This window comes from Sanguibacter sp. Z1732 (genome assembly GCF_051020515.1).
In the GTDB taxonomy this organism is placed as follows: Bacteria; Actinomycetota; Actinomycetes; order Actinomycetales; family Beutenbergiaceae; genus CALKWS01.
Window position 1 is genome coordinate 3152523 of the sequence record NZ_CP194857.1, and the last position, 57210, is coordinate 3209732.

The window sequence follows — 57210 nt, forward strand, 5'->3', positions numbered from 1 at the left end:
TGACGCTCATCGGTCCCAGTGGCTCGGGCAAGACCACCATCCTGCGCCTGGTGATGACCTTGGAGCACCTGACCGGGGGGTACATCTACATCGACGGTGACCCGCTGACCCATGAGGAACGCAACGGCCGTCGGGTGGAGCGTCGGCCCAAGGACATTTCCAGGATCCGGCGCCGGATCGGCATGGTCTTCCAGCAGTTCAACCTGTTCCCGAACATGCGGGTCATCGACAACATCATCGAGGCGCCGGTGCACGTGCTCGGCAAGTCCAAGGAGGAGGCCATCGATCAGGCTTACGGCCTGTTGGACCAGGTGGGGCTCAAGCACCGGGCCGAGGCGCACCCCTTGCAACTCTCCGGTGGTCAGCAACAGCGGGTGGCGATCGCGCGTGCCCTGGCGATGAACCCCGAGATCCTGCTGCTGGACGAGGTCACTTCCGCGCTCGACCCCGAACTGGTGGGCGACGTGCTCGCGGTGCTGCGTGAGATCGCCGACAACACCGACATCTCGATGCTCATCGTGACCCACGAGATGCAGTTCGCCCGCGATGTGTCCCAGCGGGTGATGATGTTCGACGGTGGCAAGGTCGTGGAGGAGGGCCACCCGGACAAGATCTTCACCAACCCCGATCACGAGCGCACCAAGACCTTCCTGCAGGCGATCCTCTGATCCCGCCCGGCGGAGCCGGGCCCGGATGGACGGCGTAGGGTGATGGCGTGTTCGATCTGCCCGTTGGCCGGTACCGGCTGTATGACCATGAGCGGTGGTACGCCGAGGCACCCAAGTCGGCGCACCGCTCGGACTTCGAGCGGGACCGCGCCCGGATCGTGCACTCCTCGGCGCTGCGACGCCTCGGTGCCAAGACCCAGGTGCTGGGGCCGGGCACCGACGACTTCGTCCGCACTCGCCTGACCCACACCCTCGAGGTAGCCCAGGTGGGCCGGGAGCTGGCCTACAACCTGGGCTGCGACCCGGACGTGGTCGACGCCGCCTGCCTCTCCCACGACCTGGGGCACCCCCCGTTCGGTCACAACGGCGAGAACGCGCTGCACGAGGTCGCTGCCGATATCGGGGGCTTCGAGGGCAACGCCCAGACCCTGCGGCTGCTGACGCGCCTGGAACCCAAGACGTTCACCCGGGAGGGGCGCGCGGTGGGGTTGAACCTCACCCGAGCGAGCCTGGATGCCTCCACCAAGTACCCCTGGTTCTCCGGCGAGGGACCGGCGGGTGAGTCGGGCGGCCCGACCCGCAAGTTCGGTGCCTATGCCGATGACGCCGAGGTGTTCGCCTGGATGCGGGGGGACTCCCCGCCCGGGCGCCGTTGCATCGAAGCCCAGGTGATGGACCTGGCCGACGACATCTCCTACTCCGTGCACGACGTGGAGGACGCGGTGGTGAACGGCCGCCACGACCTGGACCAGTTGCGTCAGGAGGGCATGCGGGAACGTCTGATCGACCAGATCCACGACTGGTACGGCCGAGCCACCAGCGCCGATGACCTCTATGCCGCGATCGAATCGCTGTCGGCGATGCCGTACTGGGTGGAGACGTTCGACGGGACCCGGCGGGGTCTGGCCCGACTGAAGGACATGACCTCGCAACTGATCGGGCGTTTCGCGGTGGCGGCGGCTCGGGCCACCCGGGCCACCTTCGGCCAGGGCGACCTGGTGCGCTACGACGCCGACGTGGTGGTACCCGACCAGGTCCTCGCCGAGATCACGGTGCTGAAAGGGATCGCGGCGATGTTCGTGATGGCCCCACGTGAGGACGAACCGTTGTACGGGCGTCAACGCCAGATCGTCACCAACCTCGTCCAGGAGTGCTCGAGCCGCCCCGAGGCGACCCTGGAGCCCCCGTTCCTCGCCGACTACCGGGAAGCCGACGACGACGCAGGGCGGTTGCGCGCGGTCGTGGATCAGGTGGCCTCTCTCACCGACGTCTCCGCCCTGGAGTGGCACGCGCGCCTGTGCGAGTCGGACAGCCGCCCGTGACCCGCACCCGGTGAGCGGGCGCCGGGATCGCGGTCGGCCGGTGATCGCCTCGCCCGTGGTGCCGGTCGCCAGCGCCTAGACTCGGGATCATGGCCGGCCTGATCAGACGTGAGGACATCGCGTCCGTTCGTGAAAAGGCCCGGATCGAGGAGATCGTCGGCGCTCACGTCACCCTGAAGAGCGCCGGGGTCGGGTCGATGAAGGGCTTGTGCCCCTTCCACGACGAACGCACCCCCTCCTTCCACGTACGCCCGCAGCTGGGACTGTGGCACTGCTTCGGGTGTGACGAGGGCGGTGACGTGATCTCGTTCGTGCAGAAGATCAACCACCTGCCCTTCGGCGAGGCGGTCGAGCACCTCGCCTCGGTCACCGGGGTGGAACTGCACTATGAGGACGACGGCGGACCGCGCCGCCCGCGGGAGGAGCCCGGCCGGCGCCAGCGGCTGCTGGAGGTGAACCGCACCACCGAGCAGTTCTACGCCGAGCAGCTCGGCTCACCCGAGGCGGGGACCGCGCGACGGTTCCTGGCCGAGCGCGGCTTCGACCAGGCTGCTGCGACACAGTTCGGCGTGGGGTATGCCCCCAAGGGATGGGACAACCTGTCCCGTCACCTGCGCCAACGCGGTTTCATCGAGGCTGAGCTGACCGCATCCGGGGTGGTCTCGGCCGGGCAGCGCGGAAGTTACGACCGGTTCCGGGGCCGGCTCATCTGGCCGATCCGGGACACCACCGGCGCCACGGTGGGGTTCGGTGCCCGCAAGCTCTATGACGACGACCCCGGCCCGAAGTACCTGAACACCCCCGAGACGCCCCTGTACAAGAAGAACCACGTGCTCTACGGCATCGACCTGGCCAAGAAGGCGATCGCCACCCAGCGTCAGGTGGTCGTTGTGGAGGGCTACACCGACGTGATGGCGATGCACCTGGCCGGCGTCGGCACCGCGGTGGCCACCTGCGGCACCGCGTTCGGCGTCGATCACATCCGCGTGGTGCGTCGCATGCTCGGCGACACCGCCGATGCCGCGGCCGGGTTGATGCTGGCCACCGGATCGCGTGGGGGAGAGGTGATCTTCACCTTCGACGGCGACGAGGCCGGCCAGAAGGCAGCACTGCGAGCCTTCGGTGAGGACCAGCGGTTCGCCTCCCAGACGTTCGTGGCGATCAGCCCGGAGGGCATGGACCCGTGTGACCTGCGCCTGGAGCGGGGTGAGGCCGCGGTGCGGGACCTGGTGGCCGAGCGTGAGCCATTGTTCGAGTTCGCGATCCGATCGGTGCTGCGGCGGCTGGATCTGAGCACCGCCGAGGGCCGAGTGCAGGCGTTGCGGGCCGCAGCCCCGGTGGTGGCGCGGATCCGGGACCTTGCCCTGCGTTCGGAGTACGCGCGTTCGTTGGCGGGATGGCTCGGGATGGAGGAGACCTCGGTGCGCCGGGCGGTGACCCAGTCCCAGCGGCAGGGTGCCGGCGGTGACGGGGGTGGCACACCGGCCGAGCGCGACCCGCAGCGGCAGCGCCAACGCCCGGGCCTGGACCCCGAGGCCGCCCAGCGCACCGGCACCCGGTCAGCGCCCAGCACCGATCCGGTGGCCCGCCTGGAGCGGCAGGTGCTGGAGGTGGTGCTGCAGTTACCCCAGCACATCACCGACCTGGGCTTCGACGACCTGTCGCCGGACACGTTCGTGGTGCCGGCCCACCGGGCGGTCCACGACGCGATCCGGGCCGGTGGCGGCCTGGCCGAGTACGTCCAGGTAGCCGCCGCGGCCGGAGGAGGCGCCGATGGCGAAGCGCGGGCCGCTGCGGCGTGGGCGGAGCGGCTGCGCGAGGCCAGCGGACCCCCGGTGGACGGACTCGTGACGGAGTTGGCGGTGTCCCCGCTGCCGGAGGACCGCCCCGGAGCGCTGGCCTCCTACGCCAGGGGCGTGGTGGTGGCGTTGTTGCGGATGGGGATGACCCGCCGCATCGCCGAGGCCCGCGGCGCCCTGCAGCGCACCGCCCCGGAGGACCCCTCCTACGCCCAGCAGTTCGCCGATCTGGTCGAGTTGGAGAACGCTCGCCGGGCTCTGGAGACTCAGGGCTGAGCACCACAGTACCGCCGCCCAAAGGTGGGTCGGGCACCCGGTGATCTTCGCCGTCGTCCGCTGGCAGAATGGCCCGATGACCAACACCACCATAGACGCCGTCGACCTCATCTCCCGCGACGCCCTGTTCGGTAATCCCGAACGGGCCGGCGTGCAGATCAGCCCGGACGGGCGCTACCTCTCCTGGCTCGCTCCGCTGGAGGGTGTGCTGAACATCTGGGTGGCCCCCGCCGATGACCTGAGCGCCGCCGAGGCCATCACCCGTGATGACACCCGCGGGATCCGCCAGTACTTCTGGACCTACCAGCCGCACACGCTGGTGTACCTGCGCGACGACGGCGGCGATGAGGACTTCCACCTGCACCGGGTGGACGTGCGCACCCGTGAGGCCACCGACCTGACGCCGTTCCCGGAGGTCACGGCGCAGGTGAGCGGGGTCAGCGACCGGATCCCGGAGGCGATCCTGGTGGGCATCAACGACCGGGACGCCCGGTGGCACGACCTGTACCGGGTGGAACTGGCCAGCGGGGACCGGGAACTACTGGTGCGCAACACCGAGGGTTTCGCCGGGTTCCTGGCCGATCACGACTATGTGGTGCGTTATGCGATGCGTACCCGCCCGGACGGCGGCATGGACATCCTGGCTCGCGACGGGGAGGACTGGCAGGTCGCCGAGGACGTGCCGTTCGAGGACGCGATGAGCACCTACGCCGCCGGCCTGACGGCCGATGGGTCCACCCTGTACCTGGTGGACTCCCGGGGCCGCAACACCTCCGGCTTGTACGCCCTGGACCTGGCCTCTGGTGCCCGATCGCTGGTGCACGCCGATGAGCGCACCGACATCGCCGGCGCGCTCGCGCATCCCACCACGGGCCGGATCCAGGCGGTGGCGGTGAATTACCTGCGCGAGGAGTGGACGGTGGTCGACCCCGAGGTCGGCCCGGACCTCGACGTCCTCGCCGGAGTCGGGCCGGGGGAGATCTCGGTCACCTCCCGCACCCTGGCCGACGACGTGTGGATCGCGGCGTACTCCTCGGCGACCGAACCCATGACCTACTACCGCTACGATCGCCCCCAGCGCCGGCTGACCCGCTTGTTCTCCGGGCGCCCGGCGCTGGAGGGCGCCCCTTTGGTGCCGATGCACCCGGTGGAGATCACGGCCAGGGACGGGCACACCCTGGTCTCCTACCTGACCCTGCCCGCGCACCGCGCGGCCGACGACGGCGCATCCCGGGCGGGTCAGCTCGCCGCCGCGACCGGTCCGGTCCCGATGGTGCTGTTCGTGCACGGAGGACCCTGGTCCCGTGATGCCTATGGATACGACGCGTACGTCCAATGGTTGGCCAACCGCGGGTACGCGGTGCTGCAGGTCAACTACCGTGGCTCGACCGGTTTCGGTAAGGAGTTCATCAACATCGCCGACGGGCAGTGGGGTGCGGCGATGCACGAGGACCTGCTCGACGCCGTGGACTGGGCCGTCCGGGAGGGGATCACCGCGCAGGACACCGTCGGCATCATGGGCGGCTCCTACGGGGGCTACGCCACCCTGGCCGGGCTGACGATGACCCCGACCACCTTTGCGTGCGGCGTGGACATCGTGGGCCCATCGAATCTGAACACGCTGATCGAGACGGTCCCGCCGTACTGGGCCTCGTTCTTCGAACAGATCGCCCGCCGGATCGGGGACCCCCGCACCGAGGCGGGCAAGGCGCTGCTTGATGAGCGGTCCCCGCTGACCCATGTGGACAACATCGTGCGGCCGCTGCTGATCGGACAGGGCGCGAATGACCCACGGGTGAAGCAGACCGAGAGCGACCAGATCGTGGAGTCGATGTCCGCCAAGGGCATTCCGGTCACCTACGTGCTCTTCCCCGACGAGGGCCACGGGTTCGCGCGGCCGGAGAACGACAAGGCGTTCAACGCCATCGCCGAGGGGTTCCTGGCAGAGCACCTGGGTGGTCGGGCCGAGCCGCTGGGCGGTGACCTGACCGGTTCCTCAGCCACGGTGCCCACCGGCGCCGACGGCGTGGCGGGCTTGGCCGACGCCCTGGCGAACCACGAGCCCGTCCTGCGCGCCTGACCCGCACCCGTCCGCACCCGTCCGCACCCGGGCGGTACACCGCCCGCACCAGCCTCCCCCGCACGCGGCTGCCCCGCCCCAAGCCTGCCCCGCACGGCTGTCGTGCACCCCGCACCATGCCGCCGGACCGTCCAATCGGTTGGTTCGGGCGGGTTCGGACGGGGCGCCGGGCGCGATGGCGAGCCTCGATGGTGCCCCAGGCGGGGCTTGAACCCGCGACCGACGGATTATGAGTCCGCTGCTCTGACCAGCTGAGCTACTGGGGCGCGGTCACCCAGCCTATCGTCGCCAGAGGCGGTCCGGTGCATTGCGCGCGAGAGACGGGTACGGTCGGCACATGAGGTTCGGGCGAGGGAAAAAGACCAGACTTCCCGCTGAGATGGCCGGGCTGGTCCGTGGTGAGGTGCTGGCCGCTGCGCAACTGCGTGGGGGCGGCTGGCTGGTGCTCACCCCGGCGGCCGTCGTCGTGATCGGGACCGGCTCGGGGGACTTCGAGCGGGCCTGGCACACCGTGGACCGCGGGGAATGGAGCAGCGACGGCAACCGGATCCAACTGACCTGGGTGGATGGCCACGAACCGGTGGAGTTGCAACTGGTCCACGATGACCGCGAACTGGCCGACATCTGCGCGGCGAGGTGGAGGCCTCCCTCGTGCACGCCGAGGTCGAGCGGCTACCAGGTGGAGGAACGTTGCGCGGCGCGATCCGTCGTGACGCGGAAGGGCAGTTGTTCTCCCAGGTCAGCGTCAGCGGTCGGGTGCACCGCGGTGAGGACCTGGACCAACGGGTCCGGGCGATGGAGGGCCGGGTGCGCGCTCAAGTGGGTCTGCCCCAATAGCCGCGGGTGACCGGACCCCATCGATGTGGCCGGGTAGCCGCGGGTGACCGGACCCCATCGATGTGGCCGGGCCCACGTACCCGAGGCGGCGAGCACCGGGCGAACGGTGCTAAAGTCGTCTGGGCCAATACGATCCCTCGTAGCTCAATAGGCAGAGCATCCGACTGTTAATCGGACGGTTGTTGGTTCGAGTCCAACCGAGGGAGCCCATAACCTCCGCTGGGTGCAACCTGGCGGGGGTTTCTGCGTTCCAGGCTCGCGTCCCGGGGGTCGTGGGCGAGGAGGTAGCGGATGGTGCGGACCCGGCCGGCATCCCCGTCCGTCCGTCGCGTTTGCCACCCTCGCACCACTACGGGGAGGACACCCGGGACCACGGTCTGACCGGGCAACAACCGGGACATTGAGTTCGCCTCGCGAACGCCCTGCTACTGCCCCCGTTCCCCGTAGGATGGGCCCGGTAGGCGGGCGCTAGGGGAAACGGCGCCGATCATCGACATGAACGAGGAGCGCCCAGTGGGCTACCGCTACAACTCTCCACCAGGCTGGCCACCGCCCCCAGAAGGCTGGAGCCCACCACCGGGCTGGCAGCCCGACCCCTCCTGGCCACCGGCACCCGAGGGTTGGGAGTTCTGGTTGCCCGATCCCGGCGCCACCGAAGCGGGCGCGGCCTCCGGTGCCGCAGGGGCACCCGGGGCCGGCGCGGCGCCAGAAGAGACCTCTCAACCCGGCGCACCCGAGCCGCACGCCGGCTCCGACGCACCGACACAGGCGTTCGGTGACCAAGGCTCGACGACGCAGGCCTTTGGAACCGGGTCCGGTGCCGGAGCAGGTGTCCCGCCCTACTCCGGACAGCCGGACTATGGCGGGCAGCAGCACGTTCCCGGGCAGCAGCCGCCGGCTGGTGCCGCGGGTGCCGGGGCCGGGGCGACTGCCTCGTACCAGTACCAGCCCAGCGGCCATCTGGACCAGCCGGGGGAGTCGCCTTACGACACCGGATTCCTGCGGTCGGGCCAGCCCTCCCACGGGCAGGGACAGCCCGACTACCAGCAGGGTGGCTACCCAGGGGCGCAGGGCGGCTACCCGGGTGGCCCGCAGGGGGGATACCCCGGTGGCGCAGCACCAGGGCAGGGCGCGCCGGGGGAGGGCAGGAAGAGCAACACCGGGATCCTCATCGCGGCCATCGTCGTGGGCGTCCTGGTGCTCGGTCTGCTGATCTGGGGCGGGATCGCCCTGTTCGGCGGTGATGACGACCCGGAGGAGATTCCGACCACCTCCGCTCCCGACCCCACGGAGGAGCCGACCGAGGACCCGGACGAAACCGAGGAACCGACCGACGACCCAACCGACGACCCCACCGACGAACCAACCGACGAACCAACCGATGACCCCACCGACGACAACGGTCCCGTCGGCCCCGACGACGGCGAAGCCGTGGTCCTGGAGTTGGGTGAGGCCGCGGTGATCCAGGGCACCGAGTCCGACCCGGAGGTGACCCTGGCGGTGCTGAGCGTGGAGGAGTGGGAAGCGGAGTCCGGCGCGTTCTTCTGCACCGAGCCCGAACTCGACGGGTACATCGAGTTCGCCGTGGAGGTCACCACCTATGATCTCGACGAACCCTACGACTTCTCGCCGATCAACTTCGGCATCGCCGACTCCGATCAGAACACCATGGACGAAGTGAACCCGTTCATGGGCCTGCTCTGCGACAACCCGGACATGATCGAGTCGGAGATGTCGGCGAACGAGACCTACACCGGAACGGTCATCCTCGACGTGCCCAGCGACGGCAGTTACATCGTCTGGGAGGAACTCTTCGACTTCACCGGCGAGGCCGTGCCCTACCTGTGGGGCTACTGACCCACTCCGACCGAGCAGCAACCCGGGGGTATCGCATCTCGGGGTTCGGCGACACGTAGCATCCCGCTGGGCACGGCATCACGCCGGGCCCGGCGGGCGCACGAATAAGGACGACACGATGAGACGCACGATCCGCATCTATCCCGACCCCGTGCTGCGCAGCCCGTGTGATCCGGTCAAGGTCATGGACGAGCGGGTGCGCGGGCTGGTCCAGGACCTGCTGGACACCGTGCACAGCGACGACCGCGCCGGCGTGGCCGCGAACCAGATCGGGGTGGGGCTGCAAGCCTTCTCCTGGCACATCGACGGCGAGGTCGGGTACGTTCTCAATCCCGAACTGGTCGAGACCTCCACCCAGACCCAGCACGGGGACGAGGGCTGCCTGTCCGTTCCCGGACTGTACTTCCCGACGACCAGAGCCGCTTACGCGAAGGTGGTCGGGGTGGATCTGGAGGGCAATGAGGTGATCCTGGAGGGTGAGGGTCTGATGGCGCGCGCCCTGCAGCACGAGGTGGACCATCTGCGGGGCATGATCTTCCTGCAGCGCCTGGACCCGGAGGTGCGTAAGGAGGCGATGCGCCAGGTGCGCAGCCGCATCTCCTGAGGCCGCAGCAGGGCTTCAGCGGGGATCGAAACGCCCCAAAGGTGCACAAATCGGTCCGGATGGGGCATGATAGGAACCACGAAGCCGCGATGCGGGTTCAACCGGAAGGCTCCGAGAGCGTTGGGGAAGACGTATCTCGACCGGATGGAGGGACCAACATGTCAGGTGTCAACACCCGCGGTGTCCTTTTCGTGCACTCTGCACCGCGCGCGTTGTGCCCGCATATCGAGTGGGCCGCCGGGTCGGTGCTGGATATCCGAGCCACGTTCAACTGGACCGAACAGCCCGCGGCACCGGGTCTGCTCCGGGCCGAGTTGTCGTGGACCGGTCCGGCCGGCAGTGGAGCACGGCTGGCCTCAGCGCTGCGCGGGTGGACCCACCTGCGCTATGAGGTCACCGAGGAGGCTTCCCGGGGCTCCGATGGCGCCCGCTGGAGCCACACCCCCGACCTGGGCATCTTCCATGCCCAGACGGATGTGCACGGCAACGTGGTTGTCCCCGAGGACCGGATCCGGGCTGCCGTGGCTCACATCGGCGATCCCCTGACGCTCCGGCGGGAACTGGATCTGGCCCTGGGGCAGGCCTGGGACGACGAGCTCGAGCCGTTCCGCTATGCCGGTGCCGGTGTGCCGGTGCGCTGGCTGCACCGGGTCGGCTGACCAGGGGCCGCGCTCAGACCGACGTGACCACAAGGGTGACGTTGTGGCCGCCGAAGCCGAAGGCGTTGTTCAGCGCCGCGATGTCACCGGCGGGAAGTCCGCGGGGGTGGTCGCGCACCACATCGATATCGATCCCGGGATCGACTTCGTTGATGTTGATCGTCGGCGGTCCTGCCGGTGCTTGACCGCCAGGATCGTGAAGATCGACTCCAGTGCGCCGGCGCCACCGAGCAGGTGCCCGGTCATGGACTTGGTGCCGGAGACGGCGACATGGTCGGTGTGGGCGCCAAGCACGCGGCGGATGGCAGCGGCCTCGACGCCGTCCCCGGCTGGGGTGGAGGTGGCGTGGGCGTTGACGTGGACCACCTGGGCGGCTTGGACATCGGCGTCGGCCAGGCCGAGTTCGGTGGCGCGTGCCTGCCCGGCGCCGGTGGGGTCGGGCGGAGCGATGTCATAGGCATCGGCCGTCATGCCGACCCCGGCGATGCGCGCATACACCTTGGCCCCCCGGGCGCGGGCGTGCTCGGCGCTCTCCAGCACGAGCACCCCGGCGCCCTCACCGAGCACGAAGCCGTCCCGGTCGGTGTCATAGGGGCGCGAGGCTCCTGCCGGATCGTCGTTACGGGTGGAGAGGGCCTGCATCTTGGCGAATGCCGCGATCGGCAGCGGGGGATGGCAGCCTCGGTGCCACCGACGACGACGACGTCTGCCCGGCCCGTGCGGATCATGTTCAGCCCGTAACCGATCGCCTCGGCACCGGAAGCGCAGGCAGAGACGGGGTGTGTGCGCGCCGGCCCGGGCGCCCAGTTCCAAGGAGACGTAGGCGGCGGGGGAGTTGGGCATCAGCATCGGCACGGTCAGCGGCAGCACCCGGCGCACACCCTTATCCTTCAGGGTGTCCCAGGCGCTGAGCAGGGTCCACACCCCACCGATCCCGGAGGCGATGACCGTACCGAGCCGCTCTCCGGGCACGTCGGGGGTGCCGGCGTCGGCCCATGCCTCCCGCGCCGCAATGAGGGCGTACTGCGCGCTGGGGTCCATTCGCCGGATCTGCGGGCGGGGAAGTACCTCCTGGGCCGGGACGGCCAGTTGGCCCGCGAAGGTGACCGGCAACTCCAGTTCGCCGACCCAGTCCTGCTCGAGGGTGCGCACGCCGGATCGTCCGGCCAGGGCCGCCTCCCAGGTGCTGGGTACGTCTCCGCCCAGTGGGGTGGTGGCGCCCAATCCGGTGACGACGACCTCGGTCTGCTCGCTCACTGGTACTCCCCTTCACGCTGCCGGTGGTTCATCTGGAACTGTGAGGTGCTGCCGCCGGGCGCACATGGATCGATGCGCCCGGCGGAGGTGGTGCGACATCGGCGTGGTGCCGATCGGGCCCCGGAGGGCCTGCACCGGGTCAGACCCGGTCGGGTCAGCCCTGGTTGGCGCTGATGTACTTGACCGCGTCACCGACGGTGGTCAGGTTCTTGACCTCCTCGTCGGGGATGCGGACCTCGAACTTCTCCTCAGCCAGGGTGACGATCGTCATCATGGACAGCGAGTCGATGTCGAGGTCGTCGGTGAAGGACTTGTCCGGCTGCACCGCGTCGGTGTCCAGGCCGGTCTCCTCGTTCACGATCTCGGCCAGACCGGCCAGGATGTCCTCTTCGCTGTGCGCCATTGTTTCTCTTCTACCTCGGTTGTGTGACGTTGGTTGTGCAGTGATGAAGTCTGGTGCAGTGCGCACCGATCGGTGTGGACCCGCGCCCGGTGTTGCTCCGGCCGCTGCTGCTCAGGGTAGAACCACGACCTGGGCGGCGTATACCAGGCCGGCACCGAAACCGATCTGCAGAGCGACGTCCCCGCTCTTGGCCCGGCCTTCGCGGAGCAGCCGTTCGGTGGCCAGCGGGATGGAGGCCGCGGAGGTGTTGCCGGTGTCGGCAATGTCGCGCCCCACCACCACGTCCTCGCGCAATTTCAGCAACTTCAGCAGTTGGTCGGTGATGCGCATGTTGGCCTGGTGCGGCACGAACACATCGATGTCGGCCAGTTCCAGCCCGGCGGCCTCCACGGCCCGGCGAGCGATTCCGGGCATCGTGGAGATCACCCACTTGAACACGGTGGGCCCCTGCTGGCGCAGCGTCGGGCTCTCCATGGTGGAGACCTCCTCGGCCGTCTCAGCGGTTTCGGGGACCTCCTGACCCATCTCGGCGCGCCGGTAGTCCAGCCAGGAGTGGGTCTGGTAGATCGCCGAGGCCTGACCGCCGTCGCTGCCCCAGATCGTCGGACCGATCCTGGCGGTCTCGGAGGGACCCACGATCGCTGCGCCCGCCCCGTCGCCGAGCAGGAAGGAGATGGTCCGGTCGGTGGGGTCGATGAAGTCGCTCATCTTCTCCACTCCCACCACGAGCACGTGACGGGCGGTTCCGGCCCGCACCAGGGCGTCGGCCTGGGCGATGCCGTAGCAGTACCCGGCGCAGGCCGCGGAGATGTCGAACGCGGGGGCGGGAGCGGCGCCGATCCGGCTGGCCAGCAGGGCGGCCAGGGACGGGGTCTGCTCGAAGTGCGTCACGGTGGAGACCAGCACGGTGTCGATGTCGGCCCCACTCATCCCCGCTTTGGTCAGGACGTCCCGGGCAGCCTCGTGGGCCAGTTCCAGCACGCTCTGGCTGGCGTAGACGCGCGAGGCGATGCCGGTGCGCTGACGGATCCACTCGTCGGAGGAGTTGATCGGACCGATGATCTCCTCGTTCGGAACCACCCGGTCGCCGCGGGCGCCGCCCACGGCCAGGATCTGGGTGGCGGTCACCGGCGCGGACTGCAGCATCGTGGTCATCGGCTCTCCTTGACGGACTGCACCGCGGCCACGGCGGCCTCGATGTCATCGGGGGTCTTGATCGCCACGGTCTGCACGCCGGGAAGGGTGCGCCGGGCCAGTCCGGTGAGGACACCGCCGGGAGCCAGCTCGATCACCAGGCGCACCCCCGCCTCACGCAGATAGTCCTGGCACAGGTCCCACCGCACCGGGGCGGTGATCTGTGCGACGAGGCGGGCAAGGACCTTACGTCCCTCGGTCACCGGCTGCCCGTCGGCGTTGGACAGCAGCGTGATCTCGGGGTCCTCGGGCCGGAGTCCGGCGATGGCGGCGCCGACCGGTGCGGTTGCGCCGGCCATGTGCTCGGTATGGAATGCCCCGGCGACGGCAAGGGGAATCACCCGCGCGCCGGCCGGAGGACTCTGCTGCAGCTTCGTGATCGCCTCGGTGGTGCCGGCTGCCACGACCTGCCCACCGCCATTGATGTTGGCTCCCACCAGTCCCGCGCCGACCAGGGCGGTGCTGACGTCCTCGGGCGTCCCGCCCACCACCGCGGCCATCCCGGTGGGCCGTTGGGCAGCGGCCTCGGCCATCGCCCGCCCGCGGGTGGCGACCAGGCGGACGGCTTCGGCGGGCTCGAGCACGCCGGCAGCGGCCACCGCCGCGAACTCCCCGACCGAGTGACCGGCCACGGCATCGGCCCACTGGGCCACCGGTCCCAGAGCCTGGGTGAGCCGCTCCAGGGCCAGCAGGGACGCGGCCACGATCAGCGGTTGCGCCAGCGCGGTGTCCTTGATGGTCTCGGCATCGGCGGTGCCCCCCAGCGTCGCCAGATCCACGTTGCTGGTGGTGCTGAACTCCGCCAGGAGGTCCGCAGTCACCACGGTCTGCACCCAGGGGGTGAGCATGCCGGGCTTCTGGGCTCCTTGGCCAGGACACAGGAGTGCGATCACTTCTCACACCTTTCCCTCGCGGACCCGGTGGTGCGGACGATGGAACGCACCAACCTCATCAGTCGTGTTTGTGGCATTGCGACAAACCTAGCGGACCTGTGCGCCGACGCAGTGGTGTGCGCCACATCCTGCTGTGGGGCGTGGCACATGTACGTGTACTGAAATGGGAGCGCACGTTGTACGAGTTTAACCCTCGTACATGAAAGGACGCCTCCGATGACTGCTAGGCAGACAGGGCGGTTCCGCCGCTGCTTTCGTCCAGTCGCCCCAACGCGATCGCGATCTGCAGCACGAACCCCTCCCGGGCGTCGGTGGGTTCCCATCCGGTGATCGTGCTGATGCGCCGCAGCCGGTACCGCACCGTGTTGGGGTGAACATACAACTGCCGGGCGGTGGCCTCCAGTGACCGGCCCTCGTTCAGTAGGTCGACAACGTCTCCAGCAGTGGGCCACCCACTCCCAGCAACGGCGCGTAGACATCGGTGAGCAGGGTGCGGTGCGCATCGGGATCACCCATCAGGACTCGCTCGGGGAGCAGTTCGTCGGCCATCACCGGGCGTGGCGCCCCCGGCCAGGCGTGCACCGCGTGCAGCGTGGACAGTGCGGCTCGGGCCGAGCGTCCCGCCTCAGCGAGTTCGCCCACCAGCGGCCCTATCACCACCGGACCCGGACCGAACCGGCCCAGCAGCGTGCCGGCCTGCTCGCGAAGGTTGCCGGTCCCGCCCAGCACCACGATCAGCCGGTCACCCTGCACACCGACCAGTGCGTCCTGGGCGGCACGTCGGGCCGCGCGACGCAGGTCCGCTGCCCGCACGTCGTCGACCGGTCCGTCGGTGGTCCCGACCATCACGAGGGTGCTCCCGGTACCGGCCCAACCGAGGGCAGCCACACGGGAGTGCAGGGAGTCATCGGGGTCACCGCGCAGCAGGGAGTCCACCACCAGCGCCTCCAACCGGGCATCCCAGGCCCCGCGGGTCTCAGCCGCCCGGGCGTAGACATCGGCTGCGGAGAAGGCCACCTCGCGGGAGTAGACCAGCACGGCTTCACGCAGTTGGCGGAACTGCCCGGTGGGGGCGAGTTGCTCCGCGTGCTCCTCGACCGTCTCTACCACGATGCGCACCAACTGCAGGGTGTGCTGCAAGGAGATGGACCGGGCCAGTTCTGGCGGCGCGGCGCGGAAGATCTCTGCGGCGTTGTAGGAACCGGAGTCGGGATTCTCGTACCAGGAGATGAAGTTGGCGATGCCGGACTGGGCCACCAGCCCGATCCAGGAGCGGTCCTCGGCCTGCAGTTCCCGGTACCAGGTGAGCTCGGCATCGAGACGGCGCATCGCGGCGGAGGTGAGCAGGTCCGAGCCGGTGCGTAGGCGGCGCACCATCTGTTCGGTCGCACCGGGAGCGATGGTCGGTTTCGGGTCGCGGGGCATGCAGCGAGGATACGACCCGCCTTTGTGGGAAGCCCACAAACGACATCACCGTTATCCTCCACTACATGGGAATCCTCGATCGGCTGTCCGACTACCTGCGCGGCAAGGGCGCGCGTGGATCGTCCACACGCACCGGCAAGGGTGGCGGTGGAGTTGCGCCGGGGGAGCCTGTGGTGGAACAGGAGGGGGCGCTGCGGGAACGGTTGGACGCCGACCCGAACGACCTTGAGGCCTTCGCGCAGCTGGCCGAGCTCGTGCGGCGGCGCACCGAGAGCACCGAGCACCCGGACCCGCTGATCGCCGCGCATGCCGAGGCTGACGTGCAGGCACGCAGCGATGCCTCGCACTGGGCGCTGGCGGAGGAACTGGCTGGCAACCCGCGGGCCTGGTACCCGTTGATCGAGCTGGCCCGGCTGTCCCTGGAGGATGATCATGAGGGCGCGCTGCGCAGACTCGGGACCGCGTGTGAGCGGGATCGGAGCGGGCGTGCGCTCGAGGAGGGGATCAAGATGCTGCGGGGCGCGGATCTGCCCGCCGAGGCACTGTCGCTGGGGGTCGGGTACTGGTCCCCGGCCCAGCAGAGCCCCGAGGCGGGCCGCCAGGTGGTACAGGCGGCCCTGGACGCCGGGCGGGCCACCGCCGCCCGGGAGCACCTGCGCAATCTGGCCGAGTACGGCACCGAGCAGCCCGGTACCACTGCCGTGGTGGCTGAGTTGGAGCCGTTCGTGGCCGCCGCCGAGGCGCGGTCCGAGCGGACGGACTGACCACCCCGGGCCGGCGGGGACAGGCGCGGAGCAGGCCCCGGACCATCAAGGTTCCGGGGCCTGCGCCGTGTCGGCCGAGCCGTCCCGGCCCTGCACATGATGCCTCAGGCGTCGCCCCCTGCGGTGCCGGTGGAGCCGGCGGTGACGTCCAGCAGGTTGTACTTGTCCAGCGCCTTCTTGGGTGCGTCGGCGTCGACCTCCCCCCGGGCTGCCAACGCCTGCAGGGTCCGGGTCACGATGGACTCGGTGTCGATCAGGAAGTGCCGGCGCACTGCGGGGCGGGTGTCGGAGAAGCCGAACCCATCGGCCCCCAGCGTCCAGTAGTCCCTGGGTACCCAGGCCCGGATCTGGTCGGGCAACTGGAAGTCGTAGTCGGTCACGCCCACGAATGGTCCCTCGGTGCCGTCGAGCTTGGTCACCAGGTAGGGGGTGGGCTGCTCCCCGTCGGGGTCGATGAATGCCTGACGTTCCGCGGCCAACCCATCCCGCCGCAACTCGGTCCAACTGGTCACCGACCACACCCCGGCGCGCACGCCCCAGTCCTCGGCGAGGATCCGGCGGGCTTCCAGGGCCCACGGCACCGCCACCCCCGAGGCGAGGATCTGCGCCTCGGGCCCGTCGCCGTCGTCGGGCTCTGCCAGGCGGTGGATACCGCGGAGGATGCCCTCCACGTCCACGTCCTCCGGCTCGGCCGGCTGCAGCATGGGCTCGTTGTAGACGGTGAGGTAGTAGATGACGTCCGGGTCGCGGTCGTCGCTCTCGCCGTACATCCGCTCCAGGCCGTCCCGGACGATGTGCCGGATCTCGTACCCGTAGGCCGGGTCGTAGGAGACCACCGCCGGGTTGGTCGAGGCCAGGATGGGGGAGTGCCCGTCGGCGTGCTGCAGGCCCTCACCGGTCAGCGTGGTGCGTCCGGCAGTGGCCCCGATCAGGAACCCGCGGGTGAGTTGGTCCCCGGCGGCCCAGAACTGGTCACCGGTGCGCTGGAACCCGAACATGGAGTAGTAGAAGTAGAACGGCACCATGACCTCGCCATGGGTAGCGTAGGAGGTGCCCACGGCTTGGAAAGCCGCCGCCGAACCGGCCTCGTTGATGCCGGTGTGCAGCAGGCCGCCGGCCTCGGACTCCTTGTAGGACAGCAGCAGGTCCCGGTCCACGGACAGGTAGTGCTGACCGCCGGTGTTGAAGATCTTCAGTGAGGGAAAGATCGAGTCAAGGCCGAACGTGCGCGCCTCGTCCGGGATGATCGGCACGATCCGCTTACCGAACTCCTTGTCCCGCAGCAGGTCCTTGAACAACTGCACCAGCGCCATCGTGGTGGCGACCTCCTGGTTGCCCGAGCCCTTGGCCAGACGTGCGTAGGCCTTGTCCCCGGGCAGGGTCACCGAGGTGTACTTCGAGCGCCGCTCGGGCAGGAAGCCGCCCAGTTGGCGGCGGCGCTCCAGCATGTACTCGATCTCGGGTGCGTCCATCCCGGGGTGGTAGTACGGGGGCAGGTGCGGATCCTTCTCGATCTCCTCATCGGTGATCGGGATCCGCAGGGAGTCCCGGAGCAGCTTGAGGTCGTTCTCCTTCAGTTGCTTCATCTGGTGGGTGGCGTTACGGGCGGCGAACGCCGAGCCCAGTCCGTACCCCTTGATGGTGTGGGCCAGGATCACGGTGGGCTGGCCGGTGTGGTTCACCGCAGCGCTGTAGGCGGCGTAGAGCTTGCGGTAGTCGTGGCCGCCGCGCTTGAGCGCCCAGATGTCGTCATCGGAGAGGTTCTCCACCAACGCCTTGGTGCGCGGGTCGCGGCCGAAGAAGTGCTCGCGGATGAACGCACCGTTCTCGGCCCGGTAGGTCTGGTAGTCACCATCGGGGGTGTTGTTCATCAGGTTGACCAGGGCGCGGTCCTTGTCAGCCTCCAGCAGCGAGTCCCACTCGCGGCCCCAGACCACCTTGATGACGTTCCAGCCGGCACCCCGGAAGAAGGCCTCCAGTTCCTGGATGATCTTGCCGTTGCCGCGCACCGGCCCATCAAGACGCTGCAGGTTGCAGTTGATCACGAAGGTCAGGTTGTCCAGCCCCTGGTTCGCGGCCAGTTGCAGCATGCCACGCGATTCCGGCTCGTCCATCTCGCCATCGCCGAGGAAGGCCCACACGTGCTGCTGGGAGGTGTCCTTGATCTCCCGCAGGTGCGTGTAGCGGTTCACCCACGCCTGGTAGATCGCCGAGGCGGGGCCCAGCCCCATCGAGACGGTGGGGAACTCCCAGAAGTCGGGCTGATGCCGCGGGTGGGGGTAGGAGGGCAGGCCCCCGCCGGGATGGGACAGTTCCTGACGGAACCCGTCCAGGCCGTGCTCGTCCATCCGGCCCTCGAGGAAGGCGCGGGCGTACATGCCGGGGGCGGCGTGACCCTGGAAGTAGATCTGGTCCCCGCCGCCGGGGTGGTCCTTGCCGCGGAAGAAGTGGTTCAACCCCACCTCGTACAGGGTGGCCACCGAGGCGTAGGAGGAGATGTGGCCGCCCACGGCGATACCGGGACGCTGGGCGCGGGTGACCATCACCGCCGAGTTCCAGCGCAGGTAGGAGCGATATCGACGCTCGACCACCTCATCGCCGGGAAAGTACGGCTCGTCCTCGACCCCGATGGTGTTGATGTACGGGGTGGTGGTGGCCGAGGGGATGGCCAGGCCATGCTCGCGGGCGCGCTTGAGCAGGTTCAGCAGGATGTAGCGGGCCCGCGGGCCGCCGCGGTCCTCGATGAGGCCGTCCAGGGATTCCAGCCACTCCCCGGTCTCCTCGGCATCGATGTCCGGCACCTGGCTCAGCATGCCGTTGATCAAGGGTCCGGAAGTGTTGCGTGCAGTCACGGGAAACTCATTTCTCCGTACGCCAGGGCTGCGGCGCACGGGCTCGGTTGGCCTGTACGGGCCAGGCCCACACGTTCTGCGTGCTCTTGCGATCCTATTGTTGCGCGATGCGTGGCGCCTCATGCCAGAACCCGGATGTGACCTGACCGACACCGGCGACCCCTACACTCAGGGGTGCGAACGGTGCCACCCGGCACCGCTGTCGAAACCCCGGGAGGGGACGGAGAGGAGAGCAGGGAACGTGGGAGAGGCCACGGGAAGCGTACGCTCCCGGTTTGGTGTGAACCCCGGTCAGGTGGTGCAGGAGTTCGGGTACGACGACGACGTCGACACCGGTGTGCGCCAGGAACTGGAATCCGTCATCGGCTCGGAACTGGCCGATGAACTCTACGACGACGTCACCGATGCCGCCATCGTGTGGTGGCGCGCGGACGACGGCGACACCGCTGATCTGACCGACCTGGTCCTCGATGCGATGACCACCCTGGAGGACGGGGCCCTGATCTGGGTCCTGGTACCCAAGCCCGGCCGGGACGGGCACGTGGCCCCGGCAGACGTGGAGGAGGCTGCCTCCACCGCGGGGCTGCACGCCACCAGTGCCATCTCGGCAGCGCCGGACTGGACCGGGATGCGGCTGGTGACGCGCAGCCGGGGCCGCTGATCGTGAGATGGTGCCGTGGTGAGTAGGACCAAGACCACGATTCATCCTTTCGACCTCGCCGCTCCGGGCCGGGTCGCCCCTGACTTCACACTTCCGGACACCCACGGCACGCCGGTGCAGTTGTCCGCTCTGCGCGGCGCCCCGGTGCTGCTGGTGTTCTTCCCGTTCGCCTTCTCCCGGTTGTGCCACCAGGAACTGACCGGCCTGAACGAGCAGCTGGACACCTTTCGCCGCACTGGACGCCGCGGTGGTGGCCATCTCCTGCGATCCCCTACACAGCCTGCGGGCGTGGGGGGACCAGGAGGGCTTCGGACTCACCCTGCTCTCGGACTTCTGGCCGCACGGCCAGGTGGCCGAGGCCTACGGCGCGTTCGACGACGAGGCCGGTCACGCCGGGCGGGGGAGTGTGTTGATCGACGCCGGTGGTGCGATCGCCTGGAGCACGCTGAGCCCCCCGGGCCGCACCCGCTCCCTCACTGAGCACGTCGACGCCGTGCGCGCCCTGGCCGCGGCCCGGGTGGAGGAGCCGTGAGCGCGGCCGCCCCGCGCCGTCGTCGTCCGTTGACTCCCCGCCAGAGGCAGGTTGCCCCGGTCGGTGGGCGGTACCTGGACCACCCACCGCTGGCGATGGCCCACCGGGGCGGTGCCGGGTATGCGCCGAATGCCGGCAACGAGAACACGATCAAGGCTTTCGCCAACGCGGTGGAACTGGGCTACGACACCTCGAGACCGACGTGCGCGCCAGCGCCGACGGCGAGGCGTTCTGCTTCCACGACGACGACCTGGTGCGAGTGGTCGGGCAGGAGCGCCTGTTCGGAGAGTTGTCCGGCGAGCAGATCCGCTCGCTGCGCACGCTCGGTGGGGAGTCGATCCCCTCCCTCGCGGAGGTGCTGGAGGCATTCCCGGACACCCGGTTCAACATCGACGTCAAGACCGATGACGTGCTCGAGCCGATGCTCGGCGTGCTCGATGAGTTCCAGGCCTACCACCGCGTCCTCATCGGCTCCTTCAGCAGCACCCGGCTGAACCTGGTGCGGCGCGAGCGCCCCCACCTGGCCACCTCAACCTCACCGAGGGAGTCGATGGGCATCGGTTACGGGGTCGGTCCGGCGGCCACCAGGGCTGCCCGCTCCGGCGCGCTCTGCCTGCAGGTACCGATCCGCTACCGGGGCAGGCGGGTGCTGACCCCCCGCACGGTGCGGGCGGCCAAGCGACAGAAACCTGCAGGTACACGCCTGGACGATCGATGAGGCACCCACCATGCATTCGTTGCTGGACCTCGGGGTGGATGCGATCATCACCGACCGGCCCGAGGTGCTCAAGGATGTGCTGATCGAGCGGGGACAGTGGCGCGGGACGCACTCGTCCCGGAAGCAGGAACCGAGCGCAACGGATTGAGCCCGGCGGGTCCAATGCCACAGGTCCAATGCCGCGGGGCGACTCGTGGCGCTATCCCGCGATGCAGTAAAGCCGGCGACAACGGCCCGTGGAGGCGGTTACGTTGACGGTATGGGTTCGGCATATCTGAGATTCCCTCATGTCCATCACGACTCACTGACCTTCGTCGCTGCCGACGATGTCTGGCTGGGTGGTATCAGTGGTGGCCGGGCCTGGCGCCTGACCAATGACCGGGTGCCGGTGAGCCGGCCGCGGTTCTCCCCGGACGGGTCCCACATCGCCTTCGTCTCCCACCGGGACGGGCACCCGGAGGTCATGGTCATCGACCTGGCCGGGGGCAGCGCACGCCGGCTCACCTGGTGGGGCGGCAGCAACACCATGGTGCTCGGCTGGACCGGTGAGGACAGGGTGCTGGTGGCCTCCAACGCCGGTGAGGCGAACATGCGCCACCTGGTGGTCAAGGCGGTGGACCTGGACGGCGGGGTGGAGCGCCTGCGGTACGGTCCGGCCGGGGCAGTGGCGCTGCGCCCGGACGGTGCCGCGGTGATCAGCACCCCCGCCGGTCGTCCGGCCGCGCACTGGAAGCGCTATCGTGGCGGCACCGCCGCCCGGCTGTGGCTGGATACCGGCGATGGGCAGTGGCGCCGTCTGCTGCCCGATGAGACCGCGCCACTGACCGATCCGATGTGGCGGGGCGAGACGTTGCTGTTCGTCTCCGACATGGCCGCGACCTTCCCCGATGCCGCCCACGAGCAGGCGAACCTGTGGGCCTGGGATACTCCCGGGCAGGGGCGACCGCGCCAGATCACCCATCAGGGGACTGATGAGGGCTACGTGCGCGACGCCGCCACCGATGGCGCCTCCATTGTGTGGTCCAGCCGGGGCGATGTGTGGCTACTGGATGATCTGGATCGTGACCCGGTCAGGGTGAACCTGGCGCTGCCGGGCGCAGCGCCGGTGGCGTTCGATGCCGAGCCCACCAAGAACCTCGACGCCTTGGTGCCCGACCATGGCGGGGACGCCTCCCTGGTGGCCTGGCGGGGCAACGCCTTCTGGCTAAGCCACCGGGAGGGGCCGGCCCGGGCGATCGCCGCCGATGCGGGAGTGCGCGTGCGTGAACCGATACTGCTGGGCGGTAGCGGCAAGGCGGTGATGGCCAGCGACGCGACGGGGGAGGACTGCCTGGAGGTTCGCGACCTCACCGGCACCACCGACCCGCAACGTCTGGCCGCCGGGCAACTGGGCCGTGTCCTGCACCTGGCCAGTGATCCGGACGGGCAGCGCGTCGCCGTCATCTCCCACGACGGCGCGATCCGGCTGGTCACGCTCGCCGATGCCTCGGTGCGCGACGTGGGGCGATCGGAGCAGGGCGAGGCCACCTCGCCCACCTTCTCCCCGGACGGGCGCTACCTGATGTGGACCGTACCCACCGCCGATGAGGCCAGCCTGCACGCGCTGCGCCTGGTCGACCTGCACGGCGACGGGCAGGTGCACGCGCTGACCTCGGGCCGGTTCCACGATCACAGCCCGGTCTTCAGCGATGACGGCAAGTACGTGGTGTTCCTGTCCGACCGGACCTTCGACCCGGCCTATGACAACCACGAGTTCGCGCTGTCCTTCACCGGCTCCACCCGGCCGTGGTTGATTCCCCTGGCGGCCACCGAGCCGGCGCCGTTCGGCCCGAGCGCCGACGGCTGGCGCATCTCCAAGGCCGGTCAGGCCGGTGCGACTGGGCGGGACGGTTCCGGGGGAGCGGGCACGAAGGCCGACGACGGCGCAGCCGGCCCTCGTGAGCAGGTCACCGGGGCGTCGGTCCCGCCGCAGCCAGCCCGGACCTCGACGCCGCCGGGGCCGAGGAGCGGATCACCCCGTTCCCGGTGCCCTCGGGAACCTACAAGGACCTGCGCGCCGTCAAGGGCGGAGTGGTGTGGATCAGCGTGGCCGGGGAAGCTGGCGTGCTGGGTAGCCGCCGTGCCGGGGTGGCCGGTGAGCCGGCTGCCGACACCCTGCAACTGTGGACCTTCGAGACCCGCAAGGTCACCACCATCGTGGACAAGGTGGACTCCTACGCCGTCTCCGGTGACGGTGAGCGCCTGGTGGTGCGGCACAAGGACGAGGTCACCGTGGTGCCCGCGGACCGGAAGGTGGAGGAGGAGGATGATCAGGCCAAGGTCAGCGTCGATCTGAAGCGACTGCGGTGGCAGGTGGACCCGGCGGCCGAGTGGCAGCAGATGTTCGATGAGAACGCCCGGTTGATGCGCGATCACTTCTGGCGCGCGGACATGGACGGGGTGGACTGGGCCGGTGTGGTCGCGCGGTACCGGCCCCTGGTGGACCGGCTGCGCAGCCATGATGACCTGGTGGACCTGCTCTGGGAGACGGTGGGCGAACTCAACACCTCCCACGCCTACGTCATGCCCACCGAGCCGCCCGGAGCGCAGGAGCGCAAACTGGGACTGCTCGGCGCCGACCTGTCCCCGGCCGCGGATGGCTGGCGGATCGACCGGGTCCTGCCCGGAGAGTCCAGTGAGCCCGAGGCGCGCTCACCCCTGCGGGCAGCCGGGGTCGATGCCCGCGCAGGTGATGTGATCGTGGCGGTGGACGGTCGACCGGTGGACCGCCGGGCCGGGCCGGCGCACGGCCTGGTCGGGGCGGCGGACAAGCCGGTGGAGTTGATCCTGCGGCGCGACGGCTCGGACCGACGGGTCGTGGTGGTGCCCCTGGGCGATGAGGAGGTACTGCGCTACCAGGATTGGGTCCGGTCCAGGCGCGAATATGTGGCCGAACACACCGACGGGCGCCTCGGCTACCTACACGTGCCGGACATGATGAGTTACGGATGGGCGCAACTGCACCGTGACCTGCGGATTGCCAGCCGAGCCGAGGCCCTGATCGCCGATGTGCGGTACAACCGTGGCGGGCACACCAGCCAACTGGTGGTGGCCCGGCTGGCCGCCAAGGTGGTCTCCTGGGGTACTGGCCGTCACTATGCCAAGGCGAGCACCTACCCGGCGCACGCACCCCGGGGCCCGGTGGTGCTGGTGGCCAATGAGCACTCCGGATCGGATGGCGACATCGTCAACGCCGCGGCCCAGGCGATGGGTATCGGGCCGGTGGTCGGGATGCGCACCTGGGGCGGAGTGGTCGGCATCGATGGCCGCTTCGACCTGGTCGATGGCACCACCGTCACGCAGCCCCGGTATGCGACCTGGATGAAGGGCAAGGGCTGGGGCATGGAGAACCACGGTGTGGACCCCGATATCGAGGTCGAACACACTCCGGGCGACTTCTTCGGTGACACCGATCCGCAACTCGACCGGGCGATTGCCGAGGCCCTGGAACTGCTGGAGCGGGAGGGTTCCGAACATGAGCCGCCGCTACCGGAGCCGAAGGTGAACCGGCGCACCTGAGCCCGGTTCGACGCGGCCCCTCTAGCATTAATACAACCCCAGTTGTCAGAATAGGTGAGCGATACCAGCCGAGACCGAGGAGGCGATGACAGTGTCTGACCCCATCCCGGATGCCGATCAGGTTCTGGGCACGATGACCGATGCTGCCCATGAGCACCACAGCGAGTTGTGGGCCGAACTGACGATCCTGGAGGCCGAACTCATTCGCACGGTCTCGACCGGTGCGGACTTCACCGGTGCACGTGATGCCTTTGTTCGCTACCTGCGCGGAGAGGTGGCCGGCCACATGGAGGCGGAGCAGACCGTACTGCACGGGACTGCCCGCGGCGTCGGAGCCCATGCGTTGGTCGCCGCCCTGGATCTGGACCACAAGGCGATCCTGGCCCTGATCGAGCATATGGAGCGGGCGGGAACCGGACTGCAGGCTGCGCTCGCGGCCCGCAGCCTGGTGCTGCTGTTTGCACTGCGGATGGAGAAGGAGGAGTCCGTCCTGCTGCCGATGCTGCGCGAGGCAGGGGTGGACGTGGAAGCACTGCTGGCGGGCAAGGTCGAGATCACCGGTGCGGGCGAGTAGCGGTAACCTTGGTCTGCCAGGGCCCATAGCTCAGTTGGTTAGAGCACCGCGTTTACACCGCGGGCGTCGGGGGTTCGAGTCCCTCTGGGCCCACCCAAGTCCCGCTGCCCACCGCGGGACCGCCGTCGGGCGCACGACCGACGATGAGCGGATGAGCGACGATGAGCGGATGAGCCGCTGCCCGGGCGGTCGCCGGCGACCGCCCGGCGCAATCCTGTTCGTGGTCGCACTCGTGGTGGCGGCGCCCGCGGGCGTGTCATCGCCCACGTCCGCCGTTGCGCAGTCGATCTCTCCCGAAGTCGATGCCTACCTTCAGGACCAGGTGGACCGGAGCCCGCTGCCCGGTCTGGCGGTGGCGGTCACCCAGGGAGAGGACGTGGTGCACCTCGGCGGATACGGCACCGCCGGCGGGGGCCGGCCGATGACGGCGGACACGCCGATGCGCGTGGCGTCGCTCAGCAAGGCGTTCACGGCGGTAGCCGTGCTCCAGCAGGTAGAGCGGGGCGCGGTGGATCTGGACGAGCCGGTGCGTCGCTACCTGCCGGACTTCACTCTCGCCGATGACTCGGCTGCAGGAAGGATCACCGTCCGCCACCTGCTGCACCACACCAGCGGCCTGAGCGACCCGGGATTTCCGGGATTGTGGCGGCTCGATCAGTACAGTCCTGCCGAACGAGTCGCCGATATGTCCGATGCCAGGCTCAGCACGGGTCCGGGGGAGACCTTCTCCTACTTCAACCCCAACTACGACGTCCTCGCCCGGCTGGTCGAAGTGGCCAGCGGGGAGGATTTCGATTCCTATCTGGAGCGCGAGATCTTCACACCGCTGGGGATGGTCGACACGGTGAGCCTCACCCGGGCCGAGGACGCGGTATCGGCGACGCCGAGCCTCGCGCACGGTCACGTCGTCCTGTTCGGGGCGGCCGTGCCCCGTGCCGAACCGGACGGGTACGTGGCAGGGTCCGGCGGAATCGTCACGACCGCTGCTGACCTCGCCCGGTGGCTGCCGGTGCATGGCAATGCGGGCGCCGCCCATGGCCCACGCGTTCTGGCAGCCGACAGCCTCCAACTCGCGCACAGTCCCCCCTCGTACGTGGATTCCACCTATGCGATGGGCTGGGAGACCACCGCCTTCGGCGCGGAGCCGGCGCTGGAACACACCGGCGTCTTCATGACGTTCTATGCGGAGCAGGTGATGCTGCCCGAGACTGGACACGGCATTGTTCTGCTCGCCAACGCCAACCATGCCTTCGGTGACGTCACGCGTATCAAGGAGGGTCTCCTCGCCCTCCTGGTCGGCGAACCGCGACCAACCCACGTAGAGACCCACTGGCGGTTGATCGGACTCGTTGCGGTGGGGATGATCATCGGCCTGCTACTGCGAGTTCGCAGCATCCGTCGTCGGGACCGGTGGGCGCATCGTCGCGCCCGGGATCCGAGGTGGCTGCGCTGGCTCGGCATCCTCCGGTTGCTCATCCCGGCGCTGCTCCTGGCGGCGTTGCCCTTGCTGATCAGTGGCGCTAGCGGGCGTGTGTTTCCCCTGCGCCTACTGGTCCCGGCCATGCCCGAGCTCGTCGCCTGGCTCACCGTGGCCACCGGTACCGGAATCGCCCTGGCCGTCGCCCGGGTTGCCGCGCTCAATAGAGCCCAGCGTACGGACGAGGCCGGGGGCGAGGCGTCACCTGACGCGGGGCCACTGCGGTGACCCCCGCGTCGCACCGGATGCCGGGCTGGAGCTATTCGGGTTGACGGGCCAGGACACAGACGCTCTTGACGCCGAACCGGTCGCTCGCGCCACGTGCCTGGTCGGACAGGAACCGGTACGGGTTGGTCGTGACCATCTCGACCCGCAGGCCTGCGTCCTCAATGGCGGCGAGGTAGGCATCCTGCTGGGGGGCGCCACCGATACACGAAGCCCACAGTTCGACGTCGTCGACTATGGCATCGGTCAGCGTGGTTTCGGTGACGATGTCCGCCACGGCCAAGCGGCCCCCGGGTCGGAGTACGCGGGCGGCCTCGGCGAAGACCCGTGGCTTGTCCGGCGCAAGGTTGATCACGCCGTTGGAGATGACCGCATCGAAACTGCCGTCTCCGTACGGCACTTGCTCGATCCTTCCGGAGTGGAAGGTGACCTGGCCGAATCCCGCAGCCGCTCGCAGTCGCTCGGCCTTGTCCAGTTGCTCGGGTGTCATGTCGACGCCGACGACCTGTCCGCCTGGGCCGACCTGCACGGCAGCGAAGAAGGAGTCCATCCCCGACCCCGATCCCAGGTCGATGACCGATTCTCCTTCACCGAGATCGGCGAGGGAGAAGAAGTACCCAACGCCGGCGAACGACTCGACCGCCCCGCCCCTGTGGGAACTTGATCGAGAGTCTCGGCCGGATACCCCAGCCGGTCCGCGAGTTGCCGACCTAGTTCGAAATGGAACTCGGAGTCGGGATCCTGGGCCACCGACCGGTACATCGCCTGTACCCGGGTGGTCAACTCATCGACGTCGATGCGCGCTTGGCGAATAGTGCTCATGTCCGCTCCTCAGATGACGTCGAGGGTGGTCTCGACCGGGACGGCGTTGGCGAGGCAGTCGCGCACCGGCGAGGTGTCCTGTACGTACTGGCACAGCCCTTGCAGTTGCTCCTCGCTGGCATTGGGGCTCGACACCCGGCCATGCGCACGGATCGCGGTGAATCCGGGCCGGGCGCCCTCGAGACCGAGGAAGGGCCGCACGTCCAGTTCGCCTTCCACCTCGTACTCCATCCGGGTGATGTGGATACCTTGGGCTGCCGCGTTCGCGACGTATCCGACGGCGTAACAGAAGGCGAGGGCCTGCAGAAGCAGTTCGACCGCGTTGGCCCCCTTGTTGGAGCCGAGCAGGACCGGTGGCTCGTCACCGTGCAGCACGAACGACGCCGAGCGGCTCTCGTCGGTCTCCCCTGCGTGGGTGAACGTGGAGATCTCTCCGATGTTGTGGGTGCCCTCCTCCCAGTTGCTCCGTGCCCGGAACGTGAACGTGGCCAATCCGGGGTCTTCCTTGATCGCATCGATCGTGGCGACGAGGCGCTCGACGTCGATGCCATTGTCGGTCGTGGTAGTCACGTGTGGCTCCCTCCGCGAGTGTGTGGGCACCCGACGCTACGAAGTCCACCGTGACCGCGCATCGGTGCCTCGCCCCTATTTCTCCGGGCGGCCCCACCCATATCTCGGGACCTGCTGTGCGCGGACTACTCAGGCGAAGGGCTCAACACCCCTAGGTCGATCGCGCGGCGTACGGCCGCGCGTCGGTTGTCGACGGCGAGTCCGGTCAGGATGGCAGCCACGTGGTGCTCGATGGTCCGTTGTGACACCGCGCCAGTCGGGCACCGATCTCGGCGTTGGTCAAATTCTGTGCCAGCAGCGCCAGCACCTCGGCCTGCCGCTCGGTCAGTCCTGCTGGATTGGCGCGCGTGGAACGAATCGGGCCACGCCGCACGGTCATGCCGTGGGCACGCATCTTGCGGCGCAGGTGCGCCTCCAGCGGTTTCGCACCCAACCTCTGCGTGATGCGCACCGCGGTAGCCAACTCGGCTTCGTCATCGCACATGGAGAGCAGCAAGGCCTGGTCATAGCGCCAGCCGCGCGCCTCGAATGCCTGGGCGGCCTCGGGCCACGCTCGCCGGATCATGGCGGCGTGTGGCCGGGGCGCGACCCCGCGAAACACAATAGGCACCCCCACGATCGTGGCCCAGGCGGCGAGGCGAGCGCCGAGGAAACCTCCTTCTGCACCTTCCTTGGCGATCGTTGCCAGGACCTGTTCGGTCCTGCCCACCGGGGGATGGCGACTGTGGGTGAGGGCCCACTCGATCTCGAGTTCGAGGACCGGACCCGACAACTTGGGTTCGCCTGCTTCGTTTACGAGGGCGATCAGGTCGCTCAGGCGTGCGGCTGCGTCATCGTCGCCGCGACGGACGGCTACCTCGGCGAGTACGGTCTGGGCCTGCAGGCCTGCGATCGTACTGCTGGCCCGTCGCCCGATCACACGCTCGGCCAGTGCCCGGGCTTCATCGAAGTAGCCCGATCGTGCCTTCAGCCAGGCGAGCAGGGTCTCGAAGTGGTCCTTGAAGACGTCGCGCTGACGCTCCTCCACCAGGGCTAGGCCCTGGGTGATACTCCGCAGCGCCGCCTCAGGTTGTACCCAGCACAGATTGAAGAAGGCGAGCGCAACCAGGCCGTTCATGACCGTGTCGTGCGCTCCGGCCCGGCGCGCACCGTCGATCACACCGTGCAGGGTGCCCGCCTCGGCTGGGTTGAGTTGCATACCCATCGCCGCCATCGCGACCAGCGCGCGCCATCTGGCGTCCTCGTTGCCCAGTTCCTCGGCCTCGCCAGTCGCACGGCGCGGTGGCCGCTCCGTTGCGTCTGCTCGGAGTTCCCGGAGCGCGTGGCCAGGTCGCACAGTTGACTGTGCGCGGAGGCCAGTTCGGTGGTGGCGCCGAGCGGCTCGAGCACCGCGATTGCGCCCTGGGCTTGTTCCCAGGCCGCACGGCTGTCACCCGCCAACCAGTTGAAGCGGGCCCGGGCGGTCTTGCACCGCCCGACCCCACGCACGTCGCCGTGTTCGCGGTGCAACGCGATCGCACGGTCCGAGGCGTTGAATGCTTCGCTCAGGTCTCCGACGTGACATGCCTCCTCGGCGTACGCCTCGTACAGGCCGGCCCGGTCACCGATGGGGAACTCGTGGGCGAACTCAGCGGCGCGGCGGTAGTACTCGAACGCCTCGCGATGTGATTCCAGTGCGGTCGCCTCGCGCGCCGCGGCCAGGGCATGCGAGGCAGCCGCGTGGGTGCTCCCGGCTGCCTCTGCATGGTGAACGATGTCGGCTGCGGCGCCTCCGGTGGCCAGCAGCGCTTCCAGGACCTGCGCGTGCAGGTGACGTCGGCGGGTGGCGGTCAGGCTCGAGTGGACCGCGCGACGGATGAGTTCGTGCCGGAAACGCACGTGCGTCGGCTCGAGGGTCAACAGCCGAAGACGTTCGGGCGCCTCCGCTGCTGCCGTCCACTCCGGCAGGGCGGCGTCGAGGGCGGCGATAGGAAGACGTGTCGGCGCAACCGAGACCAGTTCAACCAGATGGCGTGAAGACGGATCGAGCCGGGCACAGCGCCCCAGGATCGCACTCGTGACCGACTGCGGCAGATCACCGGGAAGGTCAGCGACCAACTCTGTGACGAAGAAGGGGTTTCCGCCGGTCACGTCATAGACCCAGTCGGCGTTCTCCTCGCCGCTGAGCCTGGCCACGGCGGCACGTGACAACGGGGGCAGTTCCACACGCACCGCGGCGACACGGTGCAGCACGCCCAACGCCGACTGCACCGGGTGGTCGGGGGCTGCCTCTCCGGATCGCAATGTCAGCACGAGCACAGCGGGCAGGTCGGCGATGCGGCGCCCGAGGACGGTGATGGCATCGATGGTGGCGTCGTCCGCCCAGTGGATGTCCTCGATCACGATCACCGTCGGTCGCTCGGCGGCGGCCAGCTCCTCCAGAACCCGGGTGTGCAGTCGATACGGAGGGTCGCCGGCGTCGAGCATGGACTGTAAACCCCACGGCGCCTGCGCGGCGATATCCCAGAACGGCCCGAATGGTCGGGATGTGGACAGATCATCACAAGTGCCCCAGTAGACCTCGGCATCGGTCGTGGGCGCGAAACTCGACACGAGCATCGTCTTGCCCATGCCGAGTTCACCGGCCACGATGGCCACCGATCCACGACCGTCGGCGGCGACGTCGACGGTCCTGCGCAGTGCGCGTAGGGCGGCGTCGCGTTCAAGCATGGCACCCATGGCCACCACCTGCACCTCGCCTTCGCCTGCAGGGTCCGACCGAATCCTGGTCCGCCTTCCCGGTTCCGATGCTAGCGGGAACCTCCCGGACCAGGGGTCTCATCAGCAAATTCGTGGCTGCCCCCTTCGGGAGCCGGTGGGCTCGGCCGGGTCAGGACCCGTTCAGACCCGTGGGCCGGTCGACCAACACCGACAGGATCACCATCGTGCGGGTGCGGATCACCATCTCGTGGCGGCGCAGGTTCTCCACCACCCGCTCCAGGTGCCGGACGCCGTCGACCTGGACGCGCAGCACCGCGTCGGGATCACCGGAGACGGTCACGGCGCTGAGCACCTCTGGCAGGTGCTGCACAGCGGCCAGCACGTCCCGGGGAGCGGTGCGCTCGGCGCAGTAGACCTCCACGATCGCCTCGATACCCTGACCGCTGATCGTGGAATCCACCACCGCCGCATATCCGCGGATCACCCCGCGCGCCTCGAGCCGGTCCACCCGACGTTTGACCGTAGGCGTGGACAGCCCCAACTCCCGGCCCAGGTCGGTGAAGGTGCGGCGACCGTCCAGGCGCAGCGATGTAAGGATCTGTCGATCCACCTCATCGATGGGTACACGTGTTCCCACTTTCGATACTTTACGCAAGATCTGGTGGTGCTTCACATCACATCGGGGTACAACGGCGACATGTTCGAAGAAGCACAGCTCTACGCCCCCGTGACCACCGATGAGAACGGTGTCCAGGTGCACCTGGCCGATAACCACCCCGGCGTGAACGATCCGGAGTACCGCCGTCGTCGTAATGAGATCGCTGCCCCGGTGATGACCTGGCAGCCCGGGATGCCGATCCCACAGGTGGACTACACCGATGAGGAGAACCAGATCTGGGCCCGGGTCTGCGCGGAGCTGGCACCCAAGCATGAACGCCTCGCAGTGCGGGCCTTCCTGGAGGGAAAGGAAGCGCTGGGGCTACCCACCGACCGGGTGCCGCAGTTGGACGAGGTCTCAGCCGGCCTGGAGCGGCTCACCGGCTTCCGGCTGCATCCGGCCGCCGGGCTGGTGCCCCTGGACGTCTTCTACGGGTCCCTGGCGGATCGGGTGTTTCACTCCACCCAGTACCTCCGGCACTCCTCCCAACCGTTGTACACACCCGAACCGGACATCATCCACGAGGTCGTCGGCCACGGGAACCTGCTCGCCTCCCCGCAGGTTGCCGAGGTCAAGCGCCTGGCCGGAGAGGCGGCCCGGCGGTGTGAGACCGAGAATGGGCTGCAGTACGTTGCCGACGTGTTCTGGTTCACCATCGAGTTCGGGGTCATGTACGAAGACGGCGAACTGCGCTGCTACGGAGCCGGCCTGTTGTCCTCCTACGGGGAGATCGAGGAATTCCGCGGCGCGGATGTGCGCCCGCTCGACTTCCATCTGATGGCCACGCTGGACTACGACATCAGCAAGTACCAACCAATCCTGTTCGCCTGCGACGGCATGAACGAACTCACCGAGCGGGTCGGGCAGTTCTTCGCCGAGTTCGACGACGACACCCCCGCTCGCCTGGCCGCCGCCGCGGCCTGAGGTGCTTACGCCGGGTCAGGCTGCGGAGTCGGTGAGAACGACCAGTTGCTGGGTCGCGCGGGTCATCGCGACATAGCGGTCCACCCCGCCCTGCACGCCGATGCCGAACCCCTCGGGGTTGATCAGCACCACCAGGTCGAACTCGAGGCCTTTGGCCAACTCGGGAGTCACGGACTGCACCCTGCGGGGCAGGGGAGGGGAAGGGGGACGTGTGCTGATGACGCATCCGACCCCCTCGGCGTGAGCGGCGGCCCACTCCTGCAGGATCGCCTGTAGTTCCGAGGTATGTCCGTGCCGCACCGGCAGACCGTTGCTGCGCACCGAGCGGGGCACATTGGCATCGGGAAGCACCTCCCGGATCACCGGCTCGGCATAGGACATCACCTCGACCGGGGTGCGGTAGTTGAGTCTCAACGTCGCGATCCTGGCCTCACCCAAGCCCGCGCGGTGCAGGCGCTGGGACCACGACTCGGTGAACCCGTCCCTGGCTTGGGCACGGTCGCCCGCGATGGTGAAACTACGTGAGGGGCACCGGCGAAGCAGCATCTGCCACTGGGCCTCGGTCAACTCCTGCGCCTCATCGACCACGATGTGTGCGAACGGTCCGGCGAGCCGGTCTGCACCGGCGACGCCATCGGCCGCGTCCTGGACCAACGCGTCGCGCAGGTCCTCCCCGTGCAGCATCGTCATCACACTCTCGCCGTCGTGATCGGCGGCGATGAGTTCGGTCACGACGGCATCCATCTGGTCACGTTCCGCCTGGGCGGCCGCTGACTGTCGCCGCCGGCGTCGAGCATCACCTGCCTCACCGAGCCGGTGCCGCGCCGCATCCAGCAACGGCAGATCGGACTGGGTCCAGGCGTGCGGGTCCTGGCGCTGGAGCGCGCGAATCTGCTCTGGAGCGAGCCACGGGGCACACAAGCGTAGGTAAGCCGGAACCGACCAGAGATCGCCGATCAGGTCCGAGGCACCGAGCAGCGGCCACGCGTGATTCAGCGTGGCGGTCAGTTCGGTATCCCGGGACACCTCCCGGCGTACCAGGTCCGTGGGCACCTCACTATCGTGCTGATCGATCAGGAACTGCACCAGCGCGTCCCACACGTGTTCGCGGGCCTCATTGTGCGGGGTGCCCGGATCCGGCGCAGCAAAGGCCTCCGCCCAGTCGACATCGGTCACCTGGACGTCGGCCCACGAGGTCGACACCTCCAGCGACTCGGTGGGGGGCTGCTCGTAGAAGGCCACCGCCTTCTCGATCGCCCCGGCCATCTGCCCCGAGGCCTTCAGGCCGGCCACCACCGGGTCGCTCTCTGCCGGGGTGTGTTCGCGCGCACCGGCGAGGTCGGTCAGCGTGCAGGTGAGCACACCCTCCTCCCCGAGGCTGGGCAGCACATCGGCGACGTAGGACAGGTAGGGCTGGTGCGGGCCGACCACCAGCACTCCGCCACTACCAACGCCCAGCCGGGGGTCGGAATAGAGCAGGTAGGCCGCCCGGTGCAGAGCCACCACCGTCTTCCCGGTGCCGGGTCCTCCGTCGACCACGAGCGGGCCGCGCGATCCGGCCCGGATGATCGCGTCCTGGTCGCCCTGGATCGTGCTGAGCACATCGGGCATCGCTCCGGTGCGGCTCGTCCCCAGGCTGGCGATGAAGGCCGACTGATCATCCAGGGCCGCGTGCCCCTGCAGCGCACCGGGAGCGAAGACCTCATCCCAGTAGTCGGTGATCCTCCCCGCACTCCAGCGGTAGCGCCGCCGGCTCGTCAGCCCCATCGGGTTGGCGTGGGTGGCGGCGAAGAACGGTTCTGCCGCCGGTGCGCGCCAGTCGACCATCAGGACCTCGCCACTCTGGTCGGTCAGGCCGATGCGGCCGATGTAGACCGGACCGGTATCGCCAGCGCGCACCATCCGGCCCAGGCACAGGTCCATCCCGTACCGGTGCAGGAGCCTGAGTCGGGTGGTTAGCCGGTGCACCCGCTGATCGCGCTCCAACGCCGCTTGGCCACCACCGCCGGGGGACCTACGCTCGGTCGCGAGTTGGTCGGAGGTGGCGGTGACCTGCTCGCTCAGGCGTTCCGCGATGATCCGCAACCGCGTCTGGTCGGTGCCGATGAGGGCGGGATCGGCCTTGGCGGTCCTGGATTCGGAAAGGTCGAAGATGTCGGTCCGGGTGGTGGGCACGCGTCAACTCCACAGGTCACAGGGGCATGGGCTCGGCTCGGGACCCCGCATTCTGCGGCACGGAGGGGGTCTTGCGGCAAGGCCCCCCTCGCGCGATACGGTAGGTGTACGGCAGGGGGACTCCTCGGTGTTGAGGTGCTCGCCGCGTCCCGGTACGCGAGACTCCTGGGCGGGTGACGACCCGCGACGTCACCGCGGGTGAAAAATGGCTGAGGAGGCGCTGACCACCGATGTCGACCCACGGACGCGAAAGGACCGAGGCATGACTGTCACCGACGACCTGCTCCGCAACGCGGAGGCTATGCCGCAACGTTCGACAAGGGTGACCTGCCGATGCCGCCAGGGCGTCAGGTCGCCGTCGTTGCCTGCATGGACGCCCGGCTGAATCCCTACGGCCTGCTCGGCCTGGAGGAAGGGGACGCCCACGTGATCCGCAATGCCGGCGGGGTCATCACCGAGGACGAGGTCCGTTCCCTCGCGATCAGCCAGCGCCTGCTCGGCACGCGGGAGGTCATCCTCATCCATCACACCGACTGCGGGATGCTCACGTTCACCGACGATGAGTTCAAAGCTCAGATCGAGGCCGACACCGGCATCCGGCCGCCATGGGCACCGGAATCCTTCCGGGACCCTGCCGACGACGTGCGTCAGTCCCTGGCCCGCATCGCCGCCAACCCGTTCGTGCCACACAAGGACCGGGTCCGCGGGTTCGTCTACTCGGTCACCGACGGCACGCTGACCGAAGTCAACGCCTAGATCGACCGGCTGTCGGGGCGATGGGGTTCACCCCGCCGCCGTCGCCCGCGCCGGGTTCAGTGCCCGGCGCAACAGCCGGTGGATGTACTCGGGATCGGCTGGGACGTTGTCGATGAGGACGGCCGTGCACAGGCCGTCCGAGGTGGCCACGAGGGCGGCGATCGCCTCGGGATCCTCGGTGAGGGTGGCGCCGAGTTCGGCGACGTTCTCGCGCCACCGGCGTGACACTTCGGCAAGTGCGGGCCGGCGGGCCGCCATGGTGGCCAGTTCCCGCTCGGCCAATGCCCGGTCACGACCCGGACCGGCGGAGTCGGCGATCAACTGGGCCAGGCCGTGGAGGTTGTCGCCCGGGCCATCGATGATGGCGCGGATGTGCTCGGTATAGGTGTCGGCGACGCTGGCCAGGGCCGCAACGAGCAGGTCATCCAGGGTGACGAAGTAGTAGGTGATGAGGCTGGTGGTGATGTCCGCCTGCGCGGCGACGGTGCGGTGGGTGACCCCCGACGCGCCGTCACGAGTGACGACGGCTAGGGTCGCCTCGATGATCTGGGCGCGGCGCTTGCTGCCCCGGGCAAGCCGTCCATCGATGTGGCGTTCCTCGTCCGCTCCCATGCACCTCACCTCTGGTCTACAGGGTAGTGGCATCTCACCGCTGATCGGCCTCGACACGTTGCTCCTGGCCGAGCGGGGGGAGGTGCCGGAGCGCCACCAGGCAGAGGAGGGTCGCGAGGATGATCGCTGATCCCGCCGTGGCGGCCGCGACGTTCATCGCGCTCGTGAACGTCTCCTGCGCGCGGACAAGGACATCGGCCGAGAGTTCGTCGGCAAGGGCCAGTGCCTCCGGGAGGCTGCCGGTGAGGCCGTCGGTGACCTGCGGTGCGGTCCCGGGCGGCGCGGTCATTCTCGCGGCGTAGAGTGCTGTGGTGAGGCTGCCCAGCAGGGCGACGCCGACGGCGATCCCGAGTTCCATGACGGTTTCCGACATCGCCGCTGCCGAGCCGGACTTCGAGGCCGGGGCAGAACCGACGACCACGTCCGTGCCGAGCGCGCTGATGGCGCCCAGGCCCAAGTAGACGAACGCGAATGCGACCACCACCCACGCTCCGTCGCCGCTGCCGACGATAGTGAGCAGCACGTATCCGATCACGGACAGGCCCAGCGTGAGCGCCATCACCGACCCGGGTCGGAGGCGCCTGGCGACGAATGGTGCGCCGATGGCAGCGGCGAACATGGCCAGCGCGGGAGGTCCCATCCAGAGGCCAGCCACGAAAGGTGTGAGGCCCTGCACCAACTGCAGGTACTGGGTCACCAGGTACATGGTTCCTCCGACGCCGATCAGGCCGACCAGGAGCACCACCAGGGCGGCGGAGAAGGATCGGTTGCTGAACAGGCTGACGTCGAGCAGGGGAGCGCGCAGACCACGTTGGCGGCGAACGAACGCAGTCCCGCTGATCACACCGACCGCCAGGAGGAACGCCGACTTCAGCTCGGGGCCGTGAACGGCGGTGTGCTTGACGGCGTAGATCACCGGAAGGATGGCGCGAGCGAGAGCGCGACACTGGCCAGGTCCAGCCGCCCCGCAGCCGGGTCGGCATACTCGGGTAGCACCCTGCGGGCGCCGAGCAGGACGAGGACGGCGGCCGGAACCGCGAGCAGGAACGCCGCGCCCCACCAGAGCGCGTCCACCATGGCGCCGCCGGCCACCGGACCGGCAGCCATCCCGACCGCGAACATCGTGGCCCATACCCCGATGGCCAGCGCGCGCTGACGCGCATCGGCGAACATGTTCGAGATCAGCGACAGCGTCGAGGGCATCAGGGTCGCGCCGGCGATGCCCAGCAGGGCCCGGGCCAGGATCAACAACTCGGCGTTCGGGGCCAGGGCCGCGAAGATCGAGGCGAGTGCGAACGCTGTCATCCCGATCATCAGCAGACGCCGTCTGCCGATCCGGTCCCCGAGCGTGCCCATGGTGATGAGGAACCCGGCGATGAAGAACCCGTAGGCATCCATGATCCACAGCGTCTGGGTGGTGGAGGGATCGAGGCCGCCACCATGCTCGGCACCACCAGGTACAGCACCGTGACATCGAGTCCCAACAGCACCGTTGGTACCGAGAGCAGGGCGAGGCCCGCCCACTCGCGCCGTCCGGCCAGGTGGGGTGGCGCATCGAGCATGGATCTCTCCCTCAGAGTCTCTAGTTGCACAGATATACAAGTAGGACGGTCGCACAACTAGGACGATGGTGCAAGGGAGTTTCCGGACGACGGTGACCGCTGATCTGAACCGGGCGCCTGGACGGTGTCGCTCGGCCGGCGAGGAGAAGTAGGTAATGGGTGCGGCATCGTCATCAGCGGGTTCGGGACGTACCCGGCCGGGGTGGGGCGGAAGTCGCGGTCGGTGCCGGGCTGGCGAGGCCGCCGGCCGAACCGGAACTGTGGAACTGCACCGAATGGTGAGTAAGGCGCAGGCCTTGATTGCGATGGATCAAGGTTGGCGCGGCTGTGTCGCACGGGCGCGTGCCCACACGCGCCGTCGCAGGACGTGGCTCATGTGGGCCCCGCCCCGCGTGCCCCGGGAACCTCGAGCCCACTCATGCGACAGGATGGCTGGCCGGAGGAGGTCTACATGACGACGTGGCCGGAGAAGAACCAGCACGCACTGCAGCAGCACCTGACCACGATCGCCCGGGAGGCGCCGGGACACTGGAGTTTCGCGGTCCGGGAAGCCGGGCAGGTGATCGCCCAGGTCGAGGCCCACCGGGTGACGACCCCGGCGAGCACCATCAAGGTGGCCGTGCTGCTGATGGTGCTGCAGGACGTGGCCGAGGACCAGCTCACGCTCGAGCAGGTGCTGGAGGTACCCGAGGAACGCGTGGGCGGTAGCGGCGTGCTGGTGCACCTGCCCTCGGTGCAGCGACTCACCGTGGCCGAAGTGGCCGAGATGATGATCGTGGTGAGCGACAACGAGGCCACCAACATGCTGATCCGCCTGCTCGGCCTGGACCGCATCGCCCAGCACCTGGCCCGGTGGGGCATGCACGACACGCAGATCCAGCGCACCCTGATGGACACCCACCTGCCGGGCCGCAACGCCACCACCGCCGCCGACCAAGCCCTGTTGCTGGACGCGCTGTGCGCCGACCTGCTGCCACCTCACCTGCGCACCCTGGCCCTGGACATGCTGTTGCGCCAGCAGTTCAACTCCCGCATGCCCGCCCGCCTGGGCCCGGACGTGCTCTGCCGGCACAAGACCGGGGAGATCATCGGCATCCGCCACGACGTGGGGGTGCTGGACTTCGACGACCGGATGATCTCCTTCGCCGCCCTGGGCAGCGACCTTCAGGACGTGATCGACGACGACGGTCCCGGTCCCGTCGATGACATCGTCGGCCGGGCGGCAGCAACCGTGGTGGCAACCGCGCGGGGCTCGGCCAACTGAACCGGCACAACCGATACCGCTGTGGTGACACAGCACCGGGAGGATTCACTACATGACCGACCACGACGTCGTCGTCCACGGGGGCAGCATCCTCGACGGAACCGCACCGAACCGATCCGCGCCAACCTGGGAGTGCGCGGGGGACGGGTCGCCGAGATCAGCCGGGCCGACCTGCGCGGAGCGCAGGTCATCGACGCCACCGGCCTGATCGTCACCCCGGGCTTCATCGACCTGCACTCCCACGCCGACTTCCGGATCCAGGGCCACCCACAGGCCAGCACCCAACTGCCACAGGGCGTGACCACCCTGGTGGGCGGCAACTGCGGCTTCTCCCCGTTCCCGGTGGCCGATCTGGAGGCGATGCGTACGTCCTCGGCCTTCCTGGAACCCGAACTGGGCTGGGAGTGGACCGATCCCGGCGGGTTCGCCGACGCGGTGGACGCGGCAGGACCGGCGATCAACATGGTGACCCAGGTGGGCCACAACGCCCTGCGGGAAGCCGTCATGGGCGGGGAGCAACGCCTCGCCTCCGACGACGACCTGGCTGCCATGGGTGAGTTGCTCGCCACCGCAGCGGCCCAGGGGGTATACGGGTTCTCCACCGGCCTGATCTATGCCCCGGGCACCTACTCCGACGAACGCGAACTGCAGTACCTGGTCAGCGCGGCGGGCCGGCATGGGCTGTTGTACTCCACCCACATCCGCAACGAGGGTGCCCGACTCACCGAGGCCGTCGAGGAGGCGATCCGGCTCGCCACCGCTGGTGGCGCGCGGTTGCAGATCTCCCACCTCAAGGCCGCTGGAGAGCGCCACCACGGGCGTACCGCTGAGGCACTCGGGCTGATCGATGAGGCCGCCGAGGCCGGCCTGGACGTCGCCGCCGACGTCTACCCCTACACCGCCTCCTCCACCACCTTGACCACCCGGTTGCCCACCTGGGCCCTGGACGGCGGTACCGCTGCGCTGCTGCGCCGGCTGGCCGACACCGAGGCGCGTGAGCGCATCCTCGCCGAGATGCGGCAGGGGCAGGCCACCGTGGCCTCCGGGGTGATGATCGCCCACCTCGGCCCGGGCCGTTACCAGGACGCAGCCGGGCAGAGCCTGGCCCAGATCGCCCGGTCCGAGGGCGTGGACGACGCCGAGGCCACGCTGCGGATCCTGGCCGCCCACGACGGCGGGGCCAGCGTGGTGCTGCACTCCATGTCCGATGAGGATGTGGACCGGGTGCTGGCCCACCCACGGGTGGCCGTGGCCAGCGACGGGTGGGTGTTACGGGACCAGGGTCGAGGACGCCCGCACCCGCGCAGTTTCGGCACCTTCCCCAGGGTGATCTCCCATTACGTGCGCGAGCGGGGGCTGCTCACCCTGCCCGAGGCGGTGCGGAAGATGACCTCCCTGCCGGCCTCCCGGCTCGGCTGGTCCGACCGTGGCATCCTGCGCGCCGGGTCGGTGGCCGACGTCGCCGTCTTCGATCCCCGCACGTTCACCGACAACGCCACCTTCTCAGACCCCTGGCGGCTGGCCACCGGGATGCACGCGGTGCTGGTGGCCGGGCGGGTCGCCTTCGACGGCGGCGAGGTCACCGGCGTGCGAGCCGGGACGATGCTGCGGGCGGGCAGCGACTAACCTGGTGGCGTGATGACGCAAGCATCTGAGCAGGGCCCGCGATGACCGCCGACGTCGGGGTGGTGGCCATTATCCGGCTCCGCCGGCGCAGCCCGCCCCTGGAGGTGCTGGAGGCGCTGACGGCCGGGGGGATCACCCGCCTGGAGGTGACGCTGCCCACGCCGGACGCACGTGCCACGATCACCGAGTGGCGGGACCGCACCGAGGCCCAGGTCGGTGCCGGGACGGTGCGCAGCGCTGACCAGGCGGTCCAAGCGATCAGCGCCGGGGCGCAGTTCCTGGTCACCCCCACGATCGACTCCGGCGTGCTCGGGGCCGCAGCACCGGCGGGCCGGCCGGTCTACTGCGGCGCGAGCACGCCCACCGAGATCGAACTGGCTCACCGCCACCCCGCGGTGGCTGCGGTCAAGGTGTTCCCGGCCGGACCGTTGGGCGGGGTGGACTACATCAAGGCGATCGCCGAGCCCCTCGATGACATCCCGTTGCTGCCCACCGGGGGCGTGGGCGCGGCCGAGGCCACCACCTACGCCGCGATGGGATGTGTGGGCGTGGGTGTGGGTGGACACCTGGTCAACGACGACCTCGTCGCCGACCAGGCGTGGGCGGAGATCCGCGACCGGGCCGCCGCCATGGTGCGTGCCTGGGACGACGGCGTGGAACGACGCCCCCGATGAGCGGCATCGATGTGCTCACCCTCGGGGAGACCATGGGCACCATCCGCGCCGAGGGGACCCTCGGCGTCGGTCCGGAGCCGAGGATCTCGATCGCCGGTGCCGAGTCGAACGTCGCGATCGGGCTGGCCAGGCTCGGGCACCGGTCGGCATGGTCGAGCGTGCTGGGCAGTGATGCGATCGGTGACCTGATCGTGCGCACCCTGGCCGCCGAGCGGGTCGACACCACCGCGGTACGCCGTGAACAGGGCGCTCCCAGCGGCATCCTGGTGTCCCAGCAACGCCCGATGGGGCGAGCCCGGGTGGCTACCACCGGGCCCACTCGGCTTTCACCGCGATCGGGCCGGCCGACGCCCGGGCCGCGTTGGACCTACGGCCGGGAGTCGTGCACCTGAGCGGGATCACCCCGGCGCTGGGCCCAGGGCCTGCCGAGGCGACCCTGGCGCTGGCCGGGGCCGCGCGGACGGCCGGTATGAAGGTCAGCCTGGATGTGAACTTCCGGTCCCGGCTCTGGTCACCGGAGCAGGCCCGGCCGGTGCTGGCCGAACTGGCCACGTGCGCCGACGTCGTCTTCGGTGACCCCGGGGAACTTGCGCTGATCACGTCCGGTGCCCGGATGGACCTCGAGGCCCTGTTCGGTCTGGGCGTGGGGGAGGTGGTGATCAAACTCGGTGGGGACGGCGCCCGGGTGCGCACCGCCGGGGATGACGTCCTTCGCCCGGCCCTGCCCGTCGACGTCGTCGACCCCATCGGCGCCGGCGACGCGTTCGTGGCCGGGTACCTCTCCGCCCTGCTCGAGGACTTGCCGCTGCCGCAGCGACTGGAACGCGGGAACGCCTGCGGGGCCGCGGTGGTCTCCAGCCGGGGGGACTGGGAGGCGATGCTCACCCGCACCGACCTGGACTCCCTGGACACCGCCCCCGGCGACGTCCAGCGCTGACCCGGCCCGGGCAGGGCATCGAGGCCGTTGATGTCGTCGCGCCGCCGGGGCCGACCTCGCCCACTATGCGGATCGGCCCGGACGACCGAGGGCCCGGATGGGCGCCGCGGGCGTCGCACTCGCAACGCCCGCGATACCCATCCGGGCCCACCGGGGTCGGGGTGAAGGGCTGACTCAGCCCTCCACCTCCGAGGCCACGTCGGAGTCGTACAGGGACTGCAACTCTTCCTCCACGCGCTGCATCTCCTCGGCCACGTCCACGTCGGAGGTCAGGATCCGCTGCAGGGTCTGGGACAACTCCAGGTCACCACCGGGCACGAACAACCGGGCGAAGTCCTGCACCCGGGCGCGTTCGAGCTGTTCCACCGCGGTCTGGAACTGCGGGGTCTCGGCGTAGACGTCGGACATGTCCGCGTCCTGGTGGACCGGCACGTACCCGGTGGCAGCGGAGAACGCGGCCGTCGAGTCCGGGTTGCCCATGAAGCCGGCGAACATCGCCGCGGCCAGTTGACGTTCCGGAGTGCTGTCGGAGGCGATCATCAGACCGGCACCACCGGTCGGGGTCTCACCCTCGGCGGCCGGACCGCCGGGCAGGAACGCGGTGCCCACCTCGAAGGATGCCGAGTCCAGGATGCCGCCCAGCGAACCGGTGGACTGCACGATCTGGCTGGTGGCGCCGGCGGAGAAGTCATCGGCCGGGTTGCCCGAGGACACCGAGGCCCAGGAGTTGGTTGCTTCCTGTGCGAATTCCAGCGCCTCGATGGTGGCATCGGAGGAGACGGGGGAGAAGTCCCACTCATCGGACCAGGCACCGCCGTAACCCCACACGATGTTGGCCATCCACCAGGCCGGGTACTCATCCTGCGGCGGGAAACTGAAGGCGGAGTTCGCCACCCCGGCGTCCATCAACTGCTCGGAGACCTCGGCGACTTCGTCCCACGTCTCCGGGGGCGCCTCGATGCCGGCCTCTTCGTAATGGTCGACGTTGTAGTAGAACAGCGGGGTGGAGCGGGCGTAGGGGACGCCGTAGTGGCTGCCTTCGTACTGGTAGTCCTCGTACAGCGCTTCGACGTATCCGCTGGTGTCGACCCCGGCCTCCTCCATCAGGCCGTCGACCGCGACCAGGGAGCCGTTCAGATAGTTGGGGAACCAGGTGGCATCGGACAACACCACCACGTCCACCTCAGCGCTGCCCTGTGCGGTCTGGAACCGCTGCGAGGTCTCCTCGTAGTTCGCCCCGGAGGTCACCACGTTGACCTCGATGTCGGTCTCGTCGGTGAACTGGGCGATCAACTCGTTCTCGACGTCGGCCGAACCACCGGGGTGGTTGGTCCAGAAGGTGATCTCGTCGGCCGGCTCCACGCCGGGAGACATCCACGTCTTCCTGGGTGTCACCGTCACCACCGCTGGTGTCCGGGCCGCACGCGGCCAGGACGAGGGTCGCGGCACCGAGCGCAGCAAGGCTGCGTACGGTGCGGCTGGTGGACTGTTTCATGGGTGCTCCTTCTTTCGTTTCTTCGTTGGTCGTCGGAGTCGATGGGTTCACTTGACCGCCCCCTGGGTGAGGCCGGCCACGATGTAGCGCTGGAGGGCGGCGAAGATGAGTAGGACAGGGACGATCACCAGGACCGCACCGGCCATCAGCACGCCGTAGTTGCCGGTCTGGCCCTCGATCGACTGCAGCATGTTCAGACCCACCGGCAGGGTCATCCGTGCCGGGGAGTCGATGATGATCAGGGGCCACAGGAAGTTGTTCCACTCGTTGACGATGGTCACCAGCGCCACGGTCGCGATTGCCGGTAGCGACACCGGTGCGGCGATCTGGAACAGTTTGCGCAGGTGTCCGGCGCCATCGAGTTCGGCGGCTTCGAACAACTCCTTCGGGAGTGCTTTGAAGTGCTGCCGGAGCAGGAAGGTCCCGAACGCGGTCCCGAGTCCGGGCAGGATGATGCCCCACAGGGTGTCCCGGCCGCCGAGCGCGGTGATGGTCAGGTAGTTCGGCAGCATCGACACCTCCGGCGGCACCATGAGCGCAACCAGAATGCCCAGGAAGATGAGGTTCGCCCCGGGTACCTTGATGAACACCAACGCATAGGCCGTGGTCACCGCCAGTAAGACCTTGATGGTGGCGCCGATGATGGTGACGATCACGCTGTTGCGCAGCACGGTGAGCAGCGGCACCCGGTCCGCCACGGCTCCGTAGTTGCTCAGGGTGGGGTCCTGGGGCAGCAACGTGGGGGCCAGGGTGAGGATCTCCGGCGGCGGTTTGAAGCTGGAGGAGATCATCCAGGCCAGCGGCAGCACGATCACCAACAGTGCGATCAGGATCGGTAGGTAGCCGGCCAGCATCGTGTCGGCAAGGTGGCGCGGGCTGAAGGCTTTCGTCCAGTCCGGGCGCGTCTTCTTCGTCGGCTGCCGGCCGTCGAGACGCCCGGGATCGGTTCCGGGTGTGGCGAGGGGTCGCTGCGTCACTGGTAATGCACCTTCCTCTCCACGTAGCGCAACTGGACGGCGGTGATGAGGAACAGCGTGAAGAACAGCACCACCGCGATAGCGGCGGAGTACCCGGCCCGCTGGTAGGCGCCGAAGGACTGCAGATAGATCTCGAAGATGATCGTATTGGTGCCGTGCCCGGTGGGCGTCATGATCCGCAGGATGTCGAAGGCGTTGGTCATCGAGAAGATGATGTTGGTGACCAGCAGGAAGAAGACCGTGGGAGTCAGCAGTGGTAGCACCACGGCGAAGAACCGTCGCGCCGCCCCGGCCCGGTCGAGGGTGGCTGCCTCCAACAGATCCTGGGGGACTGCCTGCAGTCCGGCGAGGAAGACCACGGCGCAGAAACCGAGGTTCTTCCAGACGTAGACGATGATCACCATCACCAGTGCCCAGTTCTCGTTCAGATACCACTGCGGTGAGGCGATACCGAGGAACCCGAGGAGGTAGCTGAGTGCACCCCTGGTGGGGTCGAAGATGAAGTTCCACACCAGCGCCACCCCCACGCCGGAGAGCACATAGGGGGCGAACACGGCAGTACGGGCCGCCGTGCGCCCGGGGATCTTCTTGTTCAACACGAGGGCGATGAGTAGTCCCAGCACCATGGAGCCCACCACCGCGCCACCGGTGAAGATGCCGGTGACCCGCCACACCTCCAACCCGGAGGGCGAGGTGAAGAAGCGCGCATAGTTGTCCAGCCCCACGGGTGTGGCGCTGGGGGATCCCAGCCGCCAGTCCAGGGTGGAGTAGTACATGTTGCTGATCAGCGGGAAGTAGATGAACGCCAGGATCAGCAGGATGTTCGGGCCGGCGAACAGCAGGAAGAGCGACCAGTTCCGCGAGAGCCGACGACGGTGCGCTAGTTTGCGTCGCCGCGCGCGTTCCTCCTCGTCCACGGGTCCCGCGCCGCCTGCCGCCGGCGCATCGACCGGTCCCCGCGAACGCGACCCTGCCGGACTAGGCAGTGCCGTCATCGACCCTCCTTCTGCATGCTTCGGCGCAATAGCCACCTCTCGACGCGCCAGCGTCGGGGTAACCCGCGATGAATCTACCCTGAACTCTGGCAACCGGGCACCGAGCGCTTGCTGTGCACACCCGTGTGGCAGACCCTCGGTGCGCTGTCGGCGAGCCGTTGTGCGTGTGCGCAGCCGAAGGTCGATCAGCGCTGCTCGGGTGGGGCTTGCTTCCCCGGCAGGTCGCCGACAGCCTGGTGACATGCACACCACCCTCACCCTGCAGGACCTGATCCAGTCCCTCGAACGACGTTATCCGCCATCGACTGCGCAGGGGTGGGACGCCGTGGGTCTGGTTGTGGGCGATCCCCGGACCCCCATCGGCCGGGCGCTGCTCGCGGTGGACCCGGCCGATGCCGTGGTGGACGAGGCGATCGAGTGCGGGGCGGACCTGATCATCACTCATCACCCGCTGCTGCTGCGCGGCGTCCACTCGGTGGCCACGACCACCCCGAAGGGTGCACTGGTGCACCGGCTGATCCGCTCCGGCATCGCCCTGTATGTGGCACACACCAACGCCGATGCCGCTGCGGGCGGGGTCAACGAGGCCCTCGCCGACCTGCTCGGCCTCACCGGCGCCCGGCCGCTGCAACCACTGCCCGGTGACGACCTGGACCTGCTCATCACCTATGTGCCCACACCCCAGGCAGAGTCGGTGCGCCAGGCCCTCGGTGCCGCCGGTGCCGGGCAGGTGGGGGAGTACACCGGGTGCGCATGGTCGGTGACCGGTACCGGGGAGTTCACTCCGGTCGGGGCGGCCGACCCGGCAATCGGTACCGTCGGGCAGCACGAGCGCGTGCAGGAGGTGCGCCTGGAGATGGTGCTGCCGCCCAGCCGGCGGAGCGCCGTCGTCGAGGCGTTGCGCCGGGCGCACCCGTATGAGGAACCCGCCTTCTCCCTGGTGCCCACCGCAGCGCCACCGTCTCCGGCCGGAATGGGCCGGATCGGAGAGCTGGCCGATCCGATCACTGTGCGTGACCTGGCTGAACGCGTCGCCGATGTCCTGCCCGCCACGGCCCATGGGGTGCGCGTGGGCGGCGACCTGGATGCGACAGTGCGCACTGTCGCCGTCTGCGGCGGCGCCGGAGACTCGCTGCTGGAGGTGGTCGCCGCTGCCGGCGCCGATGCCTACGTGACCGCGGACCTGCGGCACCATCCCGCGGGCGAGGCTCTGGCCCGCACCGGCGCTCCGGCGCTGATCGACGTGGCGCACTGGGCCAGTGAGTGGCCCTGGCTGCCCGTGGCGGCCGAGCATCTGCGAGCCGATGCCGAGGCCGCCGGGGCACGGATCGAGGTGCGGGTCAGCACGCATCCCACCGACCCGTGGACCGATAGGCTGGAATCCACCAACCAGGAAGGACGTGTGTGACTGTGAGCACTGCGCCCGTATCCGACCAGCGTGCGTTGCTGGACCTGCAGGCACTCGACACCGCCCTGGCCAAACTCGCCCACCAGCGCAACTCCCACCCCACGCTGGCGACCCTGGCGGAGCTGACCGCACGGGCCGAGGACCTGGACCGCAGCCGGGCGCAGACCCAGATGCTGGTCTCCGACACCCGCCGCGAACTCGTCAAGGCCGAGACCGATGTGGAACAGGTGCGCAACCGGGCCGACCGGGACCGCCAACGGCTGGAGTCCGGGACCGGTTCGCCCAAGGACCTGCAGGCGCTCTCGGCCGAGCTGGAGTCGCTGGGCAAGCGCCAGAACAGCCTGGAGGAGGTCGAACTGGAGGTGATGGAACGCCTGGAGGCCGCTGAGCACGAACTGCAGGCCACCACCACCCAGCTCGAAGCGATCCGGGCCGATATCACCAGGGTCGAGGCCGAGCGTGATGCCGCGTTCGCCGAACTGGACGCCGAGAGCGAGCAGCACAAGGCCGCTCGGGACGAACTCGCCGCCGGGATCGATGAGGCGCTGCTGGCGCTGTACGAGCGGGTCCGCGCCAAGACCGGAGGGTTGGGGGCGGTGGCGCTGCGGGGCAGTGTGACCCAGGGCGTCCAGGTACCGCTGTCCCTTACCGAGAAGGCAGCGATCGAGGCGGCCCCGCCCGAGCAGGTGCTGCGCAGCGAGGACTACGACTACATCCTGGTGCGCCTGGACGACTGAGCGTCAGTCCGACAGCACCAGTTCCAGCGTGGCCGGCCCCGACCGGACGGGGGGATGCAGGCCGACGTCGGCCAGTACCGGGCCGATGAGTTCGGCCGCGGCCGCGGCCACGCCCGCCGCGGTGCGCGGTAACGGCTCGGGCCGGCGGAACAGGTGACCGGTGAGCACGCCCCGGGTGTGCTTGGCGTGATGGGAGACCACGACGGGCCTACCTGACCGGATGGCCACCACCCGGACCGCCAGCCACTCCCGGTCCGGGGCTGGTGACCAGGCCCGCGCGTAGTCCTGCGAACGGCAGTCGAGGACGACGTCGGAACCTCCCGGGTCGAGAGCCCCGCCCAGGTGCCGGGACCAGAAGGTGCCCAGCGGCGCCAGGGGCTGCAGCGGTGTGGACATGGACAGCCGGTAGGCGGGGATCGCGTCGTCCGGACGGAGCACCCCCCACAGCGCCGAGACGATCCGCACCGAACTGTTGCTACGCCGTCGGGCCGTCCCGGACAGGTTCACCAGGCCGGCGGCGTCGTAGAGCACGCCGCTGTAGACCTGCGCCGCCGGCGCTGCCCGGGCGTCGCGCAACCGGGTGTTCGCCTCGACCTGCTCGGCCAGGGAGGCACCGAACCGCAGACGAGTGGTGGCGTCGGCGCCGGCCGAGGCGCGTATCAGCGCCTGCAGCACCTGCTCACGCGGGCCGGCCAGTTCCGGGTGGCTCAGCGCGCCGGGATCGAACCGGCGTCCCCGCTCGGGCGCGGCCTTGCCCTCCGAGGGAGGAAGCATGATCAGCACGGGCGTGTCCGCAGGTGCCGCCGCATTCGGGTCCTTTCGCCAACCGGTCCGGGAGACATCGGGCAGCCTATCCGCGCCGGACCACTGGGCCGCCCACCTGTTCTCAGGTTGCCTCGTTGGATATCGGTTTGGACACAACCCCGGGGGAGGGGCTATAGGGCTCGCTCGGTGCGCTAACCTGCCCAGAAGCTCGCTGGCAAGGATGCCCGACCGGCATCGGGCCCCACGCGAGATCCAAGCGATGATGACATCGAGGTAGATGCAGATGCGTGTACGTAGTTTGAAGGCCGCCGCGGCTATCGCCGCGGTCGGTGCTCTCACGCTGGCCGCCTGCGGCAACGGCAATGGCGATGAGGACACCAACGGAACCGGCACCGACACCAATGGTGCCGAGCAGGATGACGCAGCGAGCACGATGCCCGTGGTGATCGGCACCACGGACACGGTGACGAACATCGACCCAGCGGGTTCCTACGACAAGCCGTCCTGGAACATCATCTACAACACCTACCAACGACTGCTGTCGGTCCCGTTGGGGGAGACCGAGCCCACCCCGGATGCGGCCGAGGCCTGCGACTGGGACGACGAGGTCACCTACACCTGCACGATGAAGTCGGGCCTGATGTTCGCCGACGGCAGCGAGTTGACCGCAGAGAACGTGGTGCACTCGGTCGAGCGCCAGCTCGCGATCCAGCACTCCTCCAACGGGTGGCAACTGCTGGACGGCATCGAGTCGGTGGAGGCGCCGGATGAGTCCACGGTGACCTTCACGCTGTCCAACGCCGACGCCACTTTCCCGTACATCCTGACCACCGGTGCGGCGGCGATCGTGCCGATGAGTTTCCCCGGCGATGACTTGCAGCCCAACGCCGAGGTGTTCGGCTCCGGCCCGTACACGGTGGACACCTTCGACGCCACCCAGCAGATCCAGCTCGGGCTGAACGAGAACTACTCCGGTGACTCGGAGCTGAGCAACTCCGGGGTGATCCTGCAGTTCTACCAAACCGAGTCGGCGCTGAAGCAGGCGATCGAGGAGGGTGACGTGATGGTCGCCTACCGGTCCCTGGCCGTGACCGACATCGAGGACCTGCGCGAGAACGGCGCCGAGCGCGGTGTGCAGGTGGTCGTCGGTGAGGGCACCGAGATCAACTACTTGGTGCTGCAGGTCTCGCGCCCACCCTTCGACGAGCCCGCGGTGCGGCAGGCGCTCGCGCAGGTGATCGATCGGGAGACCATCGCCTCCTCGGTCTACCGGGACACCGTGACCCCGCTGTACGGCCCGATTCCCGACGGGGTGGCCGGGCACGTGCCCGCCTTCGACGACGCCTACGGTGAACCCGATGTGGATGCGGCCCGCGCGCTGCTCGAGGACGCGGGCGTGGACATCCCGGTGGCCTTCGACGCCTGGTGGATGCCGGATCGCTACGGGGAGGAGATCGGTGACATGTACGGCGAGATCCAGCGTCAACTCAACGACTCCGGCCTGTTCGAGGTGAGCCTGGAGCAGTTGTCCTGGGCCCAGTACGCCGAGACGTTCTCCGACCAGTCCATGGACGCGTTCGACCTGGGGTGGTTCCCGGACTTCCCGGATGCCTCCAACTACATCCAGCCCTTCTACGGCACGGCGAACATCTTCAACAACGGCTACTCCAACGACGAGATGGATGAGTTGATCGACACGATCGTGACCGACACCGACGAGGACGCCCGCCTGGCGGCGTTCGAGCGGGCCTCGGAGATCGCGGCGGAGGATGTGCCGATAGTGCAGTTGTGGCAGCGCGACCAGATCGCCGCCGTCCGCGACGGGGTGACCGGCGTGGAGGAGACCCTCGACCCCTCGTTCATCTTCTACTACGCCGGCGTGAGCGGCGCCACCGAGTAGGTGGCGCGGGCCGGATCGATGCCGGTGCGTGCGGGACTCCCCAGCGCACCGGCACCGACCGGTCCCCACGAGTTCGTACCCCATCGGGGTGCGCCATGCGCGGGAAGGATGGGTGAGTGTCACAGGCCACCGGTTCACTACGCACCTACCTGATCACCAGGCTGCTGCTGTTCGTGCCCCAGGTGCTGATCATCCTGACGATCGTGTTCATCCTGATGCGGGTGGCCCCGGGGGACCCGGTCAGTGTGGCCCTGGGGGGCCAGCGCAGCGCCGAGGAACTGCAGGCACTGCGGGAGGCGGCCGGGTACAACCGGCCGATCCTGGTGCAGTACGCGGAGTACATCGGGGGCGTGCTCCGGTTCGATCTGGGAACCACCATCGTGGACAACCGGCCGGTCACGCAGATCTTCGCCGTCAACGGTGGCGCCACCCTCACGCTGACGTTGGCGGCCTTCCTGGTGGCGCTGGTCCTGGCGGTGCCGCTGGGCCTGCTCGCCGGGCGGTTCCGCGACACCGCCCTGGACGCGGTGCTGAGGGTGCTGGGCATCCTGACCTACGCCGCGCCGGTGTTCTTCGTCGGGCTCTTGATGCAACTGCTGTTCGCCCGCACGTTGGGGTGGCTGCCGTCCAGTTCACAGGCGTCGCCGGTGATGTTCGCCTCGGTGCCGGCGCGCACAAACTTCTTCCTCATCGATGCCCTCCTGGCCCAGAACACCGCGGCGTTCATCAACGGCCTGCAGCACCTGGTGCTGCCGGCGCTGACCCTGGGACTGCTCCTGACCGGGGTGTTCATCCGGATCATCCGCATCAACCTGATCCAGACGCTGCGGAGCGACTACGTCGAGGCAGCCCGGGCCCGGGGCGTGGCCGAATCGCGGGTGGTGATCAACCATGCGTTCAAGAACGCGATGGTCCCGTTCGTGACCATCCTGGGACTGCAGGTGGCGCTGCTGCTGGGTGGGGCGATCCTGACCGAGCAGACCTTCAATTGGAACGGCATCGGCAGCCAGTTGGTGCGCTATCTGGACTCCCGTGATTACGCCGCGGTGCAGGGCATCATCACCTTCTTCGCCCTGGCGGTGGTGACCGCGTCGTTGTTGATCGACATCATCAACGCGATGATCGACCCGAGGGTGAGGTACTGATGGCCGTCGAAGCCGTTCCCACCGCCCCGTCGTCCCAGACGCGGGCCAACGGAGGCTCGCGCCTGCGTCGGATCCTGCGCGGGATCGCCCGCCCGTACACCAACTCCCACGGTGTGGGCCGGTTCATGCTCGTCACCGGCACGGTGCTGACCGCGCTGATGCTGCTGGTGGCGCTGCTCGCGCCGGTGCTGGCCCCGTTCGGGCACGCGCAGGTGGCCGACGACGCCGGCCGGTTCGCCAACCATCTGGCCCCCGGCGGGCAGCACATCTTCGGAACCTCCACCCAGGGGTACGACGTGTTCAGCCGGGTGGTCTTCGGCGCCCGGACCGCAGTGACCGTGGTGCTGCTGGCGCTGACCTTCTCGCTGGCCATCGGGGTGCTGCTGGGCCTGCTGGCCGGCTTCGTCGGGCGCTGGCTGGACCGTGCACTGGTGATGATCATGGACGCGCTGTTCACGCTGCCGGCGCTGCTGCTGGCGATCGTGGTGGCGTTCCTGCTCTCGGAGCGGCTGGGCGGTGGTGCCACCACCGCGGCGCTGGCGATCACCGCGGTGTACATCCCGCAGTACTTCCGGGTGGTACGCGCGGCCACCGTCAGCGCCAAGGAGCAGACCTACGTCGAGGCGGCCCGGGCGATGGGGGCGCGCCGCACCACCGTGATGTCCCGGTACCTTCTGAACAACGTGATCCAGTCCGTGCCGGTGATCGCCACCCTGAACGCCGCCGATGCGATCCTGACGCTGGCTGGACTGGGGTTCCTCGGTTACGGCATCCAGCCCACCGAGGCGGCCGAGTGGGGATACGACCTGCAGCGGGCCGTGGCCGATGCCGGGGCCGGGATCTGGTGGACCGGGCTCTACCCGGGCATCGCGATCGTGCTGCTGGTGATGGGGATGACGCTGATGGGGGAGGGCCTGAACGAGGCCCTCAACCCCGCCATCCGGGTGCGCCGACTGCTGCAGGTCCGGATGCCCGGGGACGTGAACGCCTCGATGAAGCCGGGTCCGGCCCGCCTGATCCGCCGGCCCCGCACCACCGGTGGTGGCAGCGGGGGCGGTTCCGACCAGGCGCGGCGCCGGCCGGGCGCCTCGGGCAGTACCTCGGGCACCACGTCGGATGCGGAGGGCCGCCATGAGTGAACCAGTGCTGTCCGTGGCGGACCTGCGGGTCTGGTACGGCACCGACCGCGGTCCGGTCCGCGCCGTCGACGGAGTCTCCTTCGACCTCTACCCGGGGGAGACGCTGGGGCTGGTGGGTGAGTCCGGATGCGGCAAGACCACCCTGGGCCGCGGGGTGATGGGCCTGCTGCCCCGGGCGGCCAGCGTGGACGGCGTGGTCGACTTCGGTGGGCAGAACCTCGTGCGGGCCAAGCCCAAGACCCTGCAGCGCCTGCGCGGACCGCAACTGGGCATGATCTTCCAGGAGCCGCTGACGCGGCTGAACCCGCTCATGCGTGTCTCGGAACACTTCGAGGAGGCGCTGTCCGCCCACGAACCCGAGACACCCAAGGCACAGATCCGGGACCGCGCGATCGACACACTGCGCGCGATGGGGATCCCGCCCACCAGGTACCGGGCCTACCCCCACGAGTTCTCCGGGGGGATGCGCCAACGGATCATGATCGCCCTGGCCCTGGCGTTGCGGCCCAGTTTCGTGGTGGCCGATGAACCCACCACTGCCCTGGATGTGCTGGTGGAAGCGCAGATCATCTCGATCCTGGCCGACCTGCGCGCCGGATTCGACACCTCCCTGCTGTTCATCACCCACAACCTGGGCATCGTGGCCGAGGCCTGTGACCGGGTGGCGGTGATGTACGCGGGCCGGATCGTGGAACAGGGACCGGTCACCGAGGTGTTCGCCCACCCGCAGCATCCCTACACCGAGGCGCTGTTGCGCTCCACGATCTCCCTGAACACCACCGGTCTGCACTACATCCCCGGCGCCCCGCCGGATCTGATCGATCCGCCGAGCGGCTGCCGGTTCAATCCCCGGTGCGAGCATGCGATGACGGTGTGCGCCCGTCAGTTCCCGCACCCGGTGGCCATTGAGGATCAGGTGGTGGAGTGCTGGCTGCACGGGCCGGATGAGTTGATCCAACCCGGTGGGCGCGAGCCGTTGATGCGAGAGGAGTTGAGCGTTGCCGATGAAGCCTGACGACGACGCCACGGTGCTGGACGACGACGCCGCCTCCCCGGGACGGGAAGGCGCCGGGGGCGAAGCGGGCACCGCCTCGGCCGTGCCGGCCGAGGACGTGCTGATGCAGATCGAGGACCTGCGGGTGCACTTCGATCTACGCGGAAGCGCACTGGCCCGCCTGCTGGGCAGCGGTGGTCGTACCGTCAAGGCCGTGGACGGGGTGGATCTGTCGCTGCGCAGGGGTGAGGTGCTGGGCCTGGTCGGGGAGTCCGGCAGTGGCAAGACGACGTTGGGCCGGGCTCTCCTGGGGCTGGTCGGAACCACCTCCGGGCACATCCGGTACGGCACGGCGGACCTGGCCACGATGGGTCAGGGGCCGATGCGGCGGCTGCGCCGCCGGTTGCAGATGGTGTTCCAGGACCCGCACGCGGCGCTGAACCCGACGATGGACCTGCGAACCGCGATCGGCCATCCGCTGCGGATCCAGGGGCTCGTGAACAACCGGGAGGAGGAACGCGACCGGGTGATCGAGGCGCTCGAACTGACCGGCCTCACCCCGGCGGAGCAGTTCCTGGACAAACTCCCCGCAGAACTCTCGGGGGGCAGAAACAGCGCGCGGTCATCGCCCGCGCGATCATCTGCGGACCGGAACTGCTCGTGGCTGATGAGCCGATCTCCATGCTCGACATGAGCGTGCGGAACAAGATCCTGGAACTGATGCTGGACCTGCGTGAGCGGTTGGACCTGACCTATGTCTACATCACCCACGACCTGGCCACCGCGAAGTTCTTCTGCGACCGCGTGGCGATCATGTACCTGGGCAGGATCGTGGAGATCGGGCCCACCGAGGAGATCTTCGCCGACCCCAAGCACCCCTACACCCGCGCCCTGCTCAAAGCGGTTCCCGATCCCGACCCCTCCAGATCGGTGGTCCGGGATCTGCCCCGGGGGGAGATCCCGGACGCAGCCGCACCGCCCCACGGGTGTTCCTTCCACCCGCGCTGCCCGGCCGCGTTCGGAGCGTGTGGTTGGGAGGGCCGGGACCTGGGGGCGATGTTCGAGCGGCGGTGGCTGGAGCGCGGCGATGAGGTCTACCGCACCGAACAGCCGCTGGTCACCGGGGTGGCCGATCTGGACGGCGGCATGGAACAGGTGTCGCTACCGGCCCCGTCCGGTCACACCGCGCAGGAGGTCGGCGAGGTCCTGAACAGCGCACGCACCGATGATCCGGACGAGCCGCTGTGGCGGGGAGTGCGGGCCATCGATGTGACCGGCTCGGGAGTGCGGGTGGACTTCCGCGAAGGGGTGGACCCGGAACTGCGCCCGGCCGGCGGGGTGCGGGTGGCCTGCCACCTGCACGATCCCCGGTTCAACGACGAGGCGCCCCCGGCGACGTGAACGGCCCGCAACCGAAGTCGCCGGGCGAACCGGCCCTGGCCTAGACCCGCGCTCGGCTAGATCCCGCGCTCGGGTCCGTCCTGCTGGCCCACACTGGTGACGGTGGTGAGCAGGAACACCGAGTCCGTCAGTGCCCGGACCGCGTGCCGCTCATGGGTCAGCACCTGCAGGTGCCCCTCGGCGACCTCGACGTCCCGCTCACCCAGACTGGTGACCAGAACGCGCCCGGTGAGCACCTGGATGCTGGCAGCGTGGGGGGAGTTGTGCTCGGCGAGTTCCGTGCCCGTGCACATGGCGATCACGGATTGTCGTAGGAATCCGTCGCGCACGATCAGTTCGGCACTGCGCCCATGAGGGTCAGCCCGGGCCGCTTCCACGTGGGTGGTGCACAGATCGTCCAAGTTGGCCACGATGCCTCCAGATGTCGTCCTCCGACTCCACGAGCCTATCCCGGTAGCGGGGTTCGGGTGCACCCGATGAAGCCGCCATCTGGTGACCGGGTCGCCCGAACCGGCGCGATGGGCAGTCCGAATACCGCCCGCGCCACCCCAGCAGGTGTCACCCTGGTGGCATGACCTCCGATGCCCGGGCGACCACCGACGGCGGCGCGCTGTATTACTGGGACTACCTGGGCCTGGAGCATCTGCTCAGCGCCCAGAACCCGCGCAGTGACGTCGGCGGGCGCAGCGCCCACGACGAGTTGTTGTTCATCACGGTGCACCAGGCCTATGAACTGTGGTTCAAGCAGATCCTGCACGAACTCGACGACGCCGTGCACATCATGAACGCCGGTCACATACCCGAGCATGCGATGGGACAGGTGGCCGACCGGCTGGAACGGATCACCGCGATCCAGCGGCTGTTGCTGGAGCAACTGACCGTTCTGGAGACCATGACCCCGCTGGACTTCCTGGACTTCCGGGACGCACTGGTGCCCGCCTCGGGCTTCCAGAGCGTGCAGTTCCGGTTGATCGAGAACCGGCTTGGCCTGGACGTCAAACGACGGCTGAAGATCCACGGTTCGCCCTACACCGCGGTGCTGTCGGCCGAGCACGCCGAACTGCTCGCCGATGCCGAGGCCGCCCCGACCCTGCGCGCCGGACTGGACGAGTGGCTGGCACGGACCCCGTTCCTGCGGTTCGGTGACTTCGACTTCTGGTCCGCCTACGCCGGGGCGGTCGACACCATGCTCGCAGCCGAACGGGACGCGATCCGGAATCTGGAGAGCCTGACCGAGGAGGGGCGTGCCGAGCAGTTGGCCTCGTTGGACGCCACTGCTGACTCCTTCCAGACCCTGTTCGACGCCGACCGCTACGCCGAACTGCAGGACCGAGGGCAACGGCATCTGTCCCGCGATGCCTTCCTGGCGGCCCTGCTGATCAACCTGTACCGGGACGAGCCCCTGTTCCAGATCCCGTTCCGGGTTCTGCGCGCGGTGGTGGACGTCGACGAGGGCTTCACCACGTGGCGCCAGCGCCACGCGGTGATGGTGCACCGGATGATCGGCGGAAAGATCGGCACCGGTGGCACCTCCGGGCACGCCTACCTGGCCGCCGCCGCGAACCGGCACCGGGTGTTCAACGACCTGTTCGACCTACCTACCTACTACGTGCCCCGCTCGGCCCTGCCACGGCTTCCGAGGGAGGTCTCGGCCCAGTTGCGGTTCCAGTTCGAGGACGACGGCGGATGATCGGCGGGCGAAAGAGCCTCGCCGAGCACTTCAACGCTGCCCTGCGCTCCGGGGTGCTGCACCTGGCCGCGCACAGCCACCACCCGTGGCCGGACGTGACGCGCGAGGCACACCTGCGCGCCTGGGACGTGGCAGCCAGGGATCTGGACGGCAAGTGGGCCACGGTGCTGGAGACCGAACTGCCGCAGGCCAGGCGCCACGTGGCCGGCCGGCTGGGCCTGAGCGATGCCGATGAGATCGCCTTCGCCCAGAACACCCACGAACTGTTGTTGCGGATCTGCTCGGCGCTACCCATGCCGATGCGGGTGCTGACTACCGACGCCGAGTTCCACAGCGCCACCCGGCAACTGGACAGATGGGCCGAGGCTGGCCTGGCTCTGGTGGAGCGGGTGCCGGCCGAACCGTTGCACACGTTCCCCGAGCGGTTCGTCGACGCGATGGGGCCCGAGCACGATCTGATCCTGTTCTCCCATGTTTTCTACAGTTCTGGTTACGCCGTGCCCGATGTGGCCCAGATCGTGTCCGCGGTACCGGACGAGCGCACCTTCGTCGTCGTCGACGGCTACCACGCGTTCATGGCGCTGCCCACCTCGGTCACCCCGATCGAGGACCGGGCGTTCTATCTGGCCGGGGGATACAAGTACGCCAT

Annotated in this window: 53 protein-coding genes, 3 tRNA genes and 2 pseudogenes (2 of these 58 running past the window's edge); 37 read left to right on the forward strand and 21 right to left on the reverse strand. The window is 69.0% G+C overall.

Annotated elements, in window-relative coordinates; translation table 11 throughout:
- From ehuA to ACRRRO_RS16515, 4 genes are all read left to right on the forward strand, one after another.
- On the forward strand, window positions 1-668 hold the 3' portion of the coding sequence (ehuA, locus tag ACRRRO_RS16500) for an ectoine/hydroxyectoine ABC transporter ATP-binding protein EhuA (RefSeq protein WP_424796000.1). The gene continues 88 nt to the left of window position 1, outside the view; only the last 668 of its 756 coding nucleotides appear in the window; its start codon lies off the left edge, out of view; its stop codon occupies window positions 666-668.
- Between the two features lie 47 nt (window positions 669-715).
- Window positions 716-1990, forward strand: coding sequence for a deoxyguanosinetriphosphate triphosphohydrolase (locus tag ACRRRO_RS16505; protein WP_424796001.1), 1275 nt, complete (start codon window positions 716-718; stop codon window positions 1988-1990).
- 89 nt (window positions 1991-2079) lie between these two features.
- Window positions 2080-4065, forward strand: coding sequence for a DNA primase (dnaG, locus tag ACRRRO_RS16510; RefSeq protein WP_424796002.1), 1986 nt, complete (start codon window positions 2080-2082; stop codon window positions 4063-4065).
- A 76-nt stretch (window positions 4066-4141) separates the two neighbouring features.
- On the forward strand, window positions 4142-6145 hold the full coding sequence (locus ACRRRO_RS16515; protein WP_424796003.1) for an alpha/beta fold hydrolase: 2004 nt from the start codon (window positions 4142-4144) through the stop codon (window positions 6143-6145).
- 189 nt (window positions 6146-6334) lie between these two features.
- Here ACRRRO_RS16515 and ACRRRO_RS16520 read toward each other — a convergent pair.
- Window positions 6335-6411 (reverse strand) — tRNA-Ile (locus ACRRRO_RS16520).
- Window positions 6412-6482: 71 nt separating this feature from the next.
- Between ACRRRO_RS16520 and ACRRRO_RS16525 the strand changes: the two genes are divergently transcribed.
- The 5 genes from ACRRRO_RS16525 (at window position 6483) to ACRRRO_RS16545 (ending at window position 10102) form a co-directional block, all read left to right on the forward strand.
- Complete coding sequence (locus ACRRRO_RS16525; RefSeq protein WP_434080600.1) at window positions 6483-6992, forward strand: hypothetical protein; 510 nt, start codon at window positions 6483-6485, stop codon at window positions 6990-6992.
- Between the two features lie 123 nt (window positions 6993-7115).
- Window positions 7116-7188, forward strand: a tRNA-Asn gene (locus ACRRRO_RS16530).
- A 289-nt stretch (window positions 7189-7477) separates the two neighbouring features.
- Window positions 7478-8839: a hypothetical protein gene (locus ACRRRO_RS16535; RefSeq protein WP_434080601.1), complete on the forward strand. Its 1362-nt coding sequence runs from the start codon at window positions 7478-7480 to the stop codon at window positions 8837-8839.
- A 118-nt stretch (window positions 8840-8957) separates the two neighbouring features.
- The gene (gene def, locus ACRRRO_RS16540) at window positions 8958-9443 is read left to right on the forward strand and encodes a peptide deformylase (protein WP_424796006.1); all 486 of its coding nucleotides are present in this window, start codon (window positions 8958-8960) and stop codon (window positions 9441-9443) included.
- 158 nt (window positions 9444-9601) lie between these two features.
- Window positions 9602-10102 carry a DUF3145 domain-containing protein gene (locus ACRRRO_RS16545; RefSeq protein ID WP_424786143.1) on the forward strand — a complete coding sequence of 167 codons (501 nt, stop codon included), beginning with the start codon at window positions 9602-9604 and terminating at the stop codon, window positions 10100-10102.
- A 69-nt stretch (window positions 10103-10171) separates the two neighbouring features.
- Here the strand turns inward: ACRRRO_RS16545 and ACRRRO_RS16550 are convergent, their stop codons facing one another.
- The 5 genes and pseudogenes from ACRRRO_RS16550 to ACRRRO_RS16570 form a co-directional block, all read right to left on the reverse strand.
- Window positions 10172-11359 (reverse strand): beta-ketoacyl-[acyl-carrier-protein] synthase family protein, encoded by a 1188-nt coding sequence (locus ACRRRO_RS16550; RefSeq protein WP_434080602.1) that lies wholly within the window; start codon window positions 11357-11359, stop codon window positions 10172-10174.
- A gap of 154 nt (window positions 11360-11513) precedes the next feature.
- A complete protein-coding gene (locus ACRRRO_RS16555; RefSeq protein WP_424786141.1) occupies window positions 11514-11762 on the reverse strand; it encodes an acyl carrier protein in 249 nt (82 codons plus the stop codon).
- 111 nt (window positions 11763-11873) lie between these two features.
- Entirely contained in the window at window positions 11874-12917 is a 1044-nt protein-coding gene (locus ACRRRO_RS16560; RefSeq protein WP_424786140.1) for a beta-ketoacyl-ACP synthase III, read from the reverse strand.
- Window positions 12914-13849, reverse strand: coding sequence for an ACP S-malonyltransferase (locus ACRRRO_RS16565; protein ID WP_424796008.1), 936 nt, complete (start codon window positions 13847-13849; stop codon window positions 12914-12916). The genes ACRRRO_RS16560 and ACRRRO_RS16565 overlap by 4 nt, the downstream gene beginning before the upstream one ends.
- 223 nt (window positions 13850-14072) lie before the next feature.
- A pseudogene (locus tag ACRRRO_RS16570) lies at window positions 14073-15274 on the reverse strand (PucR family transcriptional regulator).
- Window positions 15275-15339: 65 nt separating this feature from the next.
- Between ACRRRO_RS16570 and ACRRRO_RS16575 the strand changes: the two are divergent.
- Entirely contained in the window at window positions 15340-16038 is a 699-nt protein-coding gene (locus tag ACRRRO_RS16575; RefSeq protein WP_424786137.1) for a hypothetical protein, read from the forward strand.
- Window positions 16039-16142: 104 nt separating this feature from the next.
- Here the strand turns inward: ACRRRO_RS16575 and aceE are convergent, their stop codons facing one another.
- The gene (gene aceE, locus ACRRRO_RS16580; RefSeq protein ID WP_424796332.1) at window positions 16143-18851 is read right to left on the reverse strand and encodes a pyruvate dehydrogenase (acetyl-transferring), homodimeric type; all 2709 of its coding nucleotides are present in this window, start codon (window positions 18849-18851) and stop codon (window positions 16143-16145) included.
- A 319-nt stretch (window positions 18852-19170) separates the two neighbouring features.
- Here aceE and ACRRRO_RS16585 point away from each other — a divergent pair, with 319 nt between their 5' ends.
- From ACRRRO_RS16585 to ACRRRO_RS16630, 10 genes and pseudogenes are all read left to right on the forward strand, one after another.
- Complete coding sequence (locus ACRRRO_RS16585; protein WP_424796009.1) at window positions 19171-19551, forward strand: DUF3052 domain-containing protein; 381 nt, start codon at window positions 19171-19173, stop codon at window positions 19549-19551.
- 114 nt (window positions 19552-19665) lie between these two features.
- Window positions 19666-19710, forward strand: a pseudogene (locus tag ACRRRO_RS16590) (hypothetical protein); the annotation flags it as partial.
- Between the two features lie 88 nt (window positions 19711-19798).
- Window positions 19799-20083, forward strand: coding sequence for a redoxin domain-containing protein (locus tag ACRRRO_RS16595; protein ID WP_434080603.1), 285 nt, complete (start codon window positions 19799-19801; stop codon window positions 20081-20083).
- Window positions 20028-20801, forward strand: a complete 774-nt coding sequence (locus ACRRRO_RS16600; RefSeq protein WP_434081598.1) for a glycerophosphodiester phosphodiesterase family protein — start codon at window positions 20028-20030, stop codon at window positions 20799-20801. Before ACRRRO_RS16595 ends, ACRRRO_RS16600 begins: the two co-directional genes overlap by 56 nt.
- Before the next feature lie 10 nt (window positions 20802-20811).
- A complete protein-coding gene (locus tag ACRRRO_RS16605) occupies window positions 20812-20949 on the forward strand; it encodes a hypothetical protein (RefSeq protein ID WP_434080604.1) in 138 nt (45 codons plus the stop codon).
- Window positions 20950-21060: 111 nt separating this feature from the next.
- Window positions 21061-23136 (forward strand): hypothetical protein, encoded by a 2076-nt coding sequence (locus tag ACRRRO_RS16610; protein WP_434080605.1) that lies wholly within the window; start codon window positions 21061-21063, stop codon window positions 23134-23136.
- A 68-nt stretch (window positions 23137-23204) separates the two neighbouring features.
- Window positions 23205-24359 carry a PDZ domain-containing protein gene (locus ACRRRO_RS16615; protein WP_434081599.1) on the forward strand — a complete coding sequence of 385 codons (1155 nt, stop codon included), beginning with the start codon at window positions 23205-23207 and terminating at the stop codon, window positions 24357-24359.
- Between the two features lie 85 nt (window positions 24360-24444).
- Complete coding sequence (locus ACRRRO_RS16620) at window positions 24445-24933, forward strand: hemerythrin domain-containing protein (RefSeq protein WP_424796013.1); 489 nt, start codon at window positions 24445-24447, stop codon at window positions 24931-24933.
- A gap of 19 nt (window positions 24934-24952) precedes the next feature.
- Window positions 24953-25026: transfer RNA gene (locus tag ACRRRO_RS16625), tRNA-Val, on the forward strand.
- A 58-nt stretch (window positions 25027-25084) separates the two neighbouring features.
- Window positions 25085-26638 (forward strand): serine hydrolase domain-containing protein, encoded by a 1554-nt coding sequence (locus ACRRRO_RS16630; RefSeq protein ID WP_424796014.1) that lies wholly within the window; start codon window positions 25085-25087, stop codon window positions 26636-26638.
- A 31-nt stretch (window positions 26639-26669) separates the two neighbouring features.
- Here ACRRRO_RS16630 and ACRRRO_RS16635 read toward each other — a convergent pair whose 3' ends face one another.
- From ACRRRO_RS16635 to ACRRRO_RS16655, 5 genes are all read right to left on the reverse strand, one after another.
- Complete coding sequence (locus ACRRRO_RS16635) at window positions 26670-27209, reverse strand: methyltransferase domain-containing protein (protein WP_434081600.1); 540 nt, start codon at window positions 27207-27209, stop codon at window positions 26670-26672.
- A gap of 257 nt (window positions 27210-27466) precedes the next feature.
- Window positions 27467-28027, reverse strand: coding sequence for an OsmC family protein (locus tag ACRRRO_RS16640; protein ID WP_424796016.1), 561 nt, complete (start codon window positions 28025-28027; stop codon window positions 27467-27469).
- Between the two features lie 205 nt (window positions 28028-28232).
- Window positions 28233-29225 carry a hypothetical protein gene (locus ACRRRO_RS16645; protein WP_434080606.1) on the reverse strand — a complete coding sequence of 331 codons (993 nt, stop codon included), beginning with the start codon at window positions 29223-29225 and terminating at the stop codon, window positions 28233-28235.
- The gene (locus ACRRRO_RS16650; RefSeq protein ID WP_434080607.1) at window positions 29183-30745 is read right to left on the reverse strand and encodes an ATP-binding protein; all 1563 of its coding nucleotides are present in this window, start codon (window positions 30743-30745) and stop codon (window positions 29183-29185) included. The genes ACRRRO_RS16645 and ACRRRO_RS16650 overlap by 43 nt, the downstream gene beginning before the upstream one ends.
- A 151-nt stretch (window positions 30746-30896) precedes the next feature.
- Entirely contained in the window at window positions 30897-31364 is a 468-nt protein-coding gene (locus ACRRRO_RS16655) for an Lrp/AsnC family transcriptional regulator (protein WP_424786127.1), read from the reverse strand.
- A gap of 24 nt (window positions 31365-31388) precedes the next feature.
- Between ACRRRO_RS16655 and ACRRRO_RS16660 the strand changes: the two genes are divergently transcribed.
- Window positions 31389-32309, forward strand: coding sequence for a phenylalanine 4-monooxygenase (locus ACRRRO_RS16660; RefSeq protein WP_434080608.1), 921 nt, complete (start codon window positions 31389-31391; stop codon window positions 32307-32309).
- Window positions 32310-32324: 15 nt separating this feature from the next.
- Here the strand turns inward: ACRRRO_RS16660 and helR are convergent, their stop codons facing one another.
- The gene (gene helR / locus ACRRRO_RS16665) at window positions 32325-34484 is read right to left on the reverse strand and encodes an RNA polymerase recycling motor ATPase HelR (protein ID WP_424796019.1); all 2160 of its coding nucleotides are present in this window, start codon (window positions 34482-34484) and stop codon (window positions 32325-32327) included.
- A gap of 333 nt (window positions 34485-34817) precedes the next feature.
- Here helR and ACRRRO_RS16670 point away from each other — a divergent pair, with 333 nt between their 5' ends.
- Entirely contained in the window at window positions 34818-35240 is a 423-nt protein-coding gene (locus tag ACRRRO_RS16670; RefSeq protein WP_434080609.1) for a beta-class carbonic anhydrase, read from the forward strand.
- A 27-nt stretch (window positions 35241-35267) separates the two neighbouring features.
- On the opposite strand, the gene ACRRRO_RS16675 is transcribed toward ACRRRO_RS16670, so the two are convergent.
- From ACRRRO_RS16675 to ACRRRO_RS16685, 3 genes are read right to left on the reverse strand one after another with little or no spacing between them, the layout of a single operon-like run.
- On the reverse strand, window positions 35268-35852 hold the full coding sequence (locus ACRRRO_RS16675) for a TetR/AcrR family transcriptional regulator (RefSeq protein ID WP_424796021.1): 585 nt from the start codon (window positions 35850-35852) through the stop codon (window positions 35268-35270).
- 34 nt (window positions 35853-35886) lie between these two features.
- Window positions 35887-36768, reverse strand: a complete 882-nt coding sequence (locus tag ACRRRO_RS16680) for an MFS transporter (protein WP_434080610.1) — start codon at window positions 36766-36768, stop codon at window positions 35887-35889.
- Window positions 36765-37469, reverse strand: a complete 705-nt coding sequence (locus ACRRRO_RS16685) for an MFS transporter (RefSeq protein WP_434080611.1) — start codon at window positions 37467-37469, stop codon at window positions 36765-36767. Before ACRRRO_RS16685 ends, ACRRRO_RS16680 begins: the two co-directional genes overlap by 4 nt.
- 396 nt (window positions 37470-37865) lie before the next feature.
- On the opposite strand from ACRRRO_RS16685, the gene ACRRRO_RS16690 reads away from it, so the two are divergent.
- From ACRRRO_RS16690 to ACRRRO_RS16710, 5 genes are read left to right on the forward strand one after another with little or no spacing between them, the layout of a single operon-like run.
- Entirely contained in the window at window positions 37866-38678 is an 813-nt protein-coding gene (locus tag ACRRRO_RS16690; RefSeq protein WP_424796023.1) for a serine hydrolase, read from the forward strand.
- Window positions 38679-38702: 24 nt separating this feature from the next.
- Window positions 38703-40304 (forward strand): N-acyl-D-amino-acid deacylase family protein, encoded by a 1602-nt coding sequence (locus ACRRRO_RS16695; RefSeq protein ID WP_434080612.1) that lies wholly within the window; start codon window positions 38703-38705, stop codon window positions 40302-40304.
- Window positions 40305-40345: 41 nt separating this feature from the next.
- Window positions 40346-40978 (forward strand): bifunctional 4-hydroxy-2-oxoglutarate aldolase/2-dehydro-3-deoxy-phosphogluconate aldolase, encoded by a 633-nt coding sequence (locus tag ACRRRO_RS16700; RefSeq protein ID WP_424796025.1) that lies wholly within the window; start codon window positions 40346-40348, stop codon window positions 40976-40978.
- Window positions 40975-41370, forward strand: coding sequence for a PfkB family carbohydrate kinase (locus ACRRRO_RS16705; RefSeq protein ID WP_434080613.1), 396 nt, complete (start codon window positions 40975-40977; stop codon window positions 41368-41370). Before ACRRRO_RS16700 ends, ACRRRO_RS16705 begins: the two co-directional genes overlap by 4 nt.
- Complete coding sequence (locus ACRRRO_RS16710) at window positions 41361-41915, forward strand: sugar kinase (protein ID WP_434080614.1); 555 nt, start codon at window positions 41361-41363, stop codon at window positions 41913-41915. The genes ACRRRO_RS16705 and ACRRRO_RS16710 overlap by 10 nt, the downstream gene beginning before the upstream one ends.
- Before the next feature lie 174 nt (window positions 41916-42089).
- On the opposite strand, the gene ACRRRO_RS16715 is transcribed toward ACRRRO_RS16710, so the two are convergent.
- The 3 genes from ACRRRO_RS16715 to ACRRRO_RS16725 all read right to left on the reverse strand — a co-directional run bounded on the left by ACRRRO_RS16715 (window position 42090) and on the right by ACRRRO_RS16725 (window position 45382).
- Complete coding sequence (locus ACRRRO_RS16715) at window positions 42090-43289, reverse strand: ABC transporter substrate-binding protein (protein ID WP_434080615.1); 1200 nt, start codon at window positions 43287-43289, stop codon at window positions 42090-42092.
- 168 nt (window positions 43290-43457) lie between these two features.
- A complete protein-coding gene (locus ACRRRO_RS16720; RefSeq protein ID WP_424796333.1) occupies window positions 43458-44264 on the reverse strand; it encodes a carbohydrate ABC transporter permease in 807 nt (268 codons plus the stop codon).
- Window positions 44265-44383: 119 nt separating this feature from the next.
- Window positions 44384-45382, reverse strand: coding sequence for a carbohydrate ABC transporter permease (locus tag ACRRRO_RS16725; RefSeq protein WP_424796028.1), 999 nt, complete (start codon window positions 45380-45382; stop codon window positions 44384-44386).
- 241 nt (window positions 45383-45623) lie between these two features.
- Here ACRRRO_RS16725 and ACRRRO_RS16730 point away from each other — a divergent pair, with 241 nt between their 5' ends.
- Both ACRRRO_RS16730 and ACRRRO_RS16735 read left to right on the forward strand, forming a co-directional pair.
- Window positions 45624-46790, forward strand: coding sequence for a Nif3-like dinuclear metal center hexameric protein (locus tag ACRRRO_RS16730; RefSeq protein ID WP_424796029.1), 1167 nt, complete (start codon window positions 45624-45626; stop codon window positions 46788-46790).
- Window positions 46791-46792: 2 nt separating this feature from the next.
- Window positions 46793-47527 (forward strand): zinc ribbon domain-containing protein, encoded by a 735-nt coding sequence (locus ACRRRO_RS16735; RefSeq protein WP_424796030.1) that lies wholly within the window; start codon window positions 46793-46795, stop codon window positions 47525-47527.
- 3 nt (window positions 47528-47530) lie between these two features.
- Here ACRRRO_RS16735 and ACRRRO_RS16740 read toward each other — a convergent pair whose 3' ends face one another.
- Entirely contained in the window at window positions 47531-48301 is a 771-nt protein-coding gene (locus ACRRRO_RS16740) for a YaaA family protein (protein ID WP_424796031.1), read from the reverse strand.
- A gap of 274 nt (window positions 48302-48575) precedes the next feature.
- On the opposite strand from ACRRRO_RS16740, the gene ACRRRO_RS16745 reads away from it, so the two are divergent.
- The 6 genes from ACRRRO_RS16745 (at window position 48576) to ACRRRO_RS16770 (ending at window position 54871) form a co-directional block, all read left to right on the forward strand.
- Complete coding sequence (locus tag ACRRRO_RS16745; protein WP_424786111.1) at window positions 48576-50192, forward strand: ABC transporter substrate-binding protein; 1617 nt, start codon at window positions 48576-48578, stop codon at window positions 50190-50192.
- Between the two features lie 116 nt (window positions 50193-50308).
- Complete coding sequence (locus ACRRRO_RS16750; RefSeq protein ID WP_424786110.1) at window positions 50309-51337, forward strand: ABC transporter permease; 1029 nt, start codon at window positions 50309-50311, stop codon at window positions 51335-51337.
- Window positions 51337-52476 (forward strand): ABC transporter permease, encoded by a 1140-nt coding sequence (locus tag ACRRRO_RS16755; RefSeq protein WP_424796032.1) that lies wholly within the window; start codon window positions 51337-51339, stop codon window positions 52474-52476. Before ACRRRO_RS16750 ends, ACRRRO_RS16755 begins: the two co-directional genes overlap by 1 nt.
- Complete coding sequence (locus ACRRRO_RS16760) at window positions 52469-53491, forward strand: ABC transporter ATP-binding protein (RefSeq protein WP_424796033.1); 1023 nt, start codon at window positions 52469-52471, stop codon at window positions 53489-53491. Before ACRRRO_RS16755 ends, ACRRRO_RS16760 begins: the two co-directional genes overlap by 8 nt.
- Entirely contained in the window at window positions 53481-54164 is a 684-nt protein-coding gene (locus ACRRRO_RS16765; RefSeq protein WP_434080616.1) for an ATP-binding cassette domain-containing protein, read from the forward strand. Before ACRRRO_RS16760 ends, ACRRRO_RS16765 begins: the two co-directional genes overlap by 11 nt.
- Window positions 54131-54871: an oligopeptide/dipeptide ABC transporter ATP-binding protein gene (locus ACRRRO_RS16770; protein ID WP_434080617.1), complete on the forward strand. Its 741-nt coding sequence runs from the start codon at window positions 54131-54133 to the stop codon at window positions 54869-54871. Before ACRRRO_RS16765 ends, ACRRRO_RS16770 begins: the two co-directional genes overlap by 34 nt.
- 56 nt (window positions 54872-54927) lie before the next feature.
- Here ACRRRO_RS16770 and ACRRRO_RS16775 read toward each other — a convergent pair whose 3' ends face one another.
- Window positions 54928-55281 carry a cupin gene (locus tag ACRRRO_RS16775; protein WP_424786106.1) on the reverse strand — a complete coding sequence of 118 codons (354 nt, stop codon included), beginning with the start codon at window positions 55279-55281 and terminating at the stop codon, window positions 54928-54930.
- A gap of 161 nt (window positions 55282-55442) precedes the next feature.
- Between ACRRRO_RS16775 and ACRRRO_RS16780 the strand changes: the two genes are divergently transcribed.
- Entirely contained in the window at window positions 55443-56561 is a 1119-nt protein-coding gene (locus ACRRRO_RS16780) for a tryptophan 2,3-dioxygenase family protein (RefSeq protein WP_424796035.1), read from the forward strand.
- Window positions 56558-57210, forward strand: the 5' portion of a protein-coding gene (locus ACRRRO_RS16785) for an aminotransferase class V-fold PLP-dependent enzyme (RefSeq protein WP_424796036.1). It continues 514 nt past the right edge of the window; 653 of the gene's 1167 nt are visible here — the first part of the coding sequence; the start codon lies at window positions 56558-56560; its stop codon lies beyond the right edge, outside the window. Before ACRRRO_RS16780 ends, ACRRRO_RS16785 begins: the two co-directional genes overlap by 4 nt.

Excerpts from the sequence above, each read along its gene's own strand:
- ACRRRO_RS16535 (WP_434080601.1), top strand. The coding sequence starts at position 7,478 with ATGAACGAGGAGCGCCCAGTGGGCTACCGCTACAACTCTCCACCAGGC.
- ACRRRO_RS16720 (WP_424796333.1), bottom strand. The coding sequence starts at position 44,264 with ATGCTGGCCGGCTACCTACCGATCCTGATCGCACTGTTGGTGATCGTG.
- ACRRRO_RS16700 (WP_424796025.1), top strand. The coding sequence starts at position 40,346 with ATGACCGCCGACGTCGGGGTGGTGGCCATTATCCGGCTCCGCCGGCGC.
- ACRRRO_RS16705 (WP_434080613.1), top strand. The coding sequence starts at position 40,975 with ATGAGCGGCATCGATGTGCTCACCCTCGGGGAGACCATGGGCACCATC.
- ACRRRO_RS16620 (WP_424796013.1), top strand. The coding sequence starts at position 24,445 with ATGACAGTGTCTGACCCCATCCCGGATGCCGATCAGGTTCTGGGCACG.
- ACRRRO_RS16780 (WP_424796035.1), top strand. The coding sequence starts at position 55,443 with ATGACCTCCGATGCCCGGGCGACCACCGACGGCGGCGCGCTGTATTAC.
- ACRRRO_RS16675 (WP_424796021.1), bottom strand. The coding sequence starts at position 35,852 with ATGGGAGCGGACGAGGAACGCCACATCGATGGACGGCTTGCCCGGGGC.
- dnaG (WP_424796002.1), top strand. The coding sequence starts at position 2,080 with ATGGCCGGCCTGATCAGACGTGAGGACATCGCGTCCGTTCGTGAAAAG.
- ACRRRO_RS16690 (WP_424796023.1), top strand. The coding sequence starts at position 37,866 with ATGACGACGTGGCCGGAGAAGAACCAGCACGCACTGCAGCAGCACCTG.
- ACRRRO_RS16740 (WP_424796031.1), bottom strand. The coding sequence starts at position 48,301 with ATGCTTCCTCCCTCGGAGGGCAAGGCCGCGCCCGAGCGGGGACGCCGG.
- ACRRRO_RS16760 (WP_424796033.1), top strand. The coding sequence starts at position 52,469 with ATGAGTGAACCAGTGCTGTCCGTGGCGGACCTGCGGGTCTGGTACGGC.
- ACRRRO_RS16560 (WP_424786140.1), bottom strand. The coding sequence starts at position 12,917 with ATGACCACGATGCTGCAGTCCGCGCCGGTGACCGCCACCCAGATCCTG.
- ACRRRO_RS16555 (WP_424786141.1), bottom strand. The coding sequence starts at position 11,762 with ATGGCGCACAGCGAAGAGGACATCCTGGCCGGTCTGGCCGAGATCGTG.
- ACRRRO_RS16645 (WP_434080606.1), bottom strand. The coding sequence starts at position 29,225 with ATGCAACTCAACCCAGCCGAGGCGGGCACCCTGCACGGTGTGATCGAC.
- ACRRRO_RS16725 (WP_424796028.1), bottom strand. The coding sequence starts at position 45,382 with ATGACGGCACTGCCTAGTCCGGCAGGGTCGCGTTCGCGGGGACCGGTC.
- ACRRRO_RS16650 (WP_434080607.1), bottom strand. The coding sequence starts at position 30,745 with ATGGGTGCCATGCTTGAACGCGACGCCGCCCTACGCGCACTGCGCAGG.
- ACRRRO_RS16765 (WP_434080616.1), top strand. The coding sequence starts at position 53,481 with ATGAAGCCTGACGACGACGCCACGGTGCTGGACGACGACGCCGCCTCC.
- ACRRRO_RS16730 (WP_424796029.1), top strand. The coding sequence starts at position 45,624 with ATGCACACCACCCTCACCCTGCAGGACCTGATCCAGTCCCTCGAACGA.
- ACRRRO_RS16545 (WP_424786143.1), top strand. The coding sequence starts at position 9,602 with ATGTCAGGTGTCAACACCCGCGGTGTCCTTTTCGTGCACTCTGCACCG.
- ACRRRO_RS16745 (WP_424786111.1), top strand. The coding sequence starts at position 48,576 with ATGCGTGTACGTAGTTTGAAGGCCGCCGCGGCTATCGCCGCGGTCGGT.
- ACRRRO_RS16605 (WP_434080604.1), top strand. The coding sequence starts at position 20,812 with ATGCATTCGTTGCTGGACCTCGGGGTGGATGCGATCATCACCGACCGG.
- aceE (WP_424796332.1), bottom strand. The coding sequence starts at position 18,851 with ATGCTGAGCCAGGTGCCGGACATCGATGCCGAGGAGACCGGGGAGTGG.
- ACRRRO_RS16670 (WP_434080609.1), top strand. The coding sequence starts at position 34,818 with ATGCCGCCAGGGCGTCAGGTCGCCGTCGTTGCCTGCATGGACGCCCGG.
- ACRRRO_RS16755 (WP_424796032.1), top strand. The coding sequence starts at position 51,337 with ATGGCCGTCGAAGCCGTTCCCACCGCCCCGTCGTCCCAGACGCGGGCC.
- ACRRRO_RS16515 (WP_424796003.1), top strand. The coding sequence starts at position 4,142 with ATGACCAACACCACCATAGACGCCGTCGACCTCATCTCCCGCGACGCC.
- ACRRRO_RS16575 (WP_424786137.1), top strand. The coding sequence starts at position 15,340 with ATGGGAATCCTCGATCGGCTGTCCGACTACCTGCGCGGCAAGGGCGCG.
- ACRRRO_RS16610 (WP_434080605.1), top strand. The coding sequence starts at position 21,061 with ATGGGTTCGGCATATCTGAGATTCCCTCATGTCCATCACGACTCACTG.
- ACRRRO_RS16715 (WP_434080615.1), bottom strand. The coding sequence starts at position 43,289 with ATGTCTCCCGGCGTGGAGCCGGCCGACGAGATCACCTTCTGGACCAAC.
- ACRRRO_RS16525 (WP_434080600.1), top strand. The coding sequence starts at position 6,483 with ATGAGGTTCGGGCGAGGGAAAAAGACCAGACTTCCCGCTGAGATGGCC.
- ACRRRO_RS16630 (WP_424796014.1), top strand. The coding sequence starts at position 25,085 with ATGAGCGACGATGAGCGGATGAGCCGCTGCCCGGGCGGTCGCCGGCGA.
- ACRRRO_RS16615 (WP_434081599.1), top strand. The coding sequence starts at position 23,205 with ATGCGCGATCACTTCTGGCGCGCGGACATGGACGGGGTGGACTGGGCC.
- def (WP_424796006.1), top strand. The coding sequence starts at position 8,958 with ATGAGACGCACGATCCGCATCTATCCCGACCCCGTGCTGCGCAGCCCG.